This window comes from Streptomyces sp. NPDC090025, from assembly GCF_044748125.1.
Taxonomy (GTDB): Bacteria; Actinomycetota; Actinomycetes; order Streptomycetales; family Streptomycetaceae; genus Streptomyces.
Genome location: NZ_JBIVFL010000005.1, coordinates 114,764 through 172,434, shown reverse-complemented (window position 1 = coordinate 172,434; position 57,671 = coordinate 114,764). Strand labels below are relative to the sequence as shown.

At 72.2% G+C, this 57,671-nt stretch carries 37 protein-coding genes, 1 pseudogene and 1 riboswitch (2 of these 39 running past the window's edge); of the genes and pseudogenes, 17 read left to right on the top strand and 21 right to left on the bottom strand.

Annotation, left to right across the window (positions count from 1 at the left end):
* Both ACIPXM_RS15260 and ACIPXM_RS15255 read right to left on the bottom strand, forming a co-directional pair.
* Positions 1 to 2,647 carry the 5' portion of a hypothetical protein gene (locus ACIPXM_RS15260; RefSeq protein WP_401655363.1) on the bottom strand. It extends 512 nt beyond the left edge of the window, so 2,647 of the gene's 3,159 nt are visible here — the first part of the coding sequence; it begins with the start codon at positions 2,645 to 2,647; its stop codon lies beyond the left edge, outside the window.
* Between the two features lie 178 nt (positions 2,648 to 2,825).
* Positions 2,826 to 3,599 (bottom strand): LuxR C-terminal-related transcriptional regulator, encoded by a 774-nt coding sequence (locus tag ACIPXM_RS15255; protein WP_401655362.1) that lies wholly within the window; start codon positions 3,597 to 3,599, stop codon positions 2,826 to 2,828.
* Between the two features lie 182 nt (positions 3,600 to 3,781).
* On the opposite strand from ACIPXM_RS15255, the gene ACIPXM_RS15250 reads away from it, so the two are divergent.
* Complete coding sequence (locus tag ACIPXM_RS15250) at positions 3,782 to 5,107, top strand: hydrolytic protein (protein ID WP_401655361.1); 1,326 nt, start codon at positions 3,782 to 3,784, stop codon at positions 5,105 to 5,107.
* A 327-nt stretch (positions 5,108 to 5,434) separates the two neighbouring features.
* On the opposite strand, the gene ACIPXM_RS15245 is transcribed toward ACIPXM_RS15250, so the two are convergent.
* A complete protein-coding gene (locus ACIPXM_RS15245; RefSeq protein ID WP_401655359.1) occupies positions 5,435 to 7,633 on the bottom strand; it encodes a DUF4157 domain-containing protein in 2,199 nt (732 codons plus the stop codon).
* Positions 7,634 to 7,845: 212 nt separating this feature from the next.
* On the opposite strand from ACIPXM_RS15245, the gene ACIPXM_RS15240 reads away from it, so the two are divergent.
* The gene (locus tag ACIPXM_RS15240; RefSeq protein ID WP_401655358.1) at positions 7,846 to 8,604 is read left to right on the top strand and encodes a TOPRIM nucleotidyl transferase/hydrolase domain-containing protein; all 759 of its coding nucleotides are present in this window, start codon (positions 7,846 to 7,848) and stop codon (positions 8,602 to 8,604) included.
* A gap of 45 nt (positions 8,605 to 8,649) precedes the next feature.
* Here the strand turns inward: ACIPXM_RS15240 and thpR are convergent, their stop codons facing one another.
* Complete coding sequence (thpR, locus tag ACIPXM_RS15235; protein WP_401655357.1) at positions 8,650 to 9,270, bottom strand: RNA 2',3'-cyclic phosphodiesterase; 621 nt, start codon at positions 9,268 to 9,270, stop codon at positions 8,650 to 8,652.
* A 316-nt stretch (positions 9,271 to 9,586) separates the two neighbouring features.
* Positions 9,587 to 10,561, bottom strand: coding sequence for an alpha/beta hydrolase family protein (locus ACIPXM_RS15230; protein WP_401655356.1), 975 nt, complete (start codon positions 10,559 to 10,561; stop codon positions 9,587 to 9,589).
* 160 nt (positions 10,562 to 10,721) lie between these two features.
* Here ACIPXM_RS15230 and ACIPXM_RS15225 point away from each other — a divergent pair, with 160 nt between their 5' ends.
* Positions 10,722 to 11,318, top strand: coding sequence for a TetR/AcrR family transcriptional regulator (locus tag ACIPXM_RS15225; RefSeq protein ID WP_401655355.1), 597 nt, complete (start codon positions 10,722 to 10,724; stop codon positions 11,316 to 11,318).
* A 123-nt stretch (positions 11,319 to 11,441) separates the two neighbouring features.
* Here the strand turns inward: ACIPXM_RS15225 and ACIPXM_RS15220 are convergent, their stop codons facing one another.
* Together ACIPXM_RS15220 and ACIPXM_RS15215 are read right to left on the bottom strand one after the other, a co-directional pair.
* Entirely contained in the window at positions 11,442 to 13,796 is a 2,355-nt protein-coding gene (locus tag ACIPXM_RS15220) for an LPXTG cell wall anchor domain-containing protein (RefSeq protein WP_401655353.1), read from the bottom strand.
* 231 nt (positions 13,797 to 14,027) lie between these two features.
* Positions 14,028 to 14,750: a DUF6333 family protein gene (locus ACIPXM_RS15215; RefSeq protein ID WP_401655352.1), complete on the bottom strand. Its 723-nt coding sequence runs from the start codon at positions 14,748 to 14,750 to the stop codon at positions 14,028 to 14,030.
* A 218-nt stretch (positions 14,751 to 14,968) separates the two neighbouring features.
* On the opposite strand from ACIPXM_RS15215, the gene ACIPXM_RS15210 reads away from it, so the two are divergent.
* The gene (locus tag ACIPXM_RS15210) at positions 14,969 to 15,529 is read left to right on the top strand and encodes a hypothetical protein (protein WP_401655351.1); all 561 of its coding nucleotides are present in this window, start codon (positions 14,969 to 14,971) and stop codon (positions 15,527 to 15,529) included.
* 226 nt (positions 15,530 to 15,755) lie between these two features.
* Positions 15,756 to 20,057 carry a ricin-type beta-trefoil lectin domain protein gene (locus tag ACIPXM_RS15205; protein WP_401655350.1) on the top strand — a complete coding sequence of 1,434 codons (4,302 nt, stop codon included), beginning with the start codon at positions 15,756 to 15,758 and terminating at the stop codon, positions 20,055 to 20,057.
* A gap of 134 nt (positions 20,058 to 20,191) precedes the next feature.
* Here ACIPXM_RS15205 and ACIPXM_RS15200 read toward each other — a convergent pair whose 3' ends face one another.
* The 6 genes from ACIPXM_RS15200 to ACIPXM_RS15175 all read right to left on the bottom strand — a co-directional run bounded on the left by ACIPXM_RS15200 (position 20,192) and on the right by ACIPXM_RS15175 (position 35,094).
* Positions 20,192 to 20,884 carry a hypothetical protein gene (locus ACIPXM_RS15200; RefSeq protein ID WP_401655349.1) on the bottom strand — a complete coding sequence of 231 codons (693 nt, stop codon included), beginning with the start codon at positions 20,882 to 20,884 and terminating at the stop codon, positions 20,192 to 20,194.
* 218 nt (positions 20,885 to 21,102) lie between these two features.
* Positions 21,103 to 28,392, bottom strand: coding sequence for a polymorphic toxin-type HINT domain-containing protein (locus ACIPXM_RS15195; RefSeq protein WP_401655348.1), 7,290 nt, complete (start codon positions 28,390 to 28,392; stop codon positions 21,103 to 21,105).
* Positions 28,393 to 28,757: 365 nt separating this feature from the next.
* Positions 28,758 to 30,443 carry a PHP domain-containing protein gene (locus ACIPXM_RS15190; RefSeq protein ID WP_401655347.1) on the bottom strand — a complete coding sequence of 562 codons (1,686 nt, stop codon included), beginning with the start codon at positions 30,441 to 30,443 and terminating at the stop codon, positions 28,758 to 28,760.
* Between the two features lie 158 nt (positions 30,444 to 30,601).
* Positions 30,602 to 32,287 carry a LamG-like jellyroll fold domain-containing protein gene (locus ACIPXM_RS15185; protein WP_401655346.1) on the bottom strand — a complete coding sequence of 562 codons (1,686 nt, stop codon included), beginning with the start codon at positions 32,285 to 32,287 and terminating at the stop codon, positions 30,602 to 30,604.
* Between the two features lie 438 nt (positions 32,288 to 32,725).
* A complete protein-coding gene (locus ACIPXM_RS15180; RefSeq protein WP_401655345.1) occupies positions 32,726 to 34,249 on the bottom strand; it encodes a glycosyl hydrolase family 18 protein in 1,524 nt (507 codons plus the stop codon).
* A 56-nt stretch (positions 34,250 to 34,305) separates the two neighbouring features.
* Complete coding sequence (locus ACIPXM_RS15175) at positions 34,306 to 35,094, bottom strand: GntR family transcriptional regulator (RefSeq protein WP_401655343.1); 789 nt, start codon at positions 35,092 to 35,094, stop codon at positions 34,306 to 34,308.
* A gap of 222 nt (positions 35,095 to 35,316) precedes the next feature.
* Here ACIPXM_RS15175 and ACIPXM_RS15170 point away from each other — a divergent pair, with 222 nt between their 5' ends.
* The 5 genes from ACIPXM_RS15170 to ACIPXM_RS15150 are packed head-to-tail and all read left to right on the top strand — an operon-like array spanning position 35,317 to position 41,196.
* A complete protein-coding gene (locus tag ACIPXM_RS15170) occupies positions 35,317 to 36,666 on the top strand; it encodes an ABC transporter substrate-binding protein (protein ID WP_401655342.1) in 1,350 nt (449 codons plus the stop codon).
* Positions 36,667 to 36,675: 9 nt separating this feature from the next.
* Entirely contained in the window at positions 36,676 to 37,590 is a 915-nt protein-coding gene (locus ACIPXM_RS15165) for a carbohydrate ABC transporter permease (protein ID WP_401655341.1), read from the top strand.
* Positions 37,587 to 38,471 (top strand): carbohydrate ABC transporter permease, encoded by an 885-nt coding sequence (locus ACIPXM_RS15160; RefSeq protein ID WP_401655340.1) that lies wholly within the window; start codon positions 37,587 to 37,589, stop codon positions 38,469 to 38,471. Before ACIPXM_RS15165 ends, ACIPXM_RS15160 begins: the two co-directional genes overlap by 4 nt.
* Positions 38,468 to 39,739: a 6-phospho-beta-glucosidase gene (locus tag ACIPXM_RS15155; RefSeq protein ID WP_401655339.1), complete on the top strand. Its 1,272-nt coding sequence runs from the start codon at positions 38,468 to 38,470 to the stop codon at positions 39,737 to 39,739. The genes ACIPXM_RS15160 and ACIPXM_RS15155 overlap by 4 nt, the downstream gene beginning before the upstream one ends.
* The gene (locus tag ACIPXM_RS15150) at positions 39,736 to 41,196 is read left to right on the top strand and encodes a glycoside hydrolase family 3 protein (protein ID WP_401655338.1); all 1,461 of its coding nucleotides are present in this window, start codon (positions 39,736 to 39,738) and stop codon (positions 41,194 to 41,196) included. The genes ACIPXM_RS15155 and ACIPXM_RS15150 overlap by 4 nt, the downstream gene beginning before the upstream one ends.
* A gap of 131 nt (positions 41,197 to 41,327) precedes the next feature.
* On the opposite strand, the gene ACIPXM_RS15145 is transcribed toward ACIPXM_RS15150, so the two are convergent.
* The 4 genes from ACIPXM_RS15145 to ACIPXM_RS15130 all read right to left on the bottom strand — a co-directional run bounded on the left by ACIPXM_RS15145 (position 41,328) and on the right by ACIPXM_RS15130 (position 46,959).
* Positions 41,328 to 43,937 (bottom strand): ABC transporter permease, encoded by a 2,610-nt coding sequence (locus ACIPXM_RS15145; RefSeq protein ID WP_401655337.1) that lies wholly within the window; start codon positions 43,935 to 43,937, stop codon positions 41,328 to 41,330.
* 59 nt (positions 43,938 to 43,996) lie between these two features.
* A complete protein-coding gene (locus ACIPXM_RS15140; protein WP_401655336.1) occupies positions 43,997 to 44,824 on the bottom strand; it encodes an ABC transporter ATP-binding protein in 828 nt (275 codons plus the stop codon).
* A gap of 177 nt (positions 44,825 to 45,001) precedes the next feature.
* Positions 45,002 to 46,291 carry a sensor histidine kinase gene (locus ACIPXM_RS15135; protein WP_401655554.1) on the bottom strand — a complete coding sequence of 430 codons (1,290 nt, stop codon included), beginning with the start codon at positions 46,289 to 46,291 and terminating at the stop codon, positions 45,002 to 45,004.
* A complete protein-coding gene (locus ACIPXM_RS15130; protein ID WP_401655553.1) occupies positions 46,288 to 46,959 on the bottom strand; it encodes a response regulator transcription factor in 672 nt (223 codons plus the stop codon). The genes ACIPXM_RS15135 and ACIPXM_RS15130 overlap by 4 nt, the downstream gene beginning before the upstream one ends.
* Before the next feature lie 685 nt (positions 46,960 to 47,644).
* On the opposite strand from ACIPXM_RS15130, the gene ACIPXM_RS15125 reads away from it, so the two are divergent.
* Positions 47,645 to 48,091, top strand: a complete 447-nt coding sequence (locus ACIPXM_RS15125; protein ID WP_401655334.1) for an SRPBCC family protein — start codon at positions 47,645 to 47,647, stop codon at positions 48,089 to 48,091.
* A gap of 29 nt (positions 48,092 to 48,120) precedes the next feature.
* On the opposite strand, the gene ACIPXM_RS15120 is transcribed toward ACIPXM_RS15125, so the two are convergent.
* Positions 48,121 to 48,714 carry a DUF4291 domain-containing protein gene (locus ACIPXM_RS15120; protein WP_401655552.1) on the bottom strand — a complete coding sequence of 198 codons (594 nt, stop codon included), beginning with the start codon at positions 48,712 to 48,714 and terminating at the stop codon, positions 48,121 to 48,123.
* A 1,006-nt stretch (positions 48,715 to 49,720) separates the two neighbouring features.
* Positions 49,721 to 50,245, bottom strand: coding sequence for a hypothetical protein (locus tag ACIPXM_RS15115; protein WP_401655333.1), 525 nt, complete (start codon positions 50,243 to 50,245; stop codon positions 49,721 to 49,723).
* Between the two features lie 78 nt (positions 50,246 to 50,323).
* On the opposite strand from ACIPXM_RS15115, the gene ACIPXM_RS15110 reads away from it, so the two are divergent.
* From ACIPXM_RS15110 to ACIPXM_RS15095, 4 genes are all read left to right on the top strand, one after another.
* The gene (locus ACIPXM_RS15110; RefSeq protein WP_401655332.1) at positions 50,324 to 50,851 is read left to right on the top strand and encodes a hypothetical protein; all 528 of its coding nucleotides are present in this window, start codon (positions 50,324 to 50,326) and stop codon (positions 50,849 to 50,851) included.
* Positions 50,852 to 50,945: 94 nt separating this feature from the next.
* Positions 50,946 to 51,350, top strand: coding sequence for a hypothetical protein (locus ACIPXM_RS15105; RefSeq protein ID WP_401655331.1), 405 nt, complete (start codon positions 50,946 to 50,948; stop codon positions 51,348 to 51,350).
* A gap of 150 nt (positions 51,351 to 51,500) precedes the next feature.
* Positions 51,501 to 52,247: an ABC transporter permease gene (locus ACIPXM_RS15100; protein WP_401655330.1), complete on the top strand. Its 747-nt coding sequence runs from the start codon at positions 51,501 to 51,503 to the stop codon at positions 52,245 to 52,247.
* A 105-nt stretch (positions 52,248 to 52,352) separates the two neighbouring features.
* Positions 52,353 to 53,549, top strand: a complete 1,197-nt coding sequence (locus ACIPXM_RS15095) for a winged helix DNA-binding domain-containing protein (RefSeq protein WP_401655329.1) — start codon at positions 52,353 to 52,355, stop codon at positions 53,547 to 53,549.
* 43 nt (positions 53,550 to 53,592) lie between these two features.
* On the opposite strand, the pseudogene ACIPXM_RS15090 reads toward ACIPXM_RS15095, so the two are convergent.
* A pseudogene (locus tag ACIPXM_RS15090) lies at positions 53,593 to 53,973 on the bottom strand (iron chaperone).
* Positions 53,974 to 54,281: 308 nt separating this feature from the next.
* Positions 54,282 to 54,346, top strand: a riboswitch (cobalamin riboswitch).
* A gap of 50 nt (positions 54,347 to 54,396) precedes the next feature.
* Here ACIPXM_RS15090 and ACIPXM_RS15085 point away from each other — a divergent pair.
* Positions 54,397 to 56,223 carry a ribonucleoside triphosphate reductase gene (locus tag ACIPXM_RS15085; protein WP_401655328.1) on the top strand — a complete coding sequence of 609 codons (1,827 nt, stop codon included), beginning with the start codon at positions 54,397 to 54,399 and terminating at the stop codon, positions 56,221 to 56,223.
* Entirely contained in the window at positions 56,220 to 56,816 is a 597-nt protein-coding gene (locus ACIPXM_RS15080; protein ID WP_401655327.1) for an anaerobic ribonucleoside-triphosphate reductase activating protein, read from the top strand. The genes ACIPXM_RS15085 and ACIPXM_RS15080 overlap by 4 nt, the downstream gene beginning before the upstream one ends.
* Positions 56,817 to 57,035: 219 nt before the next feature.
* On the opposite strand, the gene ACIPXM_RS15075 is transcribed toward ACIPXM_RS15080, so the two are convergent.
* Positions 57,036 to 57,671, bottom strand: partial view of a response regulator gene (locus ACIPXM_RS15075; protein ID WP_401655326.1) — the 3' portion only. It continues 36 nt past the right edge of the window; 636 of the gene's 672 nt are visible here — the last part of the coding sequence; the start codon falls outside the window, past its right edge; the stop codon is at positions 57,036 to 57,038.

Here is a 57,671-nt window from a genome sequence, read left to right as displayed (position 1 = left end):
TCGGCAGGCCGATGCGCAGCCGCAGTCCGGTGGCGAGCGCGTCACGACCGTTGCGGACGGTGTACGTGACGACGACGCGCCCGCCCACGTAACCCGGGTTGGGCTGGGCCGTGACCCGCAGGCCGGGGCCCGCGAGCGGGGCGGGCGGCGGGGGCGGCGGGCTGGTCGGCGGCTGGATCGTCGGGCTCGGGCTCGGCGTGGTCGGCGTCGGTGTCGGCGTGGACGGGCTGGGCGTCGGCTCCGGCGCCTCGCGCACCGGCACCACGGTGCGGCCGGTGTTGTCGGTCGGGTTCGGGTCGAGCACGGCACCCGTCACGGTCCAGTCCACCGGCTGGTCGCCGGGGACGAGGCCGGTGAGGGTGACGTCCACCGGCACCCGGGCGCCGGGCGGCACCACGCCGAGGACGCAGGTCAGGGTCGCCGGGTCGCAGGTCGCGCCGGGCGCGCTGATCCCGGTGACGGTCAGGCCGGCCGGCGGCGCGACGGTCAGCCGGGTGCCGGGCGAGGCCGCCGGGCCGCGGTTGACCACGTCGACCCGGACGGTGCCCGGGGTGCCGACGGTGAACTGCGGGACGGTGGCGGGTGCTTCGACCGCCAGGTCCACGGACTGCTGGAGCGTGGGCTCCTTGTGACGGCCCGGCAGATGGACGGTCAGGTCGCTGGTCGCGCCGTTGGCCAGATCCACCCGCTTGAGCTTCTCCGGGGTGTTGACCGCCCGCGACATCCGGACGCTGACCACCAGACCCTTGCCGTCGGGCAGCCAGGCGGCGTCGCGCGGCTGGAACGGGCCGGGGTTCTCCATCATGTCGCGCTGGCAGACCGCCGCGTCGTCCGGCGCGTCGTCGGGCACGAGCACCCGGCAGCCGCTGCCGTCGAGGGAGGTGACCAGCAGGGCGTTGCGCTCGTCGATCCGGCCGCCGCCGCCCTTGCGGTTCAGCGCGATGGTGGTGCCGTCGGGCGAGAAGGCCGGGCTGTCGTCGATGACGTCACAGGCGCCGGGGCAGATCTTCGAGCTCAGGTCCCGCTGCTCGCCGAGCCGGTCCACCGGCACGGTCCACACGTGCTTGTTGGCGCCGTTGCCGTTGATCACCAGATTGCGGGTGAACGCCAGTGTCGTACCGTCGGACGACCAGGTCGGCTGGGCGTCGCCGCCCACCGGCTGCCCGGCCGGCGGCACGACCTCGCCCTTGATGGCACCGGTCGCCACGTCCGCGATCAGGATCCGGCTGGGGCCCGCGGTCCCGTTGGTCCCGCCGGGCGAGATCCGGGTGAAGGCCAGCGTCTTCCCGTCCGGGGAGAACGTCGGGTCGGTGTCCCAGTCCCGCGGCCCGCGCCCGGCGAGCGGCAGCGCCGCCTCGTTGGTGCCGTCGGCGTCGGCCATCCAGATCCGCATGATCCGCTGGTTCGGCTCGCCCTCGAAGCGGGTCAGCACGATCCGGCGGCCGTCGGGGGTGTAGTTCTGCCGCTCGGTCCACGGGTCGAACCCGGCGGCGGGCTGGAACAGCGGGTCCTTCGCCGGGTCCGTGTTGGTGTCGGCCGCCGGGTCCTCGTTCAGGATCTTCAGATGCAGATCGCGCGGGTCGGTGCCGTCCATCCGCACGTCCTGGAGGGTGACCTCGTTCGGGGTCGCCCCGGTGATCCGCTCGACGACCGTGCTGCCGCCCTCGCGCGGACCCAGCCAGGTGACCTCGCTGATCTCCCGGTTCTCGCTGAGCACCACCGTCGGCACGGCGTCGGAGTGCGCGTCCACCCGGAACACGTGCTGCCAGTCGCCCTCGCAGTTGCACGTGCGGTCCGGGCTGAGGAACAGCACCCCGTCCCCGTCGGGCAGCCACGCTGCCCCGTGGGTCCGCCACTGCGCCTGGGCGCCCGAGAGCAGCTGGCCCCGGTTGACCCCGTCGGTCCACTTCAGCCGCGGACCTTCGGGGCCGGTCGCCGTGTACGCGATGACATCACGGTTCTCGGCGTCGTCCACCGGGTTCCACACCGGCTCCGACGCCGGGCCCTGGGCGGGATCGCTCACCAGGGTGGCCGTACCGCCGCCCATCGCCCGTACGTACACCTGCCGGCCGGCCGCCGCGTCGGCGTCGCTGACGTACGCGATCCGGCCACCCTCCGGCGACACCGTCGGGTGCACCTCGTTCGCGGGGGTGTCGGTCAGCCGGGTGAGTCCGGCGCCGTCGGTGCCGACCCGCCAGATGTCCCGCTGCTTGCCGTCGGGACCGGGCGCGTCGAACAGCACCGAACGGCCGTCCGGCGTCAGCCGGGGGTTCGCCGCGTCGAGACCGCTGGTCAGCCGGTGCACGGCCGAGTCGGCGGTGCGCAGATAGATCTGCGGGTACTTCTCGTCCCGGCGACTGGCGAACACCAACTGATCGCCCAGCGCGGCGGGTTGCACATCCATGTGCGTCGCACCGGCGCCGAAGAACGGCGCGCTGGTGGTGTCCGAGGTGACGGTGCCGAGACTGCGGTGCCGGGTCCCGGCGAACGCGATCCTGGCGTCGGCCGTCGCGGCGGCCAGCGGGCCCGCCTCGGCCACGTCAGGGGCGGAGGCCGCCGTCACCGCGAGGAACGGGACCAACAGCAGCAGAGGCGCCGCGACCCTTCCCCAGCGGTACCGCAGGCCACCGGAGCCACCCGTGCTCATCAGGGTCCACCTCACAGTCAGGCGCGTGTCAGTGCGTTCGGTCCACGTACAACCCGGCCACCCTGCCGCTCCGCGGCCCCGCCGGACAGGTCCCGGCGGCCGCACCCGGGGGAAACACCGGCTGCGCTTTCGGGCAGCCGGCGCCGCCGGGAGGCGGGCCGGGTCCGCCTCCCGGCGCTCAGATCAGACCGTTGCGGAGCGCGAAGCCGACCGCGTGGGTGCGGTTGCGCAGCTGAAGCCGTGTGATGACCTCGTGCAGCACGTTCTTGACGGTCCGTTCGGAGTACGAGGTCTTCCGGGCGATCTCCGCGGTGTCCAGACCCTCCGACACGAGCCGCAGCATCTCCGCCTCGCGCGGCGTGAGCGTCGACAGCGAGGAGGCGTTCGGGTCGAGCGCCGACCGCTGGAGGCTGCCCACGTGGTGCAGCAGCCGGGCCAGCAGATCACCCGGCAGCACCCCCTCGCCCTTCGCGAGCGCCAGCACCAGGCGCAACAGCCGGTCCTGGTCCGCCTCGGCGCGCCGCAGCACCGCCGTCACCCCGCACTCGATGGCCCGCTGCAGCGCGTCCCCCGACTCGAAGGTGCCGACCACCAGGCCCGTACGGGTGCGGGAGTCGTGCCGCAGCCGCCGCAGCAGCGCCACCGTCTCGTCGTCGACGCTGTCCACCGCCACCAGGGACACCTGCGCCCCGTCCGGACGTTCCTCGTCGACCAGTTCTATCTCCGGGCGCTGGCGCAGCTGATGGACGACCCCCACGTGCAGCACCGGGTCCGCGGCGTACACGGCCACGGTCACCCGCCGCCCGGTCGCGGGCTCCCCGGCCCGCCCCGCCCCCACCCCCGTGCCCGTGCCCGCGTGCGCGCCCGCGGTCCGCGCGGACTCCTGGGCGGGCACCCGGGGCACCACGATGCCCGTCGGGGCAGCGGCGCCGTTCGCTTCAGCTCGGATCATGTGTCGTTCCCTGTTTTCGCTGAGATGTGTGGGGGGTAGTAAGAGATGTCTGAGGCCCCAGGAAAGTTCCCGCGCACGGGAGTTGGTGACGCGGAACACGCCCGCCCGGGGCACCGCCGTTGCCCGGGGCGTTGCCCTCGGGTCCATGGCGGCGCGCGGACGACGGCCCATAGCGTCGGGGGGTGACGTCCCCAGCAGCCTCTTCCAGCCCTGGCACGCCCGGACTCGACATCCCGAGGGTGTCGGTGGTGCCGGGCGGCACCGCATCCACCAGCCTGACCGTGCGCAACGACGGAGACATCGTCGAGGCGTACCACCTGGAGGTCGTCGGCGACTGCGCCGCGTGGGCGACGGTGGAACCCGAGCGGATCTCCCTCTACCCCGGCACCTCCGAGACGGTGACCATCACGCTCGCGCCGCCGCGTTCCTCGCAGGTCCGCGCGGGCGACGTGCCCCTCGCCGTCCGGGTGCTGCCCACCGAACACCCCGAAGGCGTACGGGTCCCCGAGACCCTCGTGCACGTCGAGGAGTTCCGCGAGCTGCGCACCGCGGTCACCCCGCGCCGCCGCCGCGGCTGGCTCCGCGGCCGCTACCGGTTCGCCGTCCGCAACGAGGGCAACGCCCCCGTCCAGGTCGCCTTCACCGCGGGACAGGCGGGCGAGGAGCTGAAGTTCGCCTTCACCCCCGCCACCCGGGCACTCGAACCCGGCGAGTCGGCCGAGATCGGACTGCGCGTCCGGGCCGGCCGCCCCGTGTGGTTCGGCACCCCGACCACCTGGCCGTTCACCGTCGAGGTGAGCGAGCCGCGCGACGCCGAGGACTCGGCCCAGGACCCGACGGCCGTCCGGACGCCGCTGGACGTGGAGTTCGTCCAGATCCCGATCTTCCCGAGGTGGCTGCTCGCGCTCCTGGCGGCGCTCCTCGCGCTGATCATCGCCTGGTTCCTGCTGGTGCGCCCCGCGGTGCGCAGCACGGCCAAGGAAGCCGCCGACGAACTCGTCCAGAAGCGTCCGGCGCCCAGCGCGCCGCCGAGCGTCGCACCCCCCGGCAGCACCGATCCCACCAAGCCGGGCGGTTCCGGCGGGGCCGGTTCGGGCGGTGGCAAGGGCTCCGGCGGCGGCAGCGGTTCGGGCTCCGGCGGCACCGGCGACGGCGCGCAGAGCTCGGCGACCATCGACCTGGAGACCTCCGGCGGTAAGACCGAGACCGGTCTCTACACCGTGCCGAAGGACAAGGCGTTCGAGATCACGGACATCGTCGTCGCCAACTTCCAGGGCGACGAAGGCGTGATCACGATCAACTTCGGTGACCGCAAGGTGACGACCATCGCGCTCGAGACCTTCCGCAATCAGGACTACCACTGGGTCACCCCCATCAGGATCGTCGAGAACCAGACCGTGACCATCCAGGTGACCTGCGCGAAGCCGGGCACCCCGGCCACCGGGCGGCAGGCGCAGAAGTGCCACGAGGTCCTGAACGTGAGCGGAGTGCTCAGCGACCTCAGGTGACCGGGTGGCACGGCTAATCCTCGGCGAGATCCGAAGGGGTGCAAGCCGTGCCACGGTCCCACTGTCCGGAAATCGACAGCCGATCATCTAGATGTCTTGTCCCATTTGCGGACGTACGTTCGTAGGTCATCTTGGGTCACCTTGTGCGAAACGGCGGACTTCGGTCCGCCGTTTCGCATGTGCGGCCAAAAAGAGGAAGTCCGAATACCGCGCTTGTGTTCCCGACATCGGGCCGGAGCGGGGGCCGAAACGTGCGGGGCCGGGTGGCCGCGGGACGATCGCCCCACCTCCACCCGGCCCGTGCCGCGAGCGGCCTCCGACCGTCGGTCACGCCACCTGGGTGGGCACCGTGACCGGGGCGCCGGAGGACAGCACACCCCGCGCGTTGGAGAGGTCGACCGAGTTCGGCAGCATCGCCTGCGGCCGCAGCAGGTCCTTCAGCAGGAACCGCATCAGCTCGTCGCCCGACATCCCCTTCAGCCGCGTCGCGAGCTGCGGGTTCACCTGCTCCAGGCGGATGATCTCGACGATCGCCCGCTCCACGAGACCGGGCACGATGTCCGCGCCCATCAGCGTGTTGGAGCGCAGCTTCTCCTTCTTGACCTCGCCCTCCGCGCCGGAACCGTAGGTCATCTCGCTGTACTTGTCGGCGTGCGCCTGGGTCAGCACCAGCGGGATCTGGCCCCGCCGGTCCCCGTCCGCCTCCCCGGACATGGCCTCCCCCATCGCCTCGAAGTCGATGTCGTCGCCCGCCTTGTTCGAGCCGAGCGCGAACTTCCGCATCGGCGCCGTGAACTCCGCCCCGAACCGGTCCTCACGGGTGGGCAGCTGGCTCTGCGTCCGGGCCGGATCGGACGGGTCGGCACGCAGCGTCGGGTACTCGCGCTGGGCGAAGTCGCTCAGCATCAGCCAGCCCTGCGTCATCAACGGCGACTGCGTCAGCGGGATCTCGATCCGGGCGGGCTCCGAACCGCCGAACCGGGTCTCACGGAACGGGCTGTTCGGCACTTCCAGGAAGAAGAAGACGAAGCCCTCATTGGCCAGGACGTGCTTGTCGTACGGCTCCGAGTTGTTGGCCGCGTCCGGGTTCGCCCGCAGCAGCTCGGTCTTCGACTTGATGTTCCCCTGGGCGAGCATCTGCTCGGCCCGCTCCTTGGGCGTGTAGTGGGTGAGCACGCTCTGCCGGAGCGACGTGGCCAGCTTGGACCTGACGTCCGCCACCCAGACCGCGCCACCGCTGCGGTCGTTGATCTCCCGGCCCATGCTGTGCCGGTTCATCTCGGACAGCTCGCGGAAGTAGCTGGCGCCGCGCATCGAGAACGCGACCGCACTGTCCTCCCAGTCCGGGCTGTTCCACAGCATGCCTTTGTCGGTCATCGCCCCGAACGGCGCGCGGGCTCCGGCGGGGAGGCTGTCGTCGCGGTTGATCTGGCCGCGTACGACGGTGAGTTCGGCGTCGACGGCCTGGAGGGCGGCGGTCAGGAAGGGGCGCGTCGCGTCGGTCGCCTCCTCCAGCTCCGGCGCGACCATGTGCTGAAGGACCGTCAGCGCCATCAGGCAGTGCATGGTGTCGCGGTTGCGGTCCTCGTCGTACTCCTTGAACGCCTTGCGGACCTTGTCCATGAGCGGGTCGACCGGTTCCGGCGCGCTGCGGTTCAAGCTGCTTCTGAACCGGTTGAACAGGCCGCCGGCCGGTCGGCCGGCGGGGGCGGTCGCGGCCGCCAGGCCACCAGACGGCCGGCCGGCGGGGGCGGTCGCGGCCGGCAGGGTCGAGGTCAGCTCCTCGTGGCCCTTGCGCTGCACGACGCCCTGCCCGTGACCTGAGCCCGGACCCGAGCCGTGGTCGTGCCCGGCGTGATCATGCCCGGCGTGGTCGCCGCCGGGACCGCAGCCGTCGGCGGACCGCTGGACGGCCGGACCGGACATCACCCGCCGCGCGTTGGCCTCCGCCGCCCGCTCGAACCGGTCGGCGGGATCGCTCACCCGCAGACCGTCACCGCTGTCGGTGCCCGACACCGGACCCTGCCGCTGCTGGATCACATGCGTCAGCTCGTGCGCCAGGGTGTGCTTGTCCCGGCCCCCGTCGGGCAGCACCACATGGTTGCCCGAGGTGTAGGCCCGCGCGCCGAGCTCGTCGGCCGAGCGCTGGGCGGTCGAGCCGGTGTGCACCCGTACGTCGGAGAAGTCCGCGCCGAGCCGGCCCTCCATCTCCGAACGCAGCGACGCGTCGAGCGGCTGCCCCGGCGAACCGAGCACCTGGTGCGCCGTCGACCGCTGCACCGGCGGGTCCTCGCCCGCGCCTCCGCTGCCTTCAGGGGCGCCCGCCGCGCGGCTCCCGGACAGCATCCGGGCCACCGCCGCGTTGCCGACGGCCCGCTGGAGCGCCGCCATCGCCCCCGGCGCAGGGGGCCCGGACTGGGCGAGGGGACCGGGCGCCGCCTCCTCGTCCCGTGGCGCCTTCCCGGCGCGGGCGGAGCCGTCCGCGGGGGCGGCGGCCGGGGCCTTTCGGTGCGCGGGCTTGCGCATGGGTGTCTGCCTCCAGGGGGACGCGGCACTGCGGTACGGATCGCTGACCGTGGATGTGGTGCGTTGCCCTACCTGCCTACCCGTGCCGGGGGCCGGACACCATGCCCGTTCGGGCAGACCTGGGGGAAGAGCCCGCCGCCCGGGTACGGCGTGCCCGCCGCGGCCGGGAAAACGCCTGGCGGCGCGGGCCCGGCGGCGCGCAGACTCGCCGTATGGCTGAAACGGGTGGAGCGTCGGGCGCGTTGTCCGACCGGACGGCGCGGAGCACGGGCGCGGCGGGGATCGCGGAGTTCCGGGCGGCGGTGCTGGCCTGGGCGGCGGGGGAGGGCGCGGCCGGTGCGGGTGCGGGTGCGGGTGCGGGTGCGGGGTCTGGCGTCGGTGCCGATGACGGGGCCGGTGGCCCGGACCACGGGACGACGGCCCGCGAACTGGCCGCCCGGCTCCCGGTCCGTACCGTCGTCCTCCTCGAAGGACCCAGCGACGTGGCGGCGGTCGAGACCCTGGCCGCGCGCCAGGGCCGCGACCTGGCGGCCGAGGGGGTCTGCGTGCTGTCGATGGGCGGCGCGATGAACATCGCCCGTTTCACCCGGCTGCTCGGACCGCCCGGACTCGGGCTGCGCCTCACCGGACTGTGCGACGCGCGCGAGGCCGACTACTACGCGCGCGGCTGGCAGCGGGCGGGCGTGCCGGGGCCCGGCTTCTTCGTCTGCGCGGACGACCTGGAGGACGAGCTCATCCGGGCCCTCGGCGCCGGCCGCGTGACCGAACTCGTCACCGAGCAGGGCGACCTGCGCCCGCTGCGCAGCTTCCTCCGCCAGCCCGAACAGCGGGACCGCGCCCCCGAGCGCCGGCTCCGGCGCTTCCTCGGCACCAAGAAGGGCCGCAAGATCCACTACGGCCGGGTGCTCACCGAGGCCCTCGCCCCGGACCGGATCCCCGCCCCGCTGCGCCAGCTGCTCGCCGCGCTCTGACCGGCCGGTCGGAACGCGGTCGGAACGTGGTCGGAACGTGGTCGGTCAGCGTCCGGCGAACGGCCAGGACTCGATGTCCCGGTAGCGGATCGGGCCGGGGCCGCGCCCGATGTTGCTGCCGACCAGATGCAGCCGGGCGGTCGTCCACGGCGCGCCCGTGAACCCGGCGAGCCCGGCGGCCGACGCCGTCACCGACGACGCGTCGCCCCGCCGGGCCCTGGCCAGTGTGAGATGCGGCCGCAGCGGCCGCTCGGCGAACGGGATCCCATGGCTCCTGACCAACTCGCGCACCTCGCCCGCGAGCGCCCGCAGCGCGTCCACCTCGCCGTCGATCCCGCTCCACAACACCCGCTCGTCGAAGTGCCCGCCGCCGCGCAGGGCCAGCTCCAGCGGCCGCCGCCCCGCCGCGAGCCGGGCGAGCGGCGCCCGCAGCGGCGGCACCACCTCGACGGGCAGCTCCCCGAGGAAGGCCAGCGTGATGTGCCAGTCCTGGATCCGGTTCCACCGCAGCCCCGGATACGCGTCGACGGCCGGCCGCAGGGCATGGGCCAGCTCGTCCTTGGCCGCGTCGGGCGGCGCGAGGGCGATGAAGGCACGGATGGTGGCGGGGGCGGGGGCGGGGGCGGGGGCGGGGGCGGTGGCGGGGAGGGGCGGCTGATCACTCACGCAGGTCTTCGTACCTCATGGCACCCGGCCAGGTCATATCCGGGATCCAGGATCCGATCTACCGGATCCAATCTTCTGGATCCGATCCGCTGGATCCGATCTGCTGGATCCAGGATTCTGGATCCGATCTCCGGGATCGAGGCATGCGGATCCAATATCCCGGAGGTTGGATCCAAGATCCTGGATTCTGGATCCGACACCTCGGATCCGACACCTCGGATCCGACATTCGGGATCCAATGTCTCGGATCCAGCCTCCGGGATATTGGATCCGAGATCCGAGACCCTGGATCCGAGATCCTGGCTCCTGGATCTGCTCACTTCGCTTCGATCCGCCCCAGCGGCTCGCCCGCGGCGGCCATTTCCCCCTGGGCCGTACGCCAAGCCGCGTCCCCCGGGTACAGCGCGCCGCGCAAATACGCCGCCGCGAGCCGGGCCACCGTCTCGGCCCGTTCCGGGTTCTCGTCCGTCGTCTCGGCCACGTCGTAGCCGGAGATCCCGCCGAGCCCGTGCTCCGCGCCGTACACGGTGAGCAGCGCCTTGGGGCCGGGGGAGAAGTGGTACGGGTCGGTGTGCCAGTCGGGGCCGCTGACCGTGAGGTGGGGGGAAGCGTCCCGGTCCCCGGCGACGACCAGGGCCTGGGTCGTCATCGTGGAGAAGTCCGTGGTGAGGAAGAAGGGGTAGTGCTCGGTGGCGAAGGCGCTCAGTGCGTCGCCGCCCCGGCCGGGCGCGGCGAGCAGCACACCGGCCGTGATCCGGGGGTCGGCCAGGTCGACCTCGGTGCCGTCGGACGGATCGGTGAGCCGGGCGCCGAGCAGCAGGCTCGCGGTGTGGCCGCCCATGGAGTGCCCGGCGACCGCCACCCGGCTCCGGTCGAGTCGGCCGCGCAGGTGCGGGACGGCCGCCTCGATGTCGTCGAGCCGGTCGAGGAGCAGGGACATGTCCTCGGCGCGGGTGCGCCACTCCGGTGCGGCGTGCGCGCCCGGGGCGGTGTCGGGGCCGGTGGCCCGGCGCAGCGTGCGGGAGTCCAGGTGGGTGGGCTGGAGGACCACGAAGCCGTGCGCGGCCCAGTGGTCGACGAGCGGGGCGTAGCCGTGGAGCGAGGAGAGGTGGTTCGAGAGGCCGAGGCCGTGCGACAGCAGGACGATCGGCAGCGCGGTCCCGGTGGTCGGGGCGGAGACGCGGACCTGGAGGTCGACCGCGCGGCCGGGGGCGGTGAGCACGACCGGGCTGACGGTGAGGACGGGGGAGGGGTCGGTGGAGGGGGCGGGAGCGGGCGTGACGGTACTCATGGCTGCACTCATGGTGAACGTGCCCTTCTGTGGTGTCCGCCGTCAACGACTCCGGGGCCCACGACTCCGGGCCTACCGGTACGCTGAAAGCGGATCGTCGTTCCATTTACGATACGGAACACTGATCCGTTTAGTCAATCGTGCTCGGAAGGAGACCGTGGTGCCCCCTGCGGACCAGACCAAGGGAGCGTCCGCGCGCAGCAGGCGCGCCGACGCGGTGCGCAATCAGCAGACGCTGCTCGCCGCCGCCGCCGAGGTGTTCGTGACCTCCGGGGTCGACGCTCCGATCCGCGAGATCGCGGCGCACGCGGGCGTCGGACTCGGCACGCTCTACCGGCACTTCCCGACCCGGGCGGATCTGGTCACCGCCGTCTACCGGCACCAGATCGAGGCCGCCGCCGAGGCCGGTCCCCGGCTGCTCGCCGAGGCGGCCTCGCCGTTCGAGGCGCTGTCCCGCTGGGTCGACCTCTTCACCGACTTCCTGGTGACCAAGCACGGACTCGCCGACGCGCTGCGCTCCGACAGCGACCGCTTCGCCGCCCTGCACACCGACTTCCTCGAACGGCTGCTCCCGGTGTGCGGCCAACTCCTCGACGCAGCCGCCGAGTCGGGCGAGATCGAGCCCGGCGTCCAGCCGTACGAGCTGATGCGCGGCATCGGCAACCTCTGCGTCGGCCGCGACACCGACCCGCGCTACGACCCGCGTCGGCTGATCGCCCTGCTCCTCGCGGGCCTGCGCCGCCCGGACGCCCGGTGACGGCCGTCGCCCGATAGCGGCCGGACCGCCCGCACGCCGAAGGGCCCCGCACCCCGCCAGGACGGCGGAGCGCGGGGCCCGATGGTGCGGGTGGTGCGGTGGTGCTTCAGGCGTGCGGGTCGGTCAGTGGTGTGCGCCCGGGGTACGGCGGCGGCGCACCCACCAGATCAGCGCGCCGCCCACCACGGCGAGCGCCGAGGCGACGCCGACGATCAGGCCGACCGGCGTGCTGGAGCCGGTGTGGGCGAGGTCGCCGCCCGGCGGCCGGGTCGGCGGGGTGGTGTGGTCGCCGCCCGGGGTGGTCGGGGCCGGGGTGGACGGGGTGTGGCTCGGCTTCGGGTCGCCCGGACCGGTCGGCGTCGGGGTCGGCTTGGGGCCCGGGGTGGTCGGCTGGTCGGCGCTCGATCCGCCGAGGAACGCGGTGTCACCGTCCCGGTAGGTCACCTCGGTCTGCACCGAGGTCTTCGTGGTCGTGTCGAGGCCCTTGTACTGGGTGGCGAACTGGGTCTTGGTGATGTCCCGCTTCGGCGCCTTGGAGAAGTCCACGCCGCCCATCGACAGGATCCACACCTTGCCGTCGTACACGCGCTCGAACTTGTAGTCGCCGTTCCTGAACGAGTGCACGTACTTGTCGTAGACGGTCTTCTTGTCCCAGTTCTTGTTCTCGTCGCGCAGCGGCCACCGCGTGACGTCGTTGCTGTTGATGATCTTGCGGAAGTCGGTCGCGGCGACCGCGTCCTGCCGCCGGACGTACTCGGCCGCGACCCGCGAGGTGTAGACGCGGCGCAGATCGGCGTACGACGGGTCCTCGTTCACCCGGCGCTCCAGCTCGGGCTGGATCATCTGGAGGATCAGCGCCTCGGCCTGCTTGGTCTGAGCCTCCGTCAGCTTGCAGCCGCCGACGGGCACATCGGGGCCGTGCGGGACCTCCATGTTGACCTTCATCGGCGCGTCCAGGATGTAGATGCCGCCGTCCTGCTCGCGCACCTTCGCGGGCTTCGGCGTGATCCACTGACGGATCACGGGCAGGCACGGCATCCCCTCGGGCGTGCGCGGCGCCGCCCGCCAGAACCGCTCACCGCGCTCGTACTTGTCGGGGTTCATCGCGTCCGCGTAGTCGTGCTTCAGCGTGAGGTCCGCCTCGAGCAGGACACGGCCGGCGTCCGTCTTCGCGAACTCCTTGTCCATCACCACGTCCGGGCGGATCGGGTTGAGGTTCACCCAGAACCGGTCCGGGGTCAGCGCCAGCCAGGTGAAGAAGGAGTCCGAGGCCAGCTGGAGCTTCGCGTTGCCGCCGTAACCCGGGTTGGTGTCCGGGTCCTTCACGTAGTCGGCGCGCATCGAGTAGTCGAGGCCCTTGCCCTTCACCGGCGTGCCGACGTAGTTGATCTCCAGGGTGGAGAAGTCGATGCCGCCGGGACCGCGCCCGAAGTAGCCGCCGCCGTTGTTCTGGTTGTAGATCGCCTGGATGCGGCGGGCCTCGGCGGGCGTCTTGCCGGAGCGCAGCGCCTGGTCGACCAGCGGGCCGCGGCCGCCCTTGAGCGGATCGGCGTTGAAGCGCTTGTCGTAGTTGGTGTAGACGTTCGGCTTCTGGGTGCGCTCGATCGCGTTGGACCGCCGCTCGTTGACCCCGGCCTGGGTGCGCGAGGTGCCGCGGTCGCGCCGCAGGTCCTCGTCGAACTTCCGGATCGCCTCCTTGGTGGAGTTCTCCGTCCGGGCGCCGGTCAGATAGCGGAAGGTCGACTTCGGCTTCTCCTTGGCGATCTGCCGGTCCGCCTTCAGCTGATCGTTCTCGATCTTGCCGTTGGACTTCATCTCGACCTTGCGCTCCGTCGCCCGGTTGTGGGCGTCGATCACGCGGTACCGCTTCTCGCCGGTCTCCGGGTCGGTGTACTCCATGGTGTCCTGGCACCACCAGTCGGGCCCGACCATGTTGTACTTCTTGACCATCCGCGCCTCGAACGCCTCACCGCGCGCCGGGTTCCCGTGGTTCCCGATGTAGCGCACGTCGAGGAAGCGCTGGAACTCCTTGAAGCCGCGGGAGCTGTCGTACTGGCTGTTGTACCGGGCGTAGATCTCCATCACCCGGTCGGCCGGGTTCTGCGACTTCTCGAACTTCCGCTGCCAGGCGCGGTAGTCCTTGCCCGCCGCGTCCCGCTGCTTCTGGGTGGGCGGCAGCACCCCGTCGTACGCCTTCGCCGGATTGTCGTACGTGTAGTTCTCGTCGGTCGGCCAGGCGTCGTACGGCAGGTTGTCCGGCGGGCCCGAATTCGCGGGCGTCGACGGGAACTTGCGCCCGAGGAACTTCTCGTCGCAGCGCACCGGCTTGACGTTCGGCGGCTTCGCCGCCGCGGCCTCGTCCAGGGCCGGCAGGCCGGTCAGGGTGGTCGCGGCGGCGGCCGTGAAGGCGATCGCGAGACGGCCCCACACCTGCCTGACCCGACCGCCCCGGCTGCCCCGGCGTATGAGTGTGCTCACTGGTTTCTCCCCCTGGGAACCCAGTAGATGACATGGGAGGTGCGCGGCGCGAGTGGGCTCCGAGGTCAACTGGTCGTCGAACGCCGCTAGTTGCGTACCCTAGGGGGGACGTGACGGGGCGCCCCCCGGTTCCGGTGGTGTGTCCCCGTCAACTTTGCAGGATTTTCACATGTCATCTGCATACGCGGCCGAGCCCTCGGTAGGGCTCTCGGTCGGGCTTCGGCCGCGCCCTCAGTCGATCCAGGTCTCCTCCAGGTCGCCCGCGGTCCGTCCGTCCCGCCGCACCCGGAACACCGAGAGCGTGCGCCCGGTCCGCAGTAGCGGACTCACGCTCCGCAGCGCCGCCCTGGCCAGCCCCGCCCAGTCCAGATCACCCGGCTCGGCGTCCAAGTCGACGCCCCGCTCCTCCAGTTCATCGGCGCCCACGCCGAACGCGACGGCGATCTCACGCGGCGCGCCCGCCAGGTCCCAGTCGCCCTCACCGGCCCAGCCCGACGCGAACAGGCGCGTACCGTCCGGGTGGTGGATCACCTGGGTGTGATGGGTCGCGTGCTGGTCGACGGTCGCCGAGCCGATGACCACGGCCGCCGGGTGACGCCGGGAGACCTCCTCCGCCAGGTTTGCGAGGGGGAACTCCCCGCCCGGGTACGCTAGAGCCGGATCGTTGATCTCGGTCAGCCCGCCCCAGCACCCGATCCCGACCAGATCGAGATCGGCCCGGGTGCCGAACGGCATCCGCTCCACCGCCTCGATCCGGCTCACCTCGCCGAGCACACCGGCCACCGTCCCGAGCGCCTCGGCCACCTCCCGGGCCCGCACCGGATCGTGGTCCGGCAGCACGTCCGCCCCGGCGGGGAACGGCGGTTCGACGACCGTGAGCCGGAACTCCCCGTACCGCGCGAGCTCCCGCTCCGCCGAATGCCTCCAGATGCCCTCGGCACCGTCCTGGCCCATCGCGCCACCTCCGTAGATCGCCTCGCCGCGCCACGCTACCGGGCCTGTTCGACCCGTTCACGCGACCCGTTCGTGCGGCCGGTTCATTCGACGGGGGTATTCGAACGCGGGGTCGGGGTGTCGTCCGTTCGGGTCGGCGGGTCCCCAACCGTCCGAACGGGCGCCTAGCGTACGGACCAGCCGCGCCGACCGCCGCGGCCACACGAGGAGGGGAACCCGTGACGTCGCCCTGCCACCCCAAGTACGCACCCGCCGGCGATGTGGGCGGAGCGCTCTTCCTGATCGACTCCCGGCTGAAGGCCATCTACGACGGCAGGACCGAGCTGGCCGCCGAGGAACGCGAACTGGTCGCCCAGTTCACCGCCTCTCTCGACGCCGACGGCGTCGAGGACCTGCTCGACGGCGCCTGCACCATCATCTTCATGTTCATGAAGTGGCTGCGGCTGGCCTACGAGGACCACGACAAGGACGTCATCGAGGGCGTCCTGCCCGGCTTCGTCGCCTCGCTCAGCGTCATGACCCGGAACATCAAGCCGGAGACCATCCCCACCATGTCCGGCATGGTCATCGCCGCCGGACTCGACCTGAGCCCCAGCCTGTGGCGCAAGCAGTTCGGCACGTGGACCCCCAGCGAGATGACCACCCTGGAGGCCACCGCCTTCCTGCTCGCCGAACACATCAACCGGCTCACCGACGACCAGGACTACGCCACCCGTCTGATCAGCGAGGCCCTGGCCGGGGCCCTCGACGGGGTCGAGGACGAGGACGGGGACGGGTGAAGGGGGCGAGTGAACGGGCCCGGTCGGCGGGGGTGCCCCAGGGTGTCCCGTACACCGCGAAAAGTTGTCCGAAAGTCATCTGAGGCGCCCTGATGTGATGATCAATCTGGACAAGCCACACACACCGGTATAGCCGCCTTGACCCCACTTCACGGACCCTGCATCGTTCCCGACCGTATGCCCGCCGAAGGACCGGCGGGCCCGTGCGAGGGGACACTCGAACCGCATGTCAGACATATCCGCGAGACGCCGGCCCGGCCGGCCGTCCCGCGTACGCACCAAGGGCGTCATCGGCCGGGGAATGGTGGCCGTCGCCGCCGCGCTCGGCCTCGGCATGAGCGCCGTACCGCTCGCCGCCGCCGTGACGCCTGCCGCACCGAACAACCCCGGCGGCCCCGCCGCCACCAGCGCTCCGGCCACCCCGAGTGCCCAGGCCCCCGGCACGCCCCGCACCGCGGGACAGCCCCCCGAGGGCGCGGACGACGCCACCGCCCGGGCCGTCCAGGAAGCCCTGCGCAAGGCCAAGGCCACCGGCAAGCAGGTCACCGTCGACGCCCTGACGACCGACACCTCCGAGACGGTCGCCAACCCCGACGGCCACCGCCTCACCACCCGCAGCCACGCCCAGTCCGTCCGGGTCAGGCGCGACGGCCGCTGGCACACCCTGGACACCACCCTCGCCGCGGGACCCGGCGGCACCGTCGTCCCCAAGGTGACCGGCTCCCGGCTGGTCCTCTCCGGCGGCGGCACCGGCCCGCTCGCCACCATCACCACCGACGACGGCAAGCGGTTCGCCGTCACCGCCCCCTTCGCCCTGCCGAAGCCCACCCTGCGCGGCGCCACCGCCACGTACGCGGAGGTGCTGCCCGACGTCGACCTGAAGGTCACCGCCCTCGCCGACGGCGGCTGGCGCGAGGTCGTCGTGGTCAGGACGGCGAAGGCCGCGGCCGACCCCCGGCTGGCGGAACTGCGCTTCCCGGTCCGCACGGACGGCCTGACGCTTTCCGCCGACCGCGCGGGCAACATCGCCCTCAAGGACGCGCACGGCAAGGCCCGGATGCACGCCCCCACCCCGTTCCAGTGGGACTCCAGCTACGCCGCCCCGGCCTCGCGCTGGACCAAGGCCGCCCCCGCCGCCGCGCCCGCCGTCGCCCCGGCGTCCGCGGGCGTCCGGTCCTCCGACGAACAGCCCGGTGACGGCGCCAACGTCTCCACCATGAAGGTCGCCGCGACCGCGGACGCCATCGTCCTCACCCCCGACCCGAAGACCTTCGGCAAGGGCGCGGGACCCTGGTACCTCGACCCGACCTTCGGCGCCGAGGCCAAGCGCCAGGTCAACGCCCAGGTGCAGGAGAACCACAAGACGACGTCGAACGTCAACACGCTCTCCAGCCTCGGCATCGGCTACTGCGGCTACTCCGACTGCACCGGATACGGGCGCTACCGCTCGTACTACCAGCTCGGCATCCCCTCGGTGCTGTTCGCCGACGGCTCCCGCGGCACCGCCCAGATCGCCAAGGCGACCCTCGTCGCCCAGGTCGTCAGCTCCGCCGCGCCCGGCACCAACAAGCCGATCGGCCTCTACCACACCCCGCCGATCCCCGGCGGCGCCACCTGGAACAGCCAGCCCTGCGGCGAAGGCTCGCTGATGGCCGGCTGCACCAAGGTCGGCACCGCCTGGATCACCGGCAACGGCAACATCTACTACGACGTCACCTCCTACCTGCAGTCCGCGGCGAACGGCAAGTGGGGCAACTGGACCGTCGGCTTCGCCCCCGACAACGAGATGGAGAAGTACTACCGGGCCCACCTCGGCGCCGACCCGTCCGTCGTCATCGAGTACGACATCGCGCCGACCATCTGGTACCCGCGCACCGTCCCCACCCCCGGCTTCGCCGACAGCGGCAACACCAGCGAGTGCCAGACCCCCGGCGGCAACGCCTGGGACAACCCGGGCTGGATCGGCGCCAACCAGTACGTCAAGCTCCGGGTCAACACCTGGTCGCCCACCGGATTCAACCAGCTCTACACGAAGTTCCACGTCTGGGACGACAACGACCCCAACTGGGGCGTCTACCAGGACGTCGGCCCGACCGGCAGCTACGGCGAGGTCGACTACTGGGCCGACCGGCTCGCCGACGGCCACCAGTACGGCTGGAACGCCCAGGTCAGCGACGGCTGGCTGGCCTCGGGCGGCACCGCCTGGTGCTACTTCCGGATCGACAAGACGGCCCCGGTCGTCACCGTCCGCTCCACCGACTTCCCGGCCAGCGGCACCCTCAACGTCAAGCCCAAGCTGAAGATCAACGAGACCGGCAGCTTCACGGTCGACGTCACCGACCCCGCGCCCGGCGCCGGCCTGCGCGCCTCGGGACCGGCCTGCGTCCGCTGGAGCACCGACCCCACCCCGGTCACCGGCTGGAAGTGCGGCGACCCCAACGTCATCCGCGGCTCGGGCGGCAGCTTCTCCTACACCCCGCGCCTGTGGGGCACCAACATCCTGTTCGTCCAGGCCATGGACGTCGCGGGCAACTACAGCCAGCCCTTCCCGTACACCTTCTACGTCCCCTGGGACCCGAAGACCGGCCAGGCCGTCCCCGGTGACCTGAACCAGGACGGGCGCGGCGACATCCTGAAGCCGGACGCGGCGGGCAACCTGCTGCACATGACGGCGGACAACGATCCGACCCTCGCCCAGGCCGCCCTGCTCGGCCTCGCCCCGCAGGGCACCAACTGGAACGACGTCCAGACCACCCACCGGGGCGCGCTGCGCTCCATGGGCGTCGACGACGTCTTCGCGCACACCACCGCCAACCCGGCGCTCAAGGGGAACCTGTACCTCTACCCCAACAAGGGCGACGGCACCTTCCGCACCTACACCACCGTCGACAAGCCCACCACTTGGGCCGCCGTCGACGGCACCCCGCTCGACGGACCGCCCGCCTCCTGGGTGTCCGACTGGTCGGAGGCCACCCAGATCCTCGCGCTCGGCGCGCCCAAGGCGATACTGAACGACTTCGACGGCGACCTCGCCGCCGACCAGACCGCGGTCCTCGCGGTGGAGCGCGGCAACCTGTGGCTCTACCGCTCCAACAGCATCAACACCCTCGACGGTGACGCCGTGCTGGTCTCCGGCACCGGCAACTGGGACGGCTTCGAGCTGATCAACCCGGGCTCGGCGAGCGGCAAGGCACAGCCCACGCTGTGGACCCGCAGCCGCGCGGACGGCACGGTCCGCTCGTACCCGATCGGCACCCGCCCGGACGGCCGGCTCGACCTGACCGGTCTGGCCGACCCGCTGGCGCCCGCGCCGATCCTCACCGGGATGACGACGGACGCGTACCCGAGGATCGGCTCGGTCGGTGACGCCACCAAGGACGGCCTCGCCGACCTGTGGGCCGTCTCGGCCGGTACGGAGACGCTGAAGTTCTGGCGCGGCACCACCGCCCAGGGCGCCCCGGCGGGCGCGGTCACCGGCTTCGCGGCCCCGGCCGAGCTCGGCGACACCACGGCGCCGGTCGACCGGATGCGGCTCGCCACGCAGGCGGGCGGCAAGACGCCGGACGCGTACGGCAAGTTCGCGGGCACCGTGAAGGGCGGCGTGTCCTTCACCGACGACACCGTCAACGGCGCTCCGGCGAAGGTCGCGACCTTCAACGGCACGGACGGCGTCATCGAGTCCGACGGCCTGAAGGTCGACCCGACCAAGTCCTTCTCGATCTCGCTGTGGACCAAGGCCGACGCGCTGACCGACGGCGTGGTCATCAGCCAGGACAACAACGAGGCCAGCGGCTTCATGGTGTGGCCCGCCACGATGGGCAACGGCTACGTCAACTGGCACCTCGGCATGGCCACCGCCGACAACGGCGGCTGGCCGTACGACACCACGGACGTGCGCAGCAGCGCGGCCCGCGTCCAGGTCGGCGTCTGGACCAAGCTGACCGTCAGCTACAACGCGACGACCGGCCAGATGGCCCTGTACGTCAACGACGCGCTGGCCTCCTCCGGCTTCCACCAGACGAAGCTGGCGGCGGCGGGCTCGCTGGTGCTCGGCCGCTACAAGTACCAGGGCCGGGCGAACAACTTCTACAACGGCTCGATCGCCGACGTCGTCGTCCGCGACCAGTCGGTCGACCCGGCCGGCACCACCGGCCCGATCGCCTCCGACGAGGTCGCGGGCAGCTGCCTCGACCTGAGCGGCGGCGTCGCCGAAACGGGTCGCCCGGTCCAGATGTACACCTGCAACGGCACCCCGGCGCAGGCGTGGACGGGCATGCCCGACGGCAGCCTCCAGATCAAGACCTACTGCCTGGACGCCCCGGGCGCGGGCCCGTGGGGCAACGGCACGGCCCTCCAGATCTGGTACTGCCACGGCGGCCCCAACCAGAAGTTCATCTTCCGGGCGGACGGCTCGCTGTACCACCCGGCGTCGGGCCGGTGTGTGGACGCGCCGGGCGGGAACACGCTCCAGCTGTGGGACTGCAACCAGACGCGGCCGCAGCGGCTGCATGTGGTGCCGGTGACGTGAGCGGTGCGCTGAGCGCGTGAGCGTGTGAAAGCGTGAGCGTGTGAAGCAGAAGGGGCCGGAGGTATCGATGGATACCTCCGGCTCTTTCGCGTACCTCGGCCGATGCGGGCGCCCGGGTGCCGGTCCTGGTCGTTCTAGTCCTCGTCGAAGGCGGCCGGAGGCAGATCGGGAGCCTCGTCGAGACCGGCAGCGCGCAGCCAGCGCGCCACCTCGTCGCCGTGTGCCCCGGAGGCGGTGGCACGGACCACCGCTTCCGCGTCCTGCGGGGCTTCCGAGCCGGCACGGCAGACCAGTCGAAGCGGCCACCTCGGTGCCTCTCCCGGGCCCTTGTCGAACGGCTCCCAGTTCCACGGCACCGAGAACGCCCACACCCGTCCCTCGGCGTCGGCCACCTCGTCACCGTCCTCCAGGAACGCGTAGGGACGGTGGACGAGCTCCGACTCGATCGGCTCGGCACCCGCAGGGTCCAAGGTGAAGCCGATCTCTTCGGCCCAGGGCGAGATCGCCACCCCTTGAGCCACCAGCGAGACGTAGACGTGCGGTCGGGGAGTCCAGCCGACGTCCAACGGTTCCGGGAACTCGTCGACATCGACGACGTAGGCGGCGGTTCCGGGAATTCCGACCTCACACATTCGCCCGGGTGCGAGCAAGGTGTCGGGAGAAGTGACGCAGAACGGCTCCTCGTTCCAGTCGGGGGCGTTCGGGGTACGCGGGATGACGCGCACGCCGTTCCACCGCATCATCGACTGGGGATCGATCTCGGTCCACGGCCACCGCATGGACACGGACTCCTCGGTCACCTCTGTGACCAGTGCCTCGCGGGACACGCATCGGAGGGACACGATGTCTCCGACACGAGCGACGGCGAGCGCGCCCGCGCGGTCACGGCCAGAGGTTGTTGCACCCACGAGACGGTCCCATTTCGATCGATAGCGTTGTGGCACGACCTCAGTACCGCAGAGGCATGGGATCCGTCAACGACAGATCGGCCCGTAGGCGATGCCGACGGGCCGATCTCTTTCGCTACACGGTCAGTGGACTGACGTCACCAACGCATGCTCTTCACCCGGTGGGTCTTCTTCCCGTTGCCCGGTTGAACCTTCCCGAACGGGGCTCCACCCGTCGCGAAGACGAGCGCACCGCAGATCTTCCGGCAGATGTTGCGTGACGCGCCACCCTGGACGGGGGTGGCCTTGAGAAGGCTGGCGCCGAAGATCACTCGCTGCTCGGCGTGCAGGTCTCCTGGCACCATGTCGGCATCGATGTGGATCTCATCGGGAGCCAGAGCGGTGATCTGCGCGGGGGTCAGCCCTTGAGCACCGTTGCCTGCCACGAGCCTTCGCGCACCCACGCCGGGAACCTCGACGTCCAGCACCGCCGTCGTGTGGACATCGAAATCGGCCTGGCTCGGTTCCGCGTCGTTGATCTCCTTCGCGCGGATGGCCTGGACCTCGTCGGCACCCGGGCCACAGTTGTGGACCAGGACCGGCGCGTCCCCCGCCAGCACGTAATACGTGTGCAGGCGGTTCACCGTGAGGTCGTACGTGACGACGGCCTCGTGGTAGTTGCGGACCCGTGTGACGGTGATCAGCGTGCCGTCGGGGGTCCGCAGCCTGCTGCCGGCCTCGAGCTCGCTGGCGTCGGTCCACCGGCGTGCCGTGGCATCCCAGAACGGGTGGTGCCACGTCGTGGTGAGAGCGCTGGACCCGCCCGCGTCGGACGTCAGGGAGAGATCGGTGAACTCCTTGTCGTCCGGCGTGGTGATCAGCTGCTCGACGGTCTCAGCGCGTGTCAGACCGGTCTGCGGGTCGGTCGCGAGGACCAGGTCGCCCTTCTCGACCTCTTCGATCGCCTTGGTGGTGCCGTCGGCAAGCTGGACCGGCGTACCGGCGGGGAAGCTGTGCGGTGCCTTGATGGGACACGACCCGGCATTGTCCGCCGATCTGGCCGCGTCCTCAGCGGCTTGCCTCTCGGCCTGTACCGCCGCGGATTCTGCCGACGCCGCCTCGTCAGCGGTCTTGCGGGCGACGACAAGTGCTTCTTCGGCCTGCTTGGAGATGCGTTGAGCGCTGCGAATGGCGTCGTAGGCCTTCTCGCCCTCCTTCCAGAGCTTGAAGGCCTTGATGCCGACCTTCACGGCCTTGAAGACCTTCGACCACGGCACGAAGTTCAGGGCCGTGTTCACACAGCCCATCACGTCGCCCTTGGTGAAGCAGTCACGCGCGTCGTTGAAGCCGATCAGGTCGCCGACGACGTCGACGATCTTGCTCATCAGTTCTTCGCGTTGCTGCTTCGCCCTCGCCAGGGCCTCATCGGCGGCCTGCTTCTGGCGCAGGGCCTCCGCCGCCGCGGCCTGCTTGGCCGCGTTGTCATTCTTGGCCTGGTTGGTGGCCGGGGTGCTACCCGTGCTGGTCGGGGTGTCGTCACCGGTGCCCGTACCGGTGTCGCTGTTCTTGTTGAAGTAGGCGTTCCAGGCTGCCGCGCTCATGCACCGGCCGCTGCCGTCATCTGCGGGGATGCAGGTGCCGGTGGGGTCGGAGTAGTCGACCGGGTTGTTGTTCGCGTACGCGTAGCCGTTCCAGGACTGCGGGTCGCTCTCGTTGAAGACCGGATCCAATGACAGGAAACGGCCCGTCAGTGGGTCGTACTGCCGGGCGCCCAGAGTGGTGAAGCCGGTGCCCTCGATCGTGCCCCCGACGAAGCCCTGGCTGCCGGCCCAGTCCCCGGCGCCGGGCTGAGTGCCGCGGCCGTTGCCGAAGGGGTCGGAGGGGCGCCGGGTGGAAGCCAGAGTGCCCGCTTCGAACTGGACGCCGTTGGTGCCATGAGGGTCGGACGCCTGGTAGACCAGCCTGGCAGAGCCGCCCTTGGTGACGCGGGTGACAGAGAGGCCGCCAGGCGCGGGGTAGGTACGGGTATCGGTGAGGGTGCCGGTCCCCTTGTCGAGGGTTATCTCGTCCGAACCGAGGAAGAGCGTGACCGCGGTCCCGGTGCGTCGGATGAGCTGGTTGCCCCCGCTGTCGTAGACGTAGCTCGTCGTACCGGCAGTGGCAGTGTCCTGCACGGAATCGATCTGACCCTCGATGTTCCAGTTCAGCCGCTTCGTACCGGAGCCATCGGTGATCGATGTGGTGTTTCCGGAGGCGTCGTACTGGTACGAGGCCTTCTTCACCTCACCGCCGACGGTCGTCGTCGAAGCCGCGAGCGCATGCGGGCCGCCCGTGCCACCGCCCGTGTCGGGGGCGCTGGTCGGGGTGTTCCGACCGGTCGCGAAGGTCTGGTCGACCGTCTGGTCCTTGGCCGTCGCGCCGGCCGGGTCATGCCGGACCAGCTTGGTGCGGTTGCCGGTCAGGTCGTAGCCGTACGACTGCCAGTACGGGGCCGGGCCGCCGACCCGTACCGACGCGTTGCCCGACGTCGGCTCGTTGGGGTTGTTGCAGCCGCCGATGCCCGAGACCGAAGGCGCGGGCGCCGTGCTGGTGCCACCCTTGTCCGTCCAGGCGGCGGACAGCCGGCCCAGGTAGTCGTACGTGAAGCACTGCGTGTCGACCGCGGTGCCGTCCTGCACGGTGCTCGCCGAGGTGAGCGAGCCCGCCTTGTTGTAGGTGTACGAGGTGAGGTCGACGTGCGTGGTGTCACTGGTCTGCTTGTCCAGCGTGGACTGAACGACCCGCCCCGTGCCCGCGTCGTAGAGCTGGGTGGAGACCACCTGGGTGCCCCACGGGCCCACCGTCGTGCGGGTCGGCCGCCCGAAGGCGTCGTACTGCACGTCCGTGACCAGCGCCGACTTGCCGCTGGAGCCGATGAAATTACCGTCGACGTCGTAGGAGTTGGTCAGCCGCTCGGCGGTCAGGCCAGCCCCGGAGATCGCGGGCAGCGTCGTGGTCTTGGGCAGCCCGAGGACCGGGGTGTACGTCACCGAGGAGGTGTACGTACCAGCGAGGGCACCCTCGCTGGCCGGGATCGTCATCGACATGCCGGTCGGCCGGTAGCCGATGTCGTAGCCGTTGACGGTGGACTTGTAGGCGACTCCGTTGACGAAGCGGGTGGCCGAGTCCGGCTTGCCCTTCTTCTTGGTGTCGTACGTCCACTCGAGGGTCTTCTTCGCCGGATTGCTGGTGTCTGTGCCGTCATAAGCGGCGGTCTGGCGGCCGAGGAGATCGTAGGTGAAGCTGATCGCCTTGCCCCGCGCGTCCGTTGTCGTCACGGCGCGGCCGAGCGCGTCGTACGTGGTCCGGGACTCACCTGCGTCGGGGTCGGAATTGCTCGTAGGCTGTCCGAGCAGGTCGTAGCCGTATCGCCATTCGTTGCCCGAAGAGTCCTTGCGCAGGACCACTCGTCCCGCGGCGTCGAAGGACTGGAGCGTCGTGTCGTACGCGCCGTCGAGGGTGGCCGCCTTGTACTGGCGAACCTCGGTGGTCCGCCCCAACCCGTCTGTGAAGGTCGAGGACGCGGAACCGCCGGGCGGCGGGATGACGTCGACCCGGTCGGCACCGGCATAGACAGTGGAATCGCGCCACTGCTCCTGGCCGTACGACATGAACTTGGAGACGGTGACCCGGCCGAGGCCGTCGTACTCGTTCCACGTCTGCGCCGGGATCTGCGCGTCCTGCGGATCGAAGACCGTCGCCGTCGGACCCGAGTCGTCGTTGAAGTACGACGGGGTCGTCTTCACCTGACGGCCCTGCGAGTCGAAGATCGCGTCCGAGATCAGCCGGCCGACCGAACCGAACGGCGGCATCGCCTGGGTCTGCCGGATCCGGCCGAAGCCGTCGTGGATCTGGATGCTGGTGCCGTAGCTGCCGTCCTCGCGGATGTTCTGCGTGGTGATGGCGGCCGGAGCGTTGCGCTCCAGCTTCAGGTCGTACGCGAACTTCTGGTGCGGGCTCTGCGTGGCCTTGTCCCGGCCCGGCTTCCACACCGCCACCAGGCGGCCGACGGAGTCGTACTCCTCGTCCGTCGCGTGCCCGTTCTCGTCGACCGCGCGCGTGGGCAGGCCGCGGCCCGGGTCCATCGTCGTGGTCGAGGACCAGCCCAGCGGGTTGGTCACGGTCAGCGAGGTCGGCAGCGCGCCCTCGGACGGCGTGTAGGCCGTCCGGGTCTCCGTGCCGTCCCGATGGGATGCGTCCGTGTTGTTCGGGTCGACGGTCGAGATCTGGCGGCCGTACTTGTCGTACGCCGTCTTCACCGTCGTGCGGTAGCGCGCCGTACCGTCCGCGTCGTACGACGCAAGAATCTCGTTCGACGTCTGCAGCGCCCGCCCGCCGACGGTGCCCAGCGGCTGGTCGTCGAACAGCATCCGGGTGTCCGCGATCGTGTTGCCCGCGTTCGGCGTCTGCCCGCACGTGCCCGCCAGCGTCAGGACCCGCTGCGGCAGCTCCACCAGCATGGCGTTCGTGCCCGTGGCGTACGTGGTCTCCGTGCACTGGCGCTGCTCGGGCTTGGTGACGTCACCGAAGACGTCGACCTTCAGCACCCGGCCCGCGTGCGTGCGGTCGGTGTCGTAGACGACCTCGCGCTTGGTCTCCCGCCAGGTGCCGTCGGCGAGCCGCGCCCGCTCCCGGACCTGCTGGGTGTTGACGAAGCGGGCGGTGACCTTCGGGACACCGGAGACCGACGGGGTGTGGGTGACCGTCGGCTCCGAGCGGTACGGGGTGCTCAGCTCACCGCTGAGGACCTTGGCGTCCGGCGCGACCGACTCGAAGGTCTGGGTCTCGCGGACGAAGCCCGCGTACTCCTCCTCGTCGGTGATCGTGCCGCCCCAGCTGTCGGGGACCTGACCGCCCATGCCGCGCAGGAAGGTCACGACCGACTTGCTCTTCGGGCCGTCGGCGAGGGTGCCGTTGCCGGTGGTCGTGGTGACCGTGGCGTAGCCGCGGAAGTTGTCCCAGGTACGGGTCTCCTCGTCGGCGAACTCCGAGTCGTTGCGGTGCCAGGCGGCGCCGCCGCCGTACGCGTACTCGGTGATCCGGCCCACGCCGGAGGTCACCTTCGACTCCTGGCTGATCGAGCCGACCAGGTACTTGTTGAACCAGTCGATCGACGGCTTGGTGTTGGTCGGGGAGCCGGGCTTCACCCACTTGACCGGCATGCAGGGCATCGCGTTGGTCTCGGGCGAGGCGGGCATGGTGCCCCGCTGCCGCGAGCACTCCGCGTCCTTGTAGCCGATGTTGATCTGGCCGCCGGTCTCGGTGACGATCGCCGACATCCGCGGCCGGTAGAACCGCAGCGCCGTCGTCGTGACCTCGTCCACCCGGTTGGGCAGCTGCATGTCGGTGAAGGTCACCGGCGGCAGCGTGGTCGGCGTCCCGCCGTTGGAGCCGGTCCGCTGGATCGAGGCGAGCCACAGCGTGGGGCTGCCGGTGCCGTCCTCGGGGTACGACCAGCGGTGGGTGAGCGCCCAGCTGTCGACCGTGCGATAGCCGCCGCCGACCAGCACCTCGGTCTTCACCTCGGCGAGCCGCCGGGAGGTCCAGAAGGTCGGGCCGTACACCGTGCAGGTGCCGGTGGCCGCGCACGCCTGGTCGAGCGGGGAGTCCTTCCAGCGGGACTTGTTGGCGAGCGTCCGGTCGGCGTCCTCGCAGTCCGACGCCGCCTCGAGGCAGCGTTCGGCGGCCGTGAACGTCATCACCACGGCGGGCTTCAGCGTGCCCTTCGCGGCGACCTGCTCGGGCAGCCGCTGGCCGTAGGAGACCGTGTGCGGCAGCGAGTAGCGCTCGTACTTGGTGAGCGAGCCGGTGCCGTTGTTCTGGCCGCCGCCGCGCGCGTAGTAGTTGGTCTCAGGGGTGTACGTGTACGAGATCAGGTTGCCGTGGAGGTCGACGATGTGGTCGAGGTTCCACTGCCAGCCCATCTGGCACCAGGACCCGGCGCCCTTGGACGCGTTGTAGCAGGGGTCACCGGCCTTCGGGTGGTACACCGGGACGGTCGACACGGACTGGGTGGCCGGGTCGCTGCCGTCGCCGCCGGGCAGGTGGTTGGCGCCGAACCAGTACTCGGTGCCGTCGGTCGTGGTGACCTTGAAGCCCTCGCCGTTCCAGGCCCCGTTGTTGAGACCGGTCAGCGGCGTGATCTTGGTGCCGTCGTCGCCCTGGAGGCGCAGCTCGCCGGTCTGGTCGTCCTTGACGACCTGGCCGGAGTGCCCCGCGAGGTTCAGGGAGAGGAACTGGCCCGCCCAGCACTCGTCGCCGGACATGTCGATGCCCGACTTGAGGCACGGCGTGTACTGCCGCGAGATGAAGCCGGGGTGGTAGTTCCAGCCCTCACCGAGCCACGACGACTGCGAGTTGGAGGCAGCGGTCATGCCGTCGACGGTGGAGGAGTCGTAGCCCAGCATGGCGCTGGGCGCGGCCCCGCCGATCGAGGTCGGCAGCGACAGGGTGTAGCTGTAGGTGAAGTTGCCGGAGTTGGAGCCCGCGCTCCACGACGCCGAGGGGGAGATCGGGGTCGCGGCGAACGAACCGCCGGAGCCCGAGGGGGCAGGCTCGGCGCCGAGCAGCATGACGCCCGCACCTGCCTGCTGCGGGGCGGCGGCGAGCGAACGGGCGGCGGGGGCGCCGGAGGCCCCGGACGTCCCGGACTTCGCCGTCGCGGCCGGGGCGGCCGGAGCGGCGGCGGGCAGCGTGATGTCGGCCGTCAGCTTGCCGGTGACCGGGTCCACGCTGGACACGACGGGGGTACGGGTGCGGCAGGCGGCCTTCGCCGGGGTGGTCAGCGCACAGGCGGGCATGGCCACGAGCCGGGCCCGGTCGTGCCAGCCGCCGGTGCCCTCCAGGGTCTTGACGTCGAGCTCGACCCGGACGGAACGCCCGTCCGCGGTGGCGGGCGAGGCGCCGCGCACACTGATCAGGTTGCCGAACGCGCCCGCGGCCTTGGAGGCGGCGGCGTCGTGCACGGTGACGCTGACCGCGGCGCTGCCGCTGCCGGCACCGGCGGGGCCGGTGGCCTTCCTGGCGGTGCGGCGCGGGGCACCCAGGTCGGCGACGGCGACGGGCAGTTCGCCCGCGCGGGTCACGGCCGGCTTACGGCCGCCGGTCGCCTTCGCGGCGGGGGCGGCGGCCGAGGCGGAGGCGGCGGGGGTGGGCGCGGGCAGCGTGACGGTGGCGGAACCCGTCGGCACCACCGGTCGCCGCTGGAAGCGCCAACGGGCGCCGTCCTTCGTGCCGGACGAGGGCGAAGTGCCGAGCTGGCCGGGGTCGTCGGTGCCCTCGACCGACCTGGTCTTCGTCAGCTTGGTGTTCGGCGGGGTCCACGCCTTCGGGTGCGGGCCCGCAGCGGCGTCCGCCACGGGGACGGTCACCAGGGAAAGGAGGACGGCGAGCACCGCGGTCAGGACCACGGCTATGGATCTTTCCCTGCGTCTCGACCACAGGGGTGGGTGGGCGTACCAGGCCCTCATGTCGGCTCCAAGAACTTTGAGGCAGCACAAAACAACGCCCGTCCCGAAGGGGGCGGGCGTCATCGCGCGCAGCGCGCGATCAAGCGCACCTTATGGACGAACATGCGTCCAACACCACGTGCTACCAGGCGATTTGACGTCGGCTTTACTTTGCCGAAAGAGGTGAATGGAGGGATATCGCGGGAATGGGAGGGGTTGGTGTGCCCGCCCGGCGCGCCGCCCCGGCGCCCCGCCCCGGCACCGCTCGGGCACCGGGGCGGGCACACCCCTCCTCCTGCTACCGCTGTCGCTACCGGTCCTACCGGCTACCGCACCACGTCCACGAACACCGGGTTCGTGTACAGCCAGGTGTCCACCCACGGGTCGCCGTCGCCCGGCTCGTGACGGATCGGGCCGTGCGGGTCGACCGCCGCGCCGAGCGGGCCGGGGCCGTTGCGGCGGCCGTCGCTGCCGCGCAGCCGGACGTAGCAGGACTCCTCCATCCGGCCCAGCGGGATCCGCAGCGTGAACCGGCCGGTGCGGCCCGACACATCCGCGGTGTGCACCACCCGGGTGTCCGGGGCGCGCCAGGAGTCACGGTCGGCCGCCGGGCCGGTCACCGCGCCGCGGATGACGTCCAGGTGGGCGAGCCGGGGCAGCTCGCCGTGCTGGTTGGGGCGGGACGCGGTGTCCACGGTGACCGTCAGCGTGACGTGCTCACCGCGCCGCACCCGCAGCCGGCCGCCCAGCGTCCGGCCGCGCCCGTCGTGGTCATGGGTGCGGGCCACCCGCACCTCGACCCCGTCGACCAGCTGGCCGTGGTCGACCCAGACCCGCCCGGCGCGCATCCCGGCCATCACGTCCCGGTAGCCGTACCGGGTGACACCGACGTGCGTCCGGCTGAACTGTCCCGGCCACAGGTCGCTGCCCGGCTGCGGCTCGGTGGTGTTCACCGGGTCCGGCAGCCGGCCGGTGTTGTCGAAGTTCTGGCCCGGCAGCCAGTCGCCGTTGCGCCAGGTGTCGAACACCACCCGGTGCACGTCCGAGTTGGACGTGATCGAGAACAGCTTGCCCTCGGCGAGCATCGCGTCCCACAGACCGCCGACCGTCGCCGTCGCCCAGTCGAAGCCGCCGTACGTCACGTACGCGTCCAGCGGATAGCCCGCGAACGAGTTCGCCGACGGGCTGTTCTCGTACTCGCCGCGGATGCTGCGCGCGCCCCGGCCCGGATGCGCGGCGCCCTGCGAACCCGGCGCGCCCTCCATGCCGATCATCACGCCGGGCGCCGCGTCGCGCCACGCCCGCATCTCGTGCGGCGAGTTGATGCCGAGCCGCAGCGGGTGGTTGGCCAGGACCAGGACGTCGTCGACGTAGCCGCAGCGCCGCTGGTGGTCCAGCCAGCGCAGGGCCGCCACCGCGTGCGCCTCGTTGCGCGGGGTGTCCGGATGGTCCGGGGCGCCCGCCGTGTAGCCGAGCAGCTTCCCGTCGTACGCCTGCTCGAAGCGGGTGAGCAGGTCGACCTCGTGGCGCCCGGGCGGGGAGAACACGGTGGCGTGCTCGGCGCCCGGGATGTACCACTCCAGGCCCTGGAAGATCAGCATCCGCGGGTTCGCCCGGCGTGCCTTGAGGATCTCCCGGTGCTCCGCCGCCGCGCCCCCGGCCGCGTGGTGGCCGATGTTGCTGTGCTCGGTGAGCACCATCCAGTCCAGGCCGTAGCGCGAGGCGGCGGTCGCGAGCTGCGCGAAGGTGTACTTGGCGTCGTGGCTGTACACCGAGTGGATGTGGTGGTCGCCCACCAGATAGCCGAGCCGCGGGTCGTTCCCGCCGAGGCGGTGGCCGTGCGCGGCGGCGGGCGTGGCGGCGGCTCCGAGCCCGGCGGCCGCACCGGCGAACGCGGCGCCGTAGAGCCCGGCGCGGCGCAGCAGGCCGCGGCGGCTCATGCCCTGCGGGTCGAGGGCGTCGGCGGGGACATCGGGATCGGCCCACTGCGGCAGCGGGTGAGGGCTCTGCACGGTTTCTGTCTCCTGGAAGGGGTGGAAGGGGATCGGGAATGCGGGGGAGAGGGAGGTACGGGGGTACGGGTACGGGGCGAGGCCCCGTGGCCGGGCCCGGCGCGGGGCGTGGGCGGCGCGGTGGCGGACCGCCCGTACCCCGGTCGAAGGCGCGGCGCCTAGCGCGCGTTCATGAACTGGCCCACCGGCAGGGCCCGTCCGCACACCCGCACATCGCCGATCCAGCCGCGGAACAGCTGGTCGAGGCCGCCGCCGTACTCATAGCCGCCGAGCAGCCACGAAAGACCCAGCGTGGTCAGGCCGTTGACCTTGGTGGCCGGGTTGCGGGCGACCGGGCAGCCCTCGACGTACAGCGTGGTGTGCCGTCCGTCGTTGACGACGGCCGTGTGCCACCAGGTGTCGAGCGGCAGCTCATGGCTCCAACTGGTCACCAGGCTCTTCTGGTTGAGCGGTGCCACCGCCCACTGCAGGGCGTGGCCGTCGGAGAGCGACAGGGTGCCGACCGGCTCGACCGGGTCGCCCTCCTTCCCGGCGGCGGCCAGCGTGCCCTGGCGGCTGAGGATCGCCGACCAGGCGTTGCGCGCGCTCGTCCAGTCCGCGGGCAGTTTGAAGAAGGCCTCGACGGTGAAGCCCGAGCGGAAGGTCGCCGCGTCGAGCGGCGCGCCCTTGACGGTCTTGAGGTATCCGCCGCGCAGCGGCGGCCTGCCGCCGTCGAAGTACAGGCTGCCGTGGCCCGGCTGGTCGGCGTGGTGCTGCGCAGACCAGCGCAGCGCGTCCGCGCCGCTGCCCGGCACGGCGGCCCGCACCAGGTCGTTGCCGTGCCCGGACAGGTCCGGCACCCGCAGGTTCGCGTCGGCGGCGGCGCCGTCCGGGCGGCCGCCGTCGAAGCGCCAGTACGCGAGGGTGCCGGGCACCAGCATCCGTGCGGCCGGGCGCGGGCGGCGCGGGGCGACCGGGGCGAAGCCCGCGAAGCGGCGCTCGAAGTCGATCGGCACGGAGAACGCGTTCTGCGGGTCGGTGAGTTCGACCTCGTGCCGTTCCATGGCGTTGAGTTCGCCGCGGGCGGCCTTGGCGAGCAGCCAGGGGGAGAAGGTGGACACGTCGATGGTGTCGCGGGCCAGGTCGAAGCGGTAGAGGCGGATCATCGCGCTGCCGCCGAAGAACCGGTCCTGGTAGTTGGTGATGTGCAGGTGCACGTCGTTGCCCGCGGCGTTGCGGCGGACGGTCCGACCGGCGGGCCAGTAGTGGCCGTTGAGGGTGAGGAAGATCTGGTCGTGGTCGGCGATCAGCTCGTCCCACAGGTGCTTTCCGTGGTCGGAGAGCTCCGCCTCCGCGCCCGCGTGGTCGGCGTACACCAGGTCGTGGACGGTCAGGACGACCGGGGTGTCCGGGTGCCGGGCGATGACCTGGCGGGCCCAGGCGATCCCGGCCGCCGACGGCCGCCAGTCCATCGCGAGCACCAGCCAGCGGCGGCCCGCCGCGCGGAACAGGTGGGCGGTGTTGTAGCCGTCCTTGGAGGCTCCGGCGAAGGTGTCGAGGCCGCGCATCCGCTTCGGGCCGAGCGCGTCGAGGTAGGGGCTGGGGCCGCGCTGGTCGTCGGTGCGGGAGTCGATGTCGTGGTTGCCCGCGAGCACGCTGTACCCGGCGCCGCGCCGGTCGAGGATCCCGAACGCCTCGCCGATCGGGGCGAGTTCCTCGGAGCGGCCGTTCTCGGTGAGATCGCCGAGGTGGGAGAGGAAGACGATGTTCTGGTCGCGGGCATGGTCGAGGACGTAGCGCAGCGCGGCCTCGACGGGCTCCTTCCGGATACTGGCGCCGTCGAAGAGGTACTGGGTGTCGGGCATCACCGCGAGGGTGAAGCGCAGGCTGTCGGTGTCCGGGCGGTGCCCGTGGCCGTGCCCGCTTCCGTGGTCCTGGCCGCGACGGGCCGTGCTGGCAACGTTGTCGGCCCCGTCGGCCGCGGTCGCGGCCGAGGCGGCCCCCGCACCCGCGACCCCCACGACCCCGGCGGTGGCGGTCGCGGCGGCGACCCCGGCCGCGCGCAGTACCGTGCGCCGGTCCGTACCCGCGGAGCCCGAACCCGTAGAGCCCGAACCCGTAGAACCCGATTCCGAACCCGTAGAACTGGACATGCGTTCTCCCGCCCCCTCGTGCGATGTGACGACCGCACGCTATGCGGGGCGCCCGCGCGACCGGGTCCCCACGGTGGCAACACCGGAAGAAGAGTGCGTGAACGGGGCGGAAGGGGCACCGCGCCCCTCCCGCCCCGCCCCGCGGCCGTACTAGAAGCGGGTCCGGATCGCGTCGATGTCCGGGGCCGCCGCCGAGGAGTTGTCGAACGCCACGGCGTTCGCGCCCTTGCGCAGCGGCAGGGTCACGGTCACCGTGCCGGTTTTCGTGTAGCCGCCGGTGGGTGCGAAGTCGACCGTCCTGACGGTCTTTCCGTTGACGGAGATCCGCGCCCGCTGGGTGGTGGTCTCGCCGTTGGTGTAGGCGATGGTCAGCTCCCGGGTGCCCGCCTTCGGGGCCCGGACGCCGTTGACGGTGAGCGTGGAGCCGTTGCCGATGTGGCCGACGCGGGCGCTGCCGGAGCAGGGCGCGCAGTCGAGGACGGCGGCCTTGCCGCTGCGGGCGTTGGCGGTGGCCTCGGCCTGGTAGGTGGTCACCCCGGCACCGGCCGAGAACCAGTGGTTGCCGCCGCCGAGCACCCACACCGACACGTTGTCGACGCCGAGCCCGCGGACCAGGGCCAGCTTGCTGTCGAGGGCCTGCTGGTCCACGTAGTTGTAGAAGGTGTCGCCGACCCGCCAGCGGATCTCGCCGGACTCCGGGTCGCGCCGGGACTCCATCACCTTCGGGTCGGCGGAGAAGCCGGGCGCCTTGCGCATGTCGGCGTAGGTGAGGTTGCCGACGATGTTCTGACACTTCTCGGTCGCGGTGTACGCCTCCGAGGGCAGGCCCGCGACGAAGCGGTGGCGCTGGTCCTGCGGGATCTCGGCGAGCGCGCCCTCGATGAGGTACGTGGCCCACTGGTAAGGCGCGAAGGCGATGCAGGTGTCGCCGACGGGCGACTGGTACTCCAGGTCGTAGGCCATCATGACCACTTCGTCGGCCCCGGCGGCGAGCACGTCGCCGTAGTGGAACGCGGTGTCGATGTCCGGCGGGCCCTCGACCTGGAGCCCCAGGCCCTTGGCGTGCAGGCCGGCCGCGAGCTCGCGGATGAAGGTCATGAAATTGGTGTGGTCGGTGGCCGACCAGTCCCAGTAGTTCTCGAAGTCGACGTCGACACCGGTGAAGCCGATGTTCTTGGCGAGGGTCGCCAGGGTGTTGACGGCGGCGGTCCGCTTGGTCTTGCTGCCGGTGAGCTTGCGCTCGCTGGCCAGGTCGGCGAGGGACACGGTCATGTACTGCTTGGCCGACCACGCCTTGACGTCGTTGGCGTTGGCGACGCTGTAGCCGTTGCAGGCGTAGTCCGGGTTGGAGGCGTCCATCCGGACCGCGTCGCCCTTGGCGTTGATCGTGTAGTACTCGGGCTTCAGCGCGCCCTGCTTGACCCGGCCGTCGTGGTACTCGGCCTTGGCGGAACAGGTGGTGCTGCCGGCCGGGCCGGGGTACAGCCACTCCTGGTAGAAGACCCCGGCGGGGGCGGCGGCCGCGGCGGCGGTCCGCGACGAGCCCTGCGCCCGGGCCTGGTTGCGTGCCTCGGCCTTGACGTCACCGGTGCCCGACGCCATGGTTTGGGGGACCACGACGACGGAGCCGAGCACGATTCCGGCCATGGCGCAGCGGACTATGAGACGTGACATGCGCCCTCCTGGGCGTCTGGGGGGAGCCGCGTCCGGGGACGCGGCACAAGGGAGGGTCAGCTCTTCGAGAAGTACGGGTCGGTGGTGACCGTGTCGGCGCCGGGGATGTTGGCCGTGGCGTCCCACAGCCCTCCGCGCCGCCCGCCGGAGAGTTTCAGCCGGGTCGTGATCCGGTAGCGGTCGCCGCGGTAGACCGCCCGGGTGTACTCCACGATCCGTCCGGAGGCGTCCTCGGTGGTCCGCTCGAGCAGGAGCGCCGGGAAGTACAGCGGCACTCCGAGCAGGTCCGATTCCTCCTCGCCGGTAACGGTCGGTTCGATGCTCTGGACCGCCTCGTCGACCTCGATCCCGTACCGGGCCGCGAGCAACTGGTAAAACGAATGCTTTTCCAGATCGCGCGCGGTCAGTCCGGGGACGAGCTCGTCGGGGACGTGCACCGTGTCGATGGAGATGGGTTCTCCGTCGGCCAGGCGCAGCCGGGTGATGCAGACGACCTGGGCGGCCGGGGTCAGCCGCATTCTGCGGCCGAGCCTGGCCCCGGCGTCGAACCGGACCAGATCGAGGGTCCTGCTGGTCCAGACTCCGTCCACACGTCCGGGGGATTTGCCCAGTTCCTGGGCGATTTTCGGCTCGGCGACGAACATGCCGCTGCCGTGCCGACGGACGAGCAGACCGTCCCGTACGAGTCCGTCCACCGCTGCCCGTACGGTCGGCCGGGACACCCCGAGTTCCTCGCAGAGCTGACGCTCCGAAGGGACCGGGGCGCCGGGCGACAGCGACTCGATCAGGTCGAGGAGATGCTCCCTGATCTGCTGCCGCTTGGGTGAACGATCCGTACTGGTCACCTAACCACTTCCCACGTTTTTCTCTTGAAGCCGTTGACTGCGCCGCAAGACTGGCGCAAACTCGCCGCACTGGTCAAGCAGTTGGACAACTGGTTAAGTTCTCGCACTGACCAGTCCTCGTCCGGACCACGGAGCGCCCGCTCCGTCCGGTGCCGACTCCCCGGTCGAACCCCCGTCGACCCGGCGCCCGCCCTCCTCCTCCCCTCGCTTGGAGATCCCATCATGCATCGCCCCCTGCGCGCCGCCGCGACGGCACTCGCCCTGGTCACGGCGCTCACCACCGCCCTGACCTCCTGCACCTCCACCGCGGGCTCCTCGGGGCCGGACAAGAGCGCGTCCGAGGCCGACACCACCCCCGTCACGCTCACCTTCTGGCACGCCTTCAAGGACGACCGGGAGATCGCCGCCGTCGCCTCGGCGATCGACGCGTTCCACAAGAAGTACCCGTACATCACCGTGAAGGCGGTCAAGGGGCAGGACGACAGCAAGATCAACCAGTCGCTGCGCGGCGGCACCGCGCCCGATGTGGCGGCCTCCTTCAACGCGGGCAACGTCGGCGGCTGGTGTTCCTCCGGCGGATTCCAGGACCTCACCCCGTACCTGACCGCCGACCAGGTCGACCTGGCGCAGATCCCCAAGGCCGTCCAGGACTACACCGCGTTCGACGGCAAGCGCTGCACCATGCCGTGGCTCGCCGACGCCTTCGGCCTCTACTACAACAAGAAGCTGTTCGCCGAGGCCGGCATCACCGCCCCGCCGAAGACCATGACCGAGCTCGCCGAGGCCACCAAGAAGCTCACCCGCCTCAAGGCCGACAAGTCCATCGACGTCGCCGGGTTCATGCCCTACATGGGCGGCTACGAGATGCTCCCCGAACACCTCGTGCCCAGCTTCGGCGGCACCTGGCTGAAGCCCGACGGAAAGTCCAACACCGCCGCCGACCCCGCCTTCAGCGCCGCCCTGACCTGGCAGAAGGACCTCGTCGACTGGTTCGGCGCCGACAAGCTCAAGCGCTTCAAGGACAGCATGCCCGACGAGTTCACCGCCGAGAACGCCTTCCACACCGGCAAGCTCGCCATGATGGTCGACGGCGAATGGCGCAACGCCTTCATCAAGAACGAGAAGCCCGACCTCGACTACGCCACCGCCCCCATGCCGGTCGCCGACGACAAGCCCGAGCTGTACGGCTCCGGATTCGTCGGCGGCAACGTCATCGGCATCCCGCGCGGCAGCAAGCACACCGGCGCCGCCTGGAAGCTGGTCAAATTCCTCACCACCGACCCCGACGCGCTCGCCATCATGTCCAACGTCACCGGCAACGTGCCGACCACCCTGGACGGGCTCAAGTCGCCCAAGCTGACCCTGGCGAACGACCCCAGGATGAAGGTCTTCTACGACATCTTCAAGCACCCGAAGACGTCCTCCACCCCCGCCAGCGCCGACGGTGCCGCCTACATCACCAACTTCCTGCCGTTCGCGGAGAAGTGGCAGCTCGGCCAGGTCCCCGACCTGAAGGCGGGCCTCGCCCAGCTCGACCGCCAGAACGACGCCTCGCTCGACCTGGGCCGGTGACCCATGGCCATGGCGCCGCCGCTCCGCGGCCGGCTGCGGATCCTCGGGTTCCTCTCCCCGTGGCTCGTCGGCTTCGCGGTCTTCCTGCTCTACCCGCTGGTCACGACGGTCTACCTGTCGTTCACCAACGCCAACCTGCTCCAGCCCGCCGAATGGGTGGGCCCGCGCAACTACGTCCACATGTTCACCGAGGACCCGTACGTCGGTAAGTCGGCGCTCAACACCCTCTGGATGATCGCCATCATGGTGCCCACCCAGGTCCTGTTCGCCCTCGGCGTCGCCATGGTCCTGGTCCGGCTCAAGTCCGGCGCCGGTTTCTACCACACCCTGTTCTACCTGCCCTCGCTCGCCCCGCCGGTCGCCGCCACCGTCGCCTTCGTCTTCATGTTCAACCCCGGCACCGGACCGGTGAACACCATCCTCGGCGCCCTCGGCATCGAAGGCCCCGACTGGTTCAACTCGCCCGCCTGGTCCAAGCCCGCCCTCACCCTGCTGTCCCTCTGGGGCATCGGCAACGTCATGGTGATCTTCCTCGCCGCGCTGCTCGACGTCCCCGCCGAGCTGTACGAGGCCGCCGCCCTCGACGGCGCCGGACCCTGGTACCGGTTCCGCTACGTCACCCTGCCCGCCATCTCCCCGGTCCTGCTGTTCTCCGCGGTCACCGGCGTCATCGGCGCCCTGCAGTACTTCACCCAGGCCATGGTCGCCGCCGAAGCCGCCGGCGGCATCCACTCCGGCGCCAACCCCGGCTACCCCGAGGGCTCCACCCTCACCGTGCCGCAGTGGATCTACCGCACCGGCTTCACCCAGTTCCACATGGGCTACGCCTGCGCCCTCGCCGTCGTCCTGTTCGTGGTGTCCATGACCGTCACCGTGGTGCTGCTGCGCCGCTCGTCCGGCTTCCAGCCCCAGGAGGGCGCATGACCCTGACCGCCGCCCGGCTGCCGCACTCCGCCCGGCGCGCCGCCCGCACCAAGGCCGTCGCCCGCCGCCGTCTGGTCTGGATCGCCGACCACTGCGTGGCCCTCGCCCTCGCCATCATGTTCATGGCCCCGCTGGTGTTCGTCGTCCTCACCTCCCTGATGACCGACCAGCAGGCCAACACCTCCGACCTGTGGCCCCGCGACTGGCAGTGGTCCAACTTCGCCACCGTGCTCTCCGACGCGCCCATGGTCACCTGGTTCCGCAACACCCTGGTGTACGCGGCGCTCAGCACCGTCCTGGTGGTCTGCTCCAGCCTGCCCGTCGCCTACGCCCTGGCCAGGTTCCGCTTCCGCGGCGCCAACCTGTCCTTCCTGGCCGTCATCACCATGATGATGCTGCCGCCCCAGGTCCTCATCGTCCCGCTCTACATCCTGTGGGCCAACCTCGGCCTCACCGGCACGCTCTGGCCGCTCGTCGTCCCCTGCCTCTTCGGCGACGCCTTCGCGATCTTCCTGCTCCGGCAGTTCCTCCTCACCATCCCGCAGTCCTACCTCGACGCCGCCCGCGTCGACGGCTGCGGCGAGATCCGGCTGCTGCTGCGGGTCGTGGTGCCGATGATGCGGCCCGCGCTCTCCGCCGTCGCCCTCTTCCAGTTCTTCGCCGCCTGGAACGACTACTTCGGCCCGCTGATCTACACCGGCGAGGTCCCCGACCACTGGACGCTCGCCATCGGCCTCGCGTCCTTCAAGACCGTGCACGCCGTCCACTGGAACCTGACCATGGCCGCGACCCTGCTCGCCATGGCCCCCGTGATCGTCGTCTTCTTCTTCGCCCAGAAATCCTTCATCGAGGGCGTCACACTGACAGGAGTCAAAGGTTGAAACTGGCCATCGTCGGCGGTGGGTCCACCTACACCCCCGAACTCGTCGACGGATTCGCCCGGTTGCGCGACACACTGCCGCTGGACGAACTCGTCCTCATCGACCCCGACGCCGAACGGCTGCGCCTCGTCGGCGACTTCGGCAGACGCATCCTCGCCAAGCAGGGCCACCCCGCCCGGCTCACCGTCACCTCCGACCTCGACGCCGGAGTCCACGGCGCCGACGCCGTCCTGCTCCAGCTCCGCATCGGCGGCCAGGCCGCCCGGCACACCGACGAGACCATCCCGCTCGACTGCGGCTGCATCGGCCAGGAGACCACCGGCGCCGGCGGCTTCGCCAAGGCCCTGCGCACCGTCCCCACCGTCCTCGACATCGCCGACCGCGTCGCCCGGCACGCCCCCGACGCCTGGCTCGTCGACTTCACCAACCCGGTCGGCATCGTCACCCGCGCCCTCCTCGACGCCGGCCACAAGGCCGTCGGCCTGTGCAACGTGGCCCGCGGCCTTCAGCACACCATCGGCGACTGGTACGGCGTCACCGCCGACCGCGTCCAGCTCGACCACATCGGCCTCAACCACCTCACCTGGGTGCGCCGTGCCGTCCTCGACGGCGTCGACCTGCTGCCCGAGATCCTCGACAAGCACGGCGAGGCCCTCGCCCGCCGCTGCCGCCTCCCCGTCGACATGATCCGCGACCTCGGCGTCGCCCCCTCCTACTACCTCACCTACTACTACGGCCACGACGAGGTCCTCGCCGAACAGCGCGGCGCCGAGTCCCGCGCCCACGCCGTCGCCGCCATCGAACGCGAACTCCTGGAGATGTACGCCGACCCCGCCCTCGACACCAAGCCCGCCCTGCTCGAACAGCGCGGCGGCGCCTACTACTCGGAAGCCGCCGTCAACCTCATCGCGGGCCTCCTCGAATGCCGCGGCCCGCTCCAGGACGTCCCCCAGATCGTCAACGTCCGCAACAACGGCGTCCTGCCCTTCCTGTCCGACGACGCCGTCATCGAGGCCCCCGCCCACGTCAGCTCCCGGGGCGCCGTCGCGCTCCCCGCCGCACCGCTGCACCCGCTCTACGCCGGACTCGTCGCCCATGTCTCCGCCTACGAGGAACTGGCCCTCGAAGCCGCCCTGCACGGCGGCTTCGGCCGCGTCGAACAGGCCCTGCTCGCCCACCCGTTGATCGGCCAGGCGACCACCGCCCGCAAGCTCGCCGCCGACCTCGTCGCCGCCAACCGCGACCACCTGCCCTGGGCGCGCGGATGAGCACCGAACGAGAGCTGTACGGGTTCGCCGACGCCTGCCTGCTGCCCGGCTTCACCGGCCACACCGCACCCGACTGGGTGCGGCGCCGGATCGCCGAGGGCCTCGGCGGCGTCGCGCTCTACCACGACAACGTCACCGGCATCGGACAACTCGCCCAGCTCACCTCCGAGTTGCGCGGCGAGCGGGTCGACGTGCTGATCGCCATCGACGAGGAGGGCGGCGACGTCACCCGGCTCGAGATCGCCCGGGGCAGCTCCTGGCCCGGCAACCACGCCCTCGGCCGGGTCGACGACACCGACCTCACCCGGCAGGTCGCCGCCGGCATCGGCCGCACCCTCGCCGAGACCGGCGTCAACCTCAACTTCGGCCCGGTCGCCGACGTCAACACCACCGCCGCCAACCCGGTCATCGGCGTCCGCTCCTTCGGCACCGACCCGCTGCGGGTGGCCGCCCACACCGCCGCCTACGTCGAAGGACTCCAGTCCACCGGGGTCGCCGCCTGCGCCAAGCACTTCCCGGGCCACGGCAACACCGTCGTCGACTCCCACCACGACCTGCCCGTCGTCCACGACGACGCGGCCGTCTTCGAGAGCACCGCCTTCCCGCCCTTCCGGGCCGCCATCGAGGCCGGAGTGCGCTCCGTCATGACCGCGCACATCACGGTCCCCGCCTACGACACCGTCCCCGCCACCCTCAGCGCCCCCATCCTCACCGGGCTGCTCCGTGAACACCTCGGCCACACCGGCGTGGTGATCACCGACTCCCTGGAGATGGAGGCCGTCAACAGCACCGTCGGCATCGTCGAAGGCGGCGTACGCGCCCTCATCGCGGGCGCCGACCTGCTCTGCACCGGCACCCGCGACGGCGAACAACGCGTCATCGCCCTGCGCGAGGCCCTCGTCGCCGCCGTCCGCGACGGACGGCTCCCCGAGACCCGCCTCGCCGAGGCCGCCGAACGCGTCCGCGCGCTGAGCCGGTGGACCGCCCGCTCCACCGGCCGCGGCGCCGACACCGCACTCGGGCTCGCCGCCGCCCGGCGCGCCGTGCACGCCGTCGGCATCACCCCGCTCACCGCACCCCCGCTCGTCATCGAACTCGGCGACGAACCCAACCCGGCCGTCGGCCGCACCCACTGGGGCCTCGGCCAGACCCTCCAGGAGGCACTGCCCACCACCACCGTCCGCAGCTACCACGGCCCGGACGACAACCCGCTCGACGAACTGAGGCACACCGGACCCGGCACCCCGCTGGTCGTCGCCGTCCGCGATCGCCACCGTCACCCGTGGATCGCCGCCGCCGTCGACGAGCTGGTCGCCGCCCGCCCCGACACCGTCCTGGTCGAGATGGGCCTGCCGCACGGCACCCCGCCCGCCCGGCACTACATCCACACCCAGGGCGCCGCCCGGGTCTGCGCCCAGGCCGCCGTCGAGCTGCTGCTCGGCCGCCCGACGAGCTGACCCGCAGGGCCGTACGGTCCCCGGAAGGCCCGGACCGACCCCCCGCGGTCCGGACGCGCCCTTCCGGACGGCGGCCGGGCCCCGGGGCATCATCGCCCCGGGGCCCGGCCGTACCTTGTCCTGCGGCGGTACTAGCCGGCCGCCACCGCCTCCAGCGGGCTCAGCGCCGCCGCCCGGCGGGCCGGGACCGCCGCCGCGACCGCGCCTATCGCGAGCGACAGCAGACAGATCAGCAGCAGCGTGCCCCAGGGCAGACGGAACGCGTACTGGTCGAGCGCGCCGTTCGCCAGCGAACCGACCGCCCACGCCCCGAAAAGACCGCCCGCGAGCCCCAGCAGCGTGCCGAACGCGGCCACCGTCACCGCCTCCAGGCGGATCATCCGCCGCACCCCCGCCCGGTCCATGCCGAGCGCCCGCAGCGCGCCGATCTCCCGGGTCCGCTCCGCCACCGACATCGCAAGCGTGTTGACGATGCCGAGCGCGCCGATCACCACACCGATGCCGAGCATCCCGTACATCACGTTCAGCAGATCACCCATCGTCCCGGCCGCCGCACGCACCAGCTGGTCCCGGTCCTGCACCGTCACCAGCGGGCTGTCGCCGACCGCCGTCCGCAGCCGCGCCGCGAGCTCCGGCGACACCGCCCCGCCGTCCGTGCGCACCAGGACCCGCTGCACGGACCCGGGCAGGAACGCCTGCCGCGCCACCTCCTCGCGGGCGCCCAGCGCGTCACGCGCCACCGGGTTGTCCCGGTAGACACCCACCACGGTGTACGGGGTGGGCTCCTGGCCGCGCCCGAGGGCCAGCTTCAGCTGCCCGCCGGTCGACACCCCGGTCTCCCTGGCCAGCGTGCTGGACACCGCGACCTTCCCCGGGGCGAGGGCGGCGGCCGAGCCGCTGACGAAGTCGAGCGTCATCACCTGGTCCACGGTGGCCGGGTCGACGCCGGAGATCTCCCGCACGCCGCCCCCGGTGAACACGGTGGAGTCGGTGACGGCGCTCGCCGTCCGGACCCCGGCCGTGTCCGCCACCCGGCGCACCGCGGCCGGATCGATCGCGGTGGTGGTGGACCGGCTGCCGATCACATAGTCGGCGCCGAGCCCGGCCGCCGCCTGCCGGTCGAGCGCCTGCCCGGTGGAGTGGCCGATGACGGCGAGCCCGGCGACGAGCGCCGTGGTGACGAGCAGCGTCGCGGCGGTCGCGGCGGTACGACGCGGGTCGCGCAGCGCGTTCTCCCGGGCCAGTTTCCCGCTGACCCCGAAGCGACCGGAGCGACCAGAGCGACCGGAGTGACCGGAGCGCCGCCCCGTGACCCGCCCGGCCAGCCGGATCACCGGCCCCGCGAGCAGCGGCGCGAGCGCGACCAGCGCGGCGACCAGCAGTCCGCAGCCGAGCATGGCGCTCTGGAGGTTCTCCTCCGAGGCGTCCCGCGCCCCCGACAGCGACACCAGCCAGCCCGCGCTGAGCACGAGCAGCACCCCGCCGATCACTCCTCGGGCCTTCAACCCGCCTGCGGGTGACGCCTGTTCGGCCGTACGCAGCGCTTCGAGCGGCGCGACCCGGGCCGCCCGCCGGGACGGCAGCCACGCGGCGAGCACCGTCACGCCGACGCCCACCCCGAGCGCCGCGACGACCGCCGTCGGCCCGATCACCAGCGGCCCGCGGGGGAGTTGCCCCCCGCCGCCGTCCAACAGGCCCGGCAGCACGGCCGCGACACCGAGACCGAGCACGAACCCGGCGGCCGACGCGACCAGCCCCACGATCAGCGCCTCCAGGAGCACCGAACGGGACACCTGACGACGCGAGGCGCCGATCGCGCGCAGCAGCGCGATCTCCCGGGTGCGGCGGGCGACGACCATGGTGAAGGTGTTGACGATGAGGAACGAGCCGATGAAGAGCGCGACCCCCGCGAACACCATCGGCACCTTCTCGTAGCCCCGGGTCAGGGTGTCCACCAGGATCGCCTGCTGCGCGGCCTGCGCGGCACCCGTGGTGGCCTCCGCCCGGTCGGCCGGGAGCACGGCGCCGACCCGGTCGGCCAGTTCGTACGGGCTGGTGCCGGGCGCGGCCGTCAGATCGATGCCCGTGTAGTGACCGGGCGTCGCGAACAGCCGCTGCGCCGTGGCGACGTCGAACAGGGCGAGGGTGCCGCCCGCCGTGACCCGGGTGTCGTCGGTGGTGACGAGACCGACAAGCCGCATCCGCAGCACCGGCCCGTCGGTGGCCAGGGTGACCGTGTCACCGACCTTCAGGCCGCCCGCCTCGGCCGTGCCCCGGTCGACGAGGAGCTCCCCGGCGCCGTGCGGCGCCCGCCCCTCGACCAGCGGATACCGGCGGTCCTCGCCGTCCTTGCCGGGCACGTACGCCCCGGCCTGGTTGGACCAGGCCCGGTCGGCGCGCAGCGGGTCGCCGTCGGCCCCGTTCAGGACGGCCGAGCCGTCGGCCGACGGCCGTACCGCCGCCACCCCCGGCACGGCGGCGAGCTCGCGCACGAGCGAGTCGGTGAGCACGTCCCGCGGCGGTGCGCCGCCCGGCGACTTCCCCGGCGGCGGCTCCTTGGCGGTCACGGTGACCGCGATGTCGGCGAAGCTCTTCGACGCGGCGGCCCGATGGGCGGCGGCGGTGGAGTCGGCGAAGACCAGGGTGCCGCTGACGAACGCGACGCCGAGACAGACGGCGAGCACGGTCATCAGCAGACGGGCCTTGTGCGCGAGGACGTTGCGCAGGGCTGTTTTCAGCATGACGGGCTTTCCAGGCGGGGGAGTTGGCGTGGTGGAGGGGGAGCGGGCGCGGCCGCCGCTCAGACGAGGCCGCCGGTCCGCGCGCCGTCGCCGGGACGGCCGCCGTCACCGGCCCTGGCGCCGAGGTGCTTCATCAGCTCCAGGACCCGGTCGGGCGTCGGCCGGGCCATCTCGTCCACCGGCCGCCCGTCGGCGAGGAACACCACGCGGTCGGCGTACCCGGCGGCCACCGGGTCGTGGGTGACCATGACGACGGTCTGGCCGAGCTCGCGCACCGAGTCGCGCAGGAAGCCCAGGACCTCCGCCCCGGACCGGGAGTCGAGGTTGCCGGTGGGCTCGTCGCCGAACACGATCGCGGGGCGGGCGGCGAGCGCGCGGGCGACCGCCACCCGCTGCTGCTGGCCGCCGGACAGCTGCGCGGGCCGGTGCCCGAGCCGGTCCGCGAGACCGACCATCGACACCACCCGGTCCAGCCACCGCCGGTCCGGCGCCCGCCCCGCGATGTCCATCGGCAGCGTGATGTTCTCCAGGGCGGTCAGTGTCGGCAGCAGGTTGAACGCCTGGAACACGAACCCGACGCGGTCGCGCCGCAGCCGGGTCAGCTGCCGGTCGTTCAGCGTGCTCAGTTCGGTGCTGCCGATCCGTACCGACCCCGAGGTCGGCGTGTCGAGCCCGGCCACACAGTGCAGCAGCGTCGACTTGCCGCAGCCCGAGGGGCCCATGATCGCGGTGAACTCGCCCTCCCGGAACGCGATGTCGACCTGGTCGAGGGCCACCACCCGGGTGTCGCCCGAGCCGTACACCTTGGTCAGGCCGCTGGTGGCGGCCGCGATGCCGGGGGTGGCGAGCGAGGTGGGGGCGGGCGGACCCGCGGGGCGGACGGTCATCGGGACTCCTCTTCGGTGCGGCGCTCAAGGTTGCGGAAAGCGCACTTCAGAGGGTGTCCGGCGGACGTATCGGGCGCTGGGCGACGATGTATCGGGCCGCGCTCCGGCGTGTAGCGGTTCTGTATGCGGCGGATCCGACGGGTACGGGGCGGCCCCGGGCCCGGCGGTCCGGCGGGCTCAGCCGGCCGGCAGCCGGAGGGTGGCGACGGCGCCGCCGTCGGGCGCGTTGCCGAGCCGCAGCGTGGCACCGAGCAGCCGGGCCTGCCCGAACGCGATGGTCAGCCCGAGCCCGTGCCCGGCGCCGCGCTCCGCCGCGCCCGTGTGGAAGCGGCGCGGCCCGTGCGCGAGCAGGTCCTCGGGGAAGCCGGGCCCGTGGTCGCGGACGGCGACGGTCGCCCCGTCGACGGTGACCTGGACCGGCGCCGTGCCGTGCCGGTGGGCGTTGACGACGAGGTTGGCGACGATCCGCTCAAGGCGGCGAGGATCGGTCTCCAGGGTGAAGGGCTCCCCAGGGCCGGAGCCGGGCCCGGCTCCGGCTCCGGCGACGATGACCTCGGTGTCGTGTCCGGTACGGGCCACGGCCTCGGCGACGACCTCGGCGAGCGGCACCCGGGTCCACACCGCCTGCTCCGCCCCCGCCTCAAGCCGCGAGATCTCCAGCAGGTCCTCGACGAGCCCGCGCAGATCCCGGACCCGGGCCCGGATCAGATCCTCCGTCGCCCCCGGCGGCAGCAGATCGACGGCGGCGAGCAGCCCGCCCACCGGGGTGCGCAGCTCGTGCGCCACATCGGCGGTGAACTGCCGCTCGATGCGCAGCCGTTGGGACAGGCTGTCGGCCATCCGGTCGACGGTGGCGGCGATCTCGGCGACCTCGTCCCGGCCTTCGGTGGGTCCGGTACGGGCGTCGAGGTCACCGGCGGAGATCCGGCTCGCGGTCTCCGACACCTGCCGCAGCCGCCGGGCGACGAGCCCCGCCCCGTACACCGTGACGGGCACGGCGGCGCCGAGCGCGAGCAGCGAGGCGACGGTCATCGTCATGTCGAGCCGGCCGAGGGTGTGCAGCTCGGAGCTCATGTTGACGCGGACGGCGAGCACCGGGCTGCCCGGGCCCGCGGTGCGCTGGGCGGCCCAGTAGCTCGGGCCCACGTTGCCCTCGACCCGGCCGTCGTACGCGGTGTGCCGGGCGGCGTCGCGCGGCGCCCGCAGCGCGGCGGGCAGCTCGACGGGGTCGAGCTCGGCGCCGTCGGCGAGGGTGCCGGTGCGCCGGTAGACGTCCATGGCGGAGTAGACGCTGTTGAAGGCGGCGGCCTGGGCGCGGTCACGGATGTCGTTCGCGGTCCAGAGATGGACCAGGACACCGACGGCGGTCGCCACGAGGGCGGCCGTGAGCGCGGCGAGGGCGGCGATCTTCCAGCGCAGCGACGGCCGCTGGGACCAGGGGGAGGGGAACCCGCGCACCGGACTCAGCGCCGGAACTTGTAGCCGAAGCCGCGGACGGTCTCGATGCGGTCCCGGCCCAGCTTGCGCCGCAGCCGCTGCACGCACAGATCGACGACCCGGCTGTCCCCGTCCCAGCCGTACTCCCACACGTCCCGCAGCAGCCGGTGCCGCTCCAGGACCACGCCCGGGTGGGCGGCGAACTCAAGGAGGAGCTTCAGCTCGGTGGGGGTGAGGGCGACGAGCGCGCCGTCCAGGGTGACCTCCATGCCCGCGGTGTCGATCCGCAGACCGCCGAAGTCGAGCACATCGGGAACGTCGGGAACGCCGGGCTCCGGCCGGGGCCCGGCGGCCGGGTCCGCGCCGGGCGCGTAGGTCGCCCGCCGGAGCAGCGAGCGGATCCGGGCGACGAGGACATAGGTGTCGACGGGCTTGACCACGTAGTCGTCGGCCCCCGCCTCCAGGCCCGCGACCACGTCGAGGCCGTCGCCGCGCGCGGACATCATCAGCACCGGCACCAGGCTGGTCTCGCGGACCCGGCGGCACAGCCCGATGCCGTCGAGACCCGGCAGCATCACATCGAGGACCAGCAGGTCGAAGGGCTCGTCGCGGAAGAGCTCCAGCCCCTCGAGACCGTCGGCGGCCGCCCGCATCTCGTACCCGTACCGTTCGAGCGCCACCGTGAACGAGTGCCGCATCAGCTCGTCGTCCTCGACGAGCAGGACCCGTACCGCGCTGGGCGGGGTGGCGGCCTGGGCGGCGGAAACGGACACGGGGATTCCTCCGGACGGCGGGACGGTACGGCTGCGTGGGCGGGTGGGGCGGATCACGGGGTCCGCACCGGAACGATACGGCAGAGATCGGACACGGCCGGGCAGGCGAACACGCCCGGCCCCGATCGACGGCGGACCGAGCCCCGGCTGATACGGACCGGATACAAACACGGCCGCGACCGGGCCCACGAGCCCCCGACCGCGGTCGCTTCACCGCAGCGGCTGGTACGTGAGCGCGGCCCTGTGGTGGCCCCGGTGAACGCGATCTGCCGGTGGGTCATCGACGGCTACGCGCTCGCGCTCGCCGGACTGCTCGCTGGAGCCGCCGTCCTCCTGTCGACCGGACGCGCCCGGCCCGTACGCCCGTTCCGGCGACGGACGCCACCCACCGGGCGACGGCGGGACGTTGACCCGGATGCCGACGGACGACGGCCGGGGTGCCCACCGCGCCCCGGCCGTTCACTCAACATTCTGTTGACAGTCGGGTGCCGTCCCGCTCACGATGACCCGGCCCGCGCATCCCGGCTGATCAGCACGGAGGGCTCCCGTCGGACGCCCGGCACGGACACCCGTGCCCCGTACCCGATGAACACAGAGAGAACCACGGCACGTGCGCACCATCTCGACCCACATCGACATCGACGCCACCCCCGACCGGGTCTGGGCGGCCCTGGTCGACCTCGACCACTACGGCGACTGGAACCCCTTCATCCGCGAGGCCGCCGGTGAGGTGGCCGTCGGCGCCCGGCTGACGCTGCGGATGTTCCCCGCCGGCGGCCGCCCGATGACCTTCAAGCCCCGCGTCCTCGCCGCCCGCGAGAACACCGAACTCCGCTGGATCGGCCACCTCCTCGTGCCCGGCGTCTTCGACGGCGAGCACATCTTCACCCTCACCGAGATCCCGGGCTCCGACGGCCGCCCTGCCACCCGCCTCACCCAGAGCGAGAACTTCAAGGGCGTCCTCGTGCCGTTCCTCGGCAAGATGCTCCAGGGCACGGAACGCGACTTCCAGGCCCTGAACGAGGCCCTGCGCGCCCACCTCGCCCCCACCGGGTGACCGTCCGGGTGACCGACCGGCGATGACGCCTACCGGTGCAGGTGAGCCAGCACCTCGTCGGCCACGGGGTAGGGACGCTCGTCCGGCAGCAGCCGCCGGGCGGCGTCCAGCTCCCCTTCCCGTACCTGGGCGTGAACGGCGTGGGCGAGGGGAGTGACATCGGTGACGGACACGATCCACTCGTCGGCATAGCGCCGCGCGGCCTCCCCGCCGAGCCCGAGCTGCAACGACCGATGGCCGAGCGGCCGCAGCCGCAGATCCCGCTCGGGGTCCCACTGCACCCGCGTCGGCGCCCGCCTCAGCTCACGCTGCCACGCGGCACGGTCGGCGTGGACGCCCTGCTCGTAGTGGGACAGACACGCGTTCCGCAGCGCCCACTCGAAGCCCTCCCGGCTGATCTCGACGGCGAGGACGCGCTCCTGCCCTTCCTTGGTGGCCCACCCGCAGCGGTACATCATCCACAGGAACGAGGGCTTGATCCAGGTCATCCGGTCGCGCTTCCAGGCGGCGGGGAAGCGCCCGTCCCGGGCGGCCGGGAGCGCGATCGCGGGCGCGTACGCCTGGTAGACGGTGAGGGTGGAGTCGGTGTGAAGGGCTCTGATCTGGTGCTGAGGTTCTGCCACGGGACCAGAGTGGTCATCGGGCTTCGCGTACGCAATCGGTTTTGCCGGGTGTGCGGCAGGAAGGGGAACCACGCGTACGCCATGACGGCTCACCGTTCCGTCTCCCGTTCCGTCTCCCGGGCCGCCCGCCTGGGCGGCCCGCCGCGCGTCCCGCAGGGCGCGCTCCGCGCCCCGTACCTCGGCGGTCGCCGCCGAAGCGGCACCCGACGCCGCCCGGCTCGCCTCGCGGGCCAGCCGCAGATCGTTCTCAACGCCGTGTACGCGGTCGGCGGCCGTGTCCGCCGCCGCCCGGGCCCGGGTCGCGGTGTCCCGGGCGGCGGCCAGTTCGCGCTCCCGGCGGGTGACTTCGGCGTCCGCCTCGGCCGCCGCCGCACGTGCCTTCGGCGCCGGTTCGGGCGCGGATGCCGTCCCCGATGCGGGCACGGGCTTCGCGACGGGCAGCACGTCCGGTGTGACGGTGTCGAAGTCGACCGCCGCGTCGGGCGACTTCACCAGCCGCCCCCGCACCCACACCTCGGCCACGTCCGGCCGGGCCAGGACCGTGTGCAGGATCTGCTCGACCTCCTGGCGTACCGAGCCGCCGACCCGCTGACCGGCGTCCTCGGCAAGACCGCCCGCCGTCCGGGCCAGCGCGGCGAGGAGCTGCCGCTGCCGCTGGTTCGCCGCCCTGAGCTTCTCGCCGTCCAGCGTGCGATGCGCCTCCCGCAGGGAAGCGCCCAGCTCCAGCAACCGCTGGGCCTCCTCCGGCCGCCGCAACGCGATCAGGTTAGCCGCCCAGGCCGCGACCGAGGGCCGCCGCAGCGCCCCGATGGCCTTCACCGCCGCCGGATCCCCGGCCCGCCGCGCCTCCGCGACGTACGCGTCCCGCGCCGCCACGAACTCGGCCGGCCGCACCCCGTACAACGCATCGGCGATCCGCTCGACATCCACCACCCCACTCTGCACCGCCCCGGCCCACCGACCACCCCAACGCGCCCGGCACCCGGCCTCGTGCGTCAGCCGTACGTCAGAACGTCGGCCCGACGGTGGCCCGTGCGACCAGGGCGCGGGCCGCGACCCGCAGCCGCGCCGCCCAGGTCGCCTCGTCGAGCCCCACGGTGTACGCGACACAGCACGCGCACGGCGGGAGCAGCTCCAGGAACGCCCGCTCCTCAGCGGTCTCGACCACCAGATCCGACCATTCGTCCGACGCCACCTCGGCGAGCTCCACCTCCCCGGCGGCGCATCGCGCGGCCAGCCGGCGCAGCGCGTACCGCCGGGCCGTGGGCCGGTCGGGCAGTACGATCGCCAGTTCCTCAAGAGCCCGCTCGAACGTGTCGCGGATGTCCCGGGGGTCCGCCCGGCGCGAGAACCCGGCGAGCTCGCACAGGGCGGGCGTGTCGATGCCGTCGGCGAGTGCCCGGGCAGCGGTCATCGGCAGGTCCTCGGGGCGCACCTGATCCACCCGATACCGCCACGCGGTCTCCAGCAGGGGTGGATACGCGTCGCGGACGCGGTGGTCGGGGGCGGGGGTGCCGTCTGTCGCTGCCATGGTGATCACGATGCCAGCACGGCTCGCGACAGCGTCCGGATTTTCGGCGCCGGGCGTCTCGAGTAGTGTCTGGCGGCGATGAATCTGATCGAGAGGGAGATCGCCCGCCAGGACTGGCAGTCCATGCGGTGCGGCTGCGGCGACACGGCGGAGCACCTCGCCGGAGACCTCCGCCAGCTGGCGGGCCGAGGCCCGGAGCAGCGCCCCGTCCACGTCAGTCTGGAGGAGCACGTCTGGTCCCCGGCGACGCTCTGGGAACCCGCCCCGGCCGTGACGTCCGTCGCGCTGGCCGCCCTCGCGGACGAGCTGGCCCCGCTGGCCCGCGGATGGTTCCTCGAACTCCTCCAGCGCATGGTCGCCGGAGAGCACACGGAACGCGCGGAACATTGCCAGGCCATCGCCGCGCAGGGCATCTGGCTCCTCTACGAAGAGGTGATGTCGCGTCGGTCGCCCGCCGATGCCGGTGACGCCTTCGAGATCCTGACCGTGATCGAGCCGGACCGGGCCCGTCTGCAACGGGTTCGCGAGATCGCGGCCGAGTGGCTGCCCGTCTGCTGCCGGACCGGCCTGTGCGACGACGAGTTCGAAGCGCCCGGCCGGGCGTGAACGGGCAGCCGTCCTGGTGGCACGGCGGTCGGCCACCTCTCGACGAACCCTCCGACGCCCGGACCGATACGGAGCACGCGTAGCCTCTTGGACCATGTGCTACCACGCGTTCAACGGCGCCTTCCGGCACTACGTGTGCGTCGCGTGCCGGCTCTCCTTCAAGAGCAGCGCGTGGCCGATCCGGAAGCGCGTCTGCCCGGGCTGCCGTGAGCGGCTCGTCTTCGCCGGTTACGACTTCGCCGCGCCCCGGCGACGCGACACGAAGGCATGGTCCGTCGTCGCCACCGTCCTCGCGGAGGGGCTGACCTACGACCACCGCCCGGGCTGCGGCTGCTCCCCGCTCCCCTCGTACCGCCCCCGGACCCGAGCCCAGGTGCGCGTCCGCCGACGCGCGGCCGACCGGCTGGGCGTGCCCCTGTCGGTGACCCTCGCCCGCCGCGACGCCTTCACCCCGGAGCGCCGCGACGAACAGCTCTCCTCGCCGCCGGAAGCCACGTGAGGATCCGGATTCCCTAAGGCTGCCGCACCAACCCGCCATGATCCGAGGTGACGGGGCGGCTGTACGGTCGGTCTTCGCGCCCCCGCGGATCACGCCGCGCGGCGGGCGGCGGCGGGCTCCGGACACCCCGCCCACCCCTACGCTGGCCCCGTGCTCCTCCACGTCAACACACCCTTCTGGGCCGTGCTCGCCGTGCTTCTCGTGCTCGCCGCCGGTGTCGTCGCGCTCGCGCGGCTCGGGCGGGCCCGGGACACCCTCGTCGCCGGCGGGCGGGCCGCCGTGCAGCTCGTGCTGGTGTCGCTGGTCATCGGGTGGGTGGTCAGGTCGCCCGGGCTGCTCGTCGGTTTCCTGCTGCTGATGTACGGGGTGGCCACCCGTACCGCCGGGCGGCGGATCGTCCCGGCGCCCGGGCCCGCCTGGGGGTGGGCGGCGCTGCCGATCGGGGTCGCCGTCGGGCCCGTCGTCCTCGCGCTGCTGCTGACCGGACTGGTGCCGGTCCGCGGGGTCGCGCTGATCCCGGTCACCGGGATCCTGATCGGCGGGGCGCTCACTGCCACCGTGCTCGGCGGGCGGCGCGCGCTCGACGAGCTCGCCGCGCGGCGCGGGGAGGTCGAGGCCGGGCTCGCCCTCGGCCTGCCGGAACGCGAGGCCCGCCTCGAAATCGCCCGGAAACCGGCGTCGGACGCCCTGCTGCCCGGCATGGACCAGACCCGCACGGTCGGCCTCGTCACCCTGCCCGGCGCGTTCGTCGGGATGCTGCTCGGCGGCGCGTCCCCGCTCCACGCGGGCGCCGTCCAGCTCTTCGTCCTCGTGGCCCTGCTCCTCGTCCAGGCCGTGGCCGTCGCCGTCACGCTCGAACTGGTCGCCAGGGGCCGCCTGGTACGGCCCGTCGGGTGACGGCCGCCCGGGCCGCCGGGGGACACTGCTCCGTACGACAGCCAGCAGCAGCACCGGCACCAGCACGCGTACACGTGCCACCGACGACGGGACGGGACCGCACCAGTGACAGCCACGACCGGCACGCGACTGATCGACGACACGGAACGCCGGGCCCGCGCGGCCCGGCGCCACGGCCTCGCGCCGCAGCACCGGCTGGCGGACGCCGTCACCGCGACCGGAGCGATGACGGTGCTGCACTCCACCGAACCGGCCACGCCCTATCTCTCGCTCCACGCGCGCGTGGACGACTTCACCCGCGCCGACCTGGCGGACGCCCTCTACGACGCGAAAACCCTCGTCAAACAACTCGCGATGCGCCGCACCCTGTTCGTGTTCCCGCGCGGCACGCTCCCCGCGGCCCTCGGCAGCGCGTCCGCACGCGTCGCCCAGCAGGAACACGCCCGGCTGGTCAAGGACGTCGAGAGCGGCGAGATCGCCGCGGACGGCGCCGCCTGGCTGGCCGCCGCCCGCGACGCCGTCCTCGGCCATCTCTCCGGCGGCGCCGAACTCAGCGCCAAGGAACTGCGCGAGGCCCTCGACGAGCTCGCCGGACAGATCTCCTTCTACGAGCACAAGCCCTACGGCCAGGTCCTCCACGTCGCCCCGCGCGTCCTCACCTGGCTCGCGGCCGGCGGCGAGCTGGTGCGCGGCCACAACGCCGGGCACTGGCGGATCACCCGGCCCCTGTGGACCCGGATGGACGACTGGCTCGGCACGCCCGTCGCCCCCAGCGGCCCCGCCGAGGGATACGCCGACCTCGTCGCCCGCTATCTGCGCACCTTCGGGCCGGTGACCGAACGGGACCTGGTGTGGTGGTTCGGCGCCACCAAGAGCGCGATGCGCACGGCACTCGCCGACGTCGCCGCCGCACCGGTGCGCCTCGAACGGGACCAGACCGGCTGGGTGCTGCCCGACGACGTGGACCCCGAGCCCGCCGTCGAACCGTGGGCCGCGCTGCTGCCCGCGCTCGACCCCACCCCCATGGGCTGGAAGGACCGTGACTTCTACCTCGCCCCGGAATTCGCGTCCGCGATCTACGACCGCGCGGGCAACTGCGGCACCACCGCCTGGTGGGACGGCCGGATCATCGGCGCGTACGTCCTCGACGACGACGCCCGGGTCGAGCTCGTCCTCCCCGACGACCCGGGCCGCCCCGCGCGCGCCGCGCTGACGAAGGAGGCGGCGCGGCTCGAGAAGTGGCTGGACGGCGAGAAGGTCAACTCCCTGTACAAGTCGCCCCTCACCACCTGGGACCGCTGAGTCGCGTGATGGACCGGATGGATGGGGCGGTCCGGGCAGTCCGTCAGCAGACCGGTCCCGGGGTGCCCGCCACCGCCGCGAGCAGGTCGCGGATCAGGTCGAAGTCGATCGCCTCGGGCTTGCGGAAGCGGATGCAGCCCTTGCCCATGTCCTGACCCGCGAGCCGCTCGGCGAACGCCTCCGCGACATCCGAACGCATCAGATAGAACGAGATGTACTACTTCTGATGCGCGAACGCGATCTCGGCCGTGCCGTCGCGGGTGTACGCGGGCATCCCGTACGCCATGACCTCGGTGTGCCGGGACCCGGCGGCCCCGACCAGCTCCGCCCGGCACAGCTCGCGCAGCCGGACCAGGGCCGGCACCCGCGGCCCGGAGAGGGCGGCGAGGTAGGCGTCGACGTCGGGCGCGGGGGACTGGACCATGCCGTCGAGTGTAGGCCGCGGCCATCGGCCCGGGCCGGTGCCACGATCGCGCCGCGCTCCGTTCCATCGACGCCCCGGGGCCGTACGCCTCGGCCGCGCTCCCCTCCGTCGAAGCCCCCCGGGCCGTACGACCCGGGCCGGAAGCCCCGCCTCCGACCGCTCTCCGACGGTCGGAGGACCCGACCTTGCCGCCCCACCCCACCCCCACATGTGGTGTCGCCGCATGGCACCCCGCGCCATATGTAGTGTGTGCGAGGCCGATACGGCGAGACGCCCCCGACACCTCGGGGCGCCCTCGCCGTACCCCAGGGAACCCGGTGCGAACCCGGGACTGCCCCGCAACGGTGAGCGCGCCCCGCGCGCGAGTCCGACCCCTGCGGCCGAACCGAACACTTCCGTGCCGAGCCTCGTGGGAGGGCCGCCGTGACCACTGTCGACGCCGTCGAAACCGTGACCGAGTACCTGCAGCGCCGGGACTGGCGGGTGAACGCCAACGCCAACCAGGGCTACTCGCTCGGCGGCCTGATCCTCAACGCCGCCGGGAAGATCACCGCGAACTACTGGCTGGAAGAGGTCTACCCACCCGCCGTCTCCGCCGCCCACCGCGACGGCGACCTCCACCTCCACGACCTCGACGTCCTCGCCGGGTACTGCGCGGGCTGGTCGCTGCGCACCCTGCTCACCGAGGGCTTCAACGGGGTGCCGGGACAGATCGACTCCGCGCCGCCGCGCCATCTGTCCTCCGCCGTCGGGCAGATCGTCAACTTCCTCGGCACCCTGCAGAACGAATGGGCGGGCGCCCAGGCGTTCTCCTCCTTCGACACCTACCTCGCGCCCTACGTACGGGCCGACCGGCTCACGTACCCGCAGGTCCGCCAGTGCGTGCAGGAACTGGTCCACAACCTCAACGTGCCGTCCCGCTGGGGCACCCAGACCCCCTTCACCAACCTCACCTTCGACTGGGTCTGCCCCGACGACCTGCGCGACGAACAGCCCGTGATCGCCGGAACCCCCTGCGACTTCACCTACGGCGAGCTCCAGGCCGAGATGGACCTCATCAACCGCGCGTACATCGAGGTCATGACCGAGGGCGACGCCAGCGGCCGGGTCTTCACCTTCCCCATCCCCACCTACAACATCACCCCCGGCTTCGACTGGGCGGGCGAGAACGCCGACCGGCTGTTCGCGATGACCGCGAAGTACGGACTGCCGTACTTCCAGAACTTCCTCAACAGCGACCTCGCCCCGCACATGATCCGCTCCATGTGCTGCCGCCTCCAGCTCGACCTCACCGAGCTGCTCAAGCGGGGCAACGGACTCTTCGGCAGCGCCGAACAGACCGGCTCCCTCGGCGTCGTCACCCTCAACTGCGCCCGCCTCGGACACCTTCACCCCGGCGACGAGGACGCGCTGCTCGCCGCCGTCGACCGGCTGTGCGAACTCGCCAGGGACAGCCTGGAGATCAAGCGCACCACCGTCCAGGGGCTCATCGACGACGGCCTGCTGCCCTACACCCGGCGCTACCTCGGCACCCTGCGCAACCACTTCTCCACCATCGGCGTCAACGGCGTCAACGAGATGATCCGCAACTTCAGCGGGGACACCGAGGATGTCACCACCCCGGCCGGACACGCCCTGGCCGTACGGCTCCTCGACCGCGTCCGCGCCCTGATGACCCGCTTCCAGGAGGAGACGGGACACCTCTACAACCTGGAGGCCACCCCCGCCGAAGGCACCACCTACCGCTTCGCCAAGGAGGACCGGCGGCGCTTCCCCGGCATCCTCCAGGCGGGCACCGACGCCCACCCCTACTACACCAACTCCAGCCAGCTCCCCGTCGGTTGGACCGACGACCCGTTCGAGGCGCTGGAGCGGCAGGACGAACTCCAGACCAAGTACACCGGCGGCACCGTCCTCCACCTCTACACCGCCGAACGCATCCCCACCGCCGAGGCGTGCCGGCGGCTCGTCCGCCGCGCCCTGGAGAACTTCCGGCTGCCCTACCTCACCGTCACCCCCACCTTCTCGATCTGCGCCGACCACGGCTACCTCGTCGGCGAGCAGCCGCAGTGCCCGGCCTGCGGGGCGGAGTGCGAGGTGTGGACGCGGGTGATGGGCTACCACCGCCCGGTGTCCTCCTTCAACATCGGCAAGCGGGGCGAGCACGCCGAACGCGTCCCGTTCGACCCGGCCCGCGCCATGAACGACGTGGCCGTGGGCGCGGGCGCGAGCGCCGGTGGCGCGGCGTGATCCGGATCGGCGGCTGGTCCAAGCTCTCCACCTGCGACTGGCCGGAACACCTCGTCACCACCGTGTTCTGCCAGGGCTGCCCCTGGCGCTGCGGCTACTGCCACAATCCGGAACTCCTCGCGCCGCGCGGCCACGCCCCGGTCGACTGGGCCGAGGTGCGGGCCCACGCGGAGCGCCGTGCCGGACTCCTCGACGGCGTGGTGTTCTCCGGCGGCGAGCCGCTGCTCCAGCGTGAACTGCCCGCCGCCGCGCGGGAGATACGGGACCTCGGTCTCGGCGTCGGGCTGCACACCGGCGGTGCTTTCCCGCGCCGCCTCGCCCGGCTGCTCGACGCCGGTCTCGTCGACTGGGTCGGCTTCGACGTGAAGGCGCCGCCGAGCCGGTACGAAAGGGTCACCGGGCTCGGCCACGCGGCCGCCTCGGCGGAACGCGGCCTGCGCCTGCTGCTCGCCTCGGGCGTCCCGTACCAGCTGCGCACCACGGTCGACCCCGGGCTGCTCGACGGCCGGGCGATGCGCGACCTGGACGCCTGGCTCGACTCGCTGGGCGCCGCGCCGACCGTACGCCAGACGATGCGGCCGCCGGCCGCCTGACCCCGGAGCGGCTACCCGGGGCGCGGGGCCGAGTTCGCCCGCCGCCTCGCCCCCCGCCGCCAGGCCATCCGCGCGGTCGGCCGGATGACGGCGCGGACGGCCTGACGGCCTGACGGGCGCCGCCGGGCGCCGCCGGGTGACGGCGGGTGACGGCGGGTGACGGCGGCGTGCGGTGGGCCTCCGTACGGCCTCGTGGCGCGGCCGTACGGGAACGCCGTCTCACCTGGGGCGGACCAGCCCGCTCTCGTACGCGAAGATCACGGCCTGCGTCCGGTCGCGCAGGCCCAGCTTCGCGAGGACCTTCCCGAGGTGCTTCTTCACGGTCGGCTCGGCCAGTCCGATCGCCTCGGCGATCTCCGCGTTGGTCAGTCCCCGGGCCACCTGTACGAGCACCTCGCGCTCGCGCGGCGTCAGCGGCCCGAGCCCCTCATCGACGGCCGTCCCACCCGTCCCACCGGCCGCAGGGAGCTGGTGGGCGAACTGCTCGAGCAGCCGTCGGGTGATCCGCGGCGACACCACGGCGTCGCCGCTCGCCACCTCGCGGATCGCCGTGAGCAGTTCCCGCGGGCGGGTGTTCTTCAGGAGGAAGCCGGCGGCCCCGGCCCGGAGCGCGTCGAAGGCGTACGCGTCCAGGTCGAAGGTGGTGAGGACCAGCACCCGGCTCTCCGGCGACTCCTGGAGGACCCGGCGGGTCGCCTCGATGCCGTCCGTGCCCGGCATCCGGACGTCCATCAGGACGACGTCCGGCCGCAGGCGGCGGGCCAGCCGGACGGCGCTCTCGCCGTCCGCCGCCTCGCCGACCGGCTCCATGTCGGGCTCGGCGCGCAGGATCATCCCGAACGCCACGCGCAGCAG

Bases quoted from the DNA above. Each gene is read 5' to 3' on its own strand.
- ACIPXM_RS15145 (WP_401655337.1), bottom strand. From the start codon at position 43,937: ATGCTGAAAACAGCCCTGCGCAACGTCCTCGCGCACAAGGCCCGTCTG.
- ACIPXM_RS15215 (WP_401655352.1), bottom strand. From the start codon at position 14,750: ATGGGCCAGGACGGTGCCGAGGGCATCTGGAGGCATTCGGCGGAGCGG.
- ACIPXM_RS15240 (WP_401655358.1), top strand. From the start codon at position 7,846: ATGGCTGAAACGGGTGGAGCGTCGGGCGCGTTGTCCGACCGGACGGCG.
- ACIPXM_RS15130 (WP_401655553.1), bottom strand. From the start codon at position 46,959: ATGCGGCACTCGTTCACGGTGGCGCTCGAACGGTACGGGTACGAGATG.
- ACIPXM_RS15230 (WP_401655356.1), bottom strand. From the start codon at position 10,561: ATGAGTACCGTCACGCCCGCTCCCGCCCCCTCCACCGACCCCTCCCCC.
- ACIPXM_RS15110 (WP_401655332.1), top strand. From the start codon at position 50,324: ATGAATCTGATCGAGAGGGAGATCGCCCGCCAGGACTGGCAGTCCATG.
- ACIPXM_RS15170 (WP_401655342.1), top strand. From the start codon at position 35,317: ATGCATCGCCCCCTGCGCGCCGCCGCGACGGCACTCGCCCTGGTCACG.
- ACIPXM_RS15185 (WP_401655346.1), bottom strand. From the start codon at position 32,287: ATGCCCGACACCCAGTACCTCTTCGACGGCGCCAGTATCCGGAAGGAG.
- ACIPXM_RS15255 (WP_401655362.1), bottom strand. From the start codon at position 3,599: ATGATCCGAGCTGAAGCGAACGGCGCCGCTGCCCCGACGGGCATCGTG.
- ACIPXM_RS15140 (WP_401655336.1), bottom strand. From the start codon at position 44,824: ATGACCGTCCGCCCCGCGGGTCCGCCCGCCCCCACCTCGCTCGCCACC.
- ACIPXM_RS15115 (WP_401655333.1), bottom strand. From the start codon at position 50,245: ATGGCAGCGACAGACGGCACCCCCGCCCCCGACCACCGCGTCCGCGAC.
- ACIPXM_RS15165 (WP_401655341.1), top strand. From the start codon at position 36,676: ATGGCGCCGCCGCTCCGCGGCCGGCTGCGGATCCTCGGGTTCCTCTCC.
- ACIPXM_RS15180 (WP_401655345.1), bottom strand. From the start codon at position 34,249: ATGTCACGTCTCATAGTCCGCTGCGCCATGGCCGGAATCGTGCTCGGC.
- ACIPXM_RS15160 (WP_401655340.1), top strand. From the start codon at position 37,587: ATGACCCTGACCGCCGCCCGGCTGCCGCACTCCGCCCGGCGCGCCGCC.
- ACIPXM_RS15245 (WP_401655359.1), bottom strand. From the start codon at position 7,633: ATGCGCAAGCCCGCGCACCGAAAGGCCCCGGCCGCCGCCCCCGCGGAC.
- ACIPXM_RS15150 (WP_401655338.1), top strand. From the start codon at position 39,736: ATGAGCACCGAACGAGAGCTGTACGGGTTCGCCGACGCCTGCCTGCTG.
- ACIPXM_RS15205 (WP_401655350.1), top strand. From the start codon at position 15,756: ATGTCAGACATATCCGCGAGACGCCGGCCCGGCCGGCCGTCCCGCGTA.
- ACIPXM_RS15105 (WP_401655331.1), top strand. From the start codon at position 50,946: ATGTGCTACCACGCGTTCAACGGCGCCTTCCGGCACTACGTGTGCGTC.